Consider the following 57671-nt stretch of genomic DNA (forward strand, 5'->3'; position numbering starts at 1 on the left):
CAGGGCGTACTTGAAATCGATGCGGCAGCGGACCGCTTCCGCTGCCTGACGGTCCGACAGGCCGAGCAGGAACCGCAGCACACAGACAGTGGCCAATTGGACGGGCGAGATACCGGGGCGTCCGTCGCGCGGGTACCAGTCCGCAAAGTCCTCGTCGCACCACAGCCCGTCCAGCCGGTCCCTCACCCACATCGCCGTGTACCGCCCGGGTTGCTCGCCCGCGCGATCTGTGCGGTCAAAGACGGGACTTGCTCACCGGAGCGGGGACGGAGCGACAACTGACACCTCGACAACTGCATCGGTCTTCGAAACAGCCCCGAGCATGCCCGCCGATCATGCTGGCGCACCGGGAAACTCCAAGATCCCCGACAGAGTCAAGTCAGATGACGACCACGCAGTCGTAGGAACTGTTGTTCCCGTTGACACTGACGATGCCCGTCGTGTTGTCGGCGGAGAAACGGGAGAACAAGCCCGCCGGGCGGCCGGCAAACAACACCGGTCCGAACACCGGGGCGACGTCGACGTCGTAAGGCTCGTCCACGCCGTCGGCAACCACCGCCAGCCGACACGTGCGCGGCTCCACGAACTCCTGCACCACGCTGGCACCCTTCTCAGCGGCCTTTGTCACCGCTGCCTCCCATTCGGCTTGACCCGTCTCCCGGCCGATGACGACCTGTTTGCCGCTCATCCCGATGCTCTCCTTGAGCACCAGCGACTCCCGGTTGTCCACGGCGTATCGCACGAGGTCGACCTTCCGGCCGCCTCGGGTCGTCCACCGATCGGAGAGCACCCGAGTCCACGGCAGGTATGTGTCGACCAGAGAGCGCTCGCTCGCGCTCATCCATGGTCGGCCCTCCGACAGCATGCCCAGAGTCAGCTTGCTGGACAGGAAGGTGGAGGTCTGGGTGCCCACCAGCAGGCACCCATTGTCCAGGGCGGCCTGGACCGGGGCGGTATCGATGCCGAGTTCGACCCAGTCGGGGATGGTGAAGTCCCTCAGTCCCAGCGCGTAACGCAGGTGCGGCGGGCAGTCCCAGGCCTCATGCAAGTCCTCAGGCTCGAAGAAGCGTGCAATCAACCCCTGACTGTTGAAATAGTCGGTCTGCATCTCGAAGTACCGTGTAAATCCTCCTTGGTCACGAGAGCTGCCGAGGAGAGCCACCCGGGGCGCCACCCCCAGTTCCCGGCACAGGCCCCGAAACATCTCCGTACGGACGGCGAACGCGTCCTCATAGCTGAACGGCACTCGGCCCTGGGCGTCGGTGTAGAGCCTGCGCCAGACCTCGAGGCGGCAATGCGTCTCCACCGGGCCACCGAGCGCCCCGCTGACGTTGAACTCAAGGAATTTCGGTCCGTTCGGTCCGATCACGATGTCCGGCCGGGTCACACAGTCCGCGTACCGCTCTTCGGTGAACTGATCAGCCACGAAGAGCTGGTGCTCGCTCGGCGGCATGCGATAGGCCGCCAATCTCCCCTCCGTGGTGGGCGCGCTCTCCAGGGCGGTGCGGCGCACCAGGTCGAGCAGGGCCGCGCTGACGCGGAACAACTCGGCGTAGGACTTACTTGGCAACGTGATCGGAGCCGCGGGCAAGAACGACTGGTAGGGATACCCCATGTCCCGCATCTCGGTGCGCAGCATCTCCCGGATCGTCTGCGCCGGGGCGGCCGGCAGCAGTCGGGACCGGCCGAACCACGGGTGTCCTGTCGCCGCTTGGGGGCCTGTCTCCTGGAGCACGCTCATCAACTTTCTCCCGTTCTGCCAGTCCTGAGGGACATCGCTAATGTGTGCGCGGGGGCGGTGCTGCCTCCGCGGTGCCGCCATCCCGGCGACGCCCGCGCCGCCCGGCAGAGCGATCGCACAAGGGAGAACGCCGCATGACCCTTCGCCGCGTCCAGGACAACGAGTACGTCGAAGAGCACGGCGGGGACTACGAGGACTTCGAGCCGGGCATGGTGATCCGGCACTGGCCGGGACGGACCCTTACCGAGACCGACAACACCTGGCTGACGCTGTTGACGATGAATCAGCACCCCCTGCATTTCGACAGGGCCTACGGGGAAAGCGCGGAGTACGGGCGGGTGCTGGTCAACAGCGGGATCACCCTGTGTCTGGTCGGCGGGATGACCGTACAGGCGCTGTCCGCACGTGCCGTGGCCAACCTCGGCTGGGACCGGGTCCGCCTGAAGGACCCGGTGTACGTGGGAGACACCTTGTACGCGACGAGCCGGATCCTGAGCAAGCGGTTGTCCAGGTCGCGGCAGGGGCAGGGGATCATCACGGTCGAGACGACCGGAACCAAGTCCACCGGGGAAACCGTCATCGTCTTCGAACGGTCTTTCATGGTGCGCTGCCGCGAGGCCGACTGACCTCATGGCCCGGCGCCCGCGGCCGCGAACAGGGCAGCCGCGGCTGCCGTGTCCTCGATGGCCATGCCCACGCTGCGGAACACCGAGGTCCTGCCGTCCACGCCCGCCGTCCCCTCGACCAACTCCCCCAGTTCGTGCAGCGCGTGGACGTCGATCAACCCGTCGGCCAGAGCGGCTCGGACCTCCCCCGCCTCGGCCCGGGCGGCGGCCCGCTCCTCCACGACGACGAACGCGTCCTCCAGCAGCGCCGGGTCGACCTCAAGGGCTTCCTCGTGGGTTCCGCCGATCACATTGAGGTGCGCGCCGGGCGACACCCATCCGGCCTTCACCAGCGGCTCCCGGCCGCCCGTGGAGGTCGCGGTGCAGATGACCGCCGCGTCGGAGACGGCCTCCTCGGCCGTGTCGCACACGAAGACCCGGATCCGGTCGTCGGTGGTGTCGCGGATCCACTGTGCGAACCGCTCGGTCCGCTCCCCGGTACGCGAGAACACCCGGACCGTCCGAACGGGACGCACCGCGAGCACCGCCCGCACCAGGGCGCGTGCCTGTACACCGGCGCCGATCACGGCCAGGTCGGCGGCGTCCGCCGGGGCGCACAGGCGGGTGGCCAGCGCGGCTGTCGCGCCGGTGCGGACGGCGGTGAGCTCGGCGCCCTCCAGCAGGGCGGTGACCCGGCCGGTGTCCAGGTCGGTGAGCACGACGACGCCGTGGATCAGCGGCAGCCCACGGTCGGGGTTGCCCGGGGTGAGAGTGGTGATCTTGACGCTGCCCACGCCGTGCCGCTCCCAGACCGAGGTGGCGGTCAGCAGCTCCCGTCGTTCGCCGTGCGGGACGACCGTACGCGGCGGGGACGACACGCGTCCGGCCGACAGGTCCGCGAGGGCCTCGGCCAGCGCGTCGACCACCCGCAGCAGCCGTTCCGTACCCGCCATGTCCTCGGGACCGATGGTCACCGGCCCGGTCATACGGCTCTCTCCCCGGCCCTCAGTGCGGCCACCGCATCCGGGATCAGGTCCTCCTGCCCGGCGATGGCCTGGCATCTGCCGAGTTCGAAGAAGACGTCTCGCGGATCGACTCCGGCCCGCTGCGACTGTTGCAGCACCTCGTGCTTGAACCCGGAGAACACCCCGGCCAGACCGCTGACGATACTCAGCGAGCCGGTGACCGGCGGCGCGGGCATCAGCTCCCGCTCGGCGAACTCGGCGGCGTCCAGCAACCCGTACAGGTCGATGCCGGTGACGAAGCCGGTCCGCTCCAGCACCGGCACCAGAACCTCCAGCTGGGTGTTGCCCGCTCCGGCGCCGAAGCCGCGCGCGCAGCCGTCGATGATCCCGGCGCCGGCCTGGGCGGCCGCGACGGAGTTCGCGACGGCCATGCCGAGGTTGTTGTGCCCGTGAAAGATCACCGGGACGTCGACGGCCGCACGGATCGCGCCGATCCGTGCGGTGACGTCCTGGGGCAGAAAGTGGCCCGCGGAGTCCATGATGCCCACTGCCTCGGCCCCGTACCCGACGGCGTGTGCGGCATGCTCGGCAAGTTCGGCGGTGGTGGCCATGTGACTCATCATCAGCACGCATTGGGCCTCGGTGCCCTGCTCGCGCAGCAGGTCCAAGTGGCGCTCGGCGAGAGAGGTCTCCGTGCAGTGCACACCGATGCGGATGACGTCCGTGCCGTGCCTGATGGCCTTGCGCAGGTCGTCGGAGGTGCCCCAGCCGGGCAGCATGAACGCGGCCATCCGGCTGTGACGCAGGGCTTCCCGCACGGTCGACAACATCAGGTCGTCGCTGACGGCGGCCCGGCCGACCTGGAGGGAGGAGGCGCCCAGGCCGTTGCCGTGGCCCACCTCCACGACCGGGATGCCGGCGGCGTCGGCCGCCTCCGCATAGCCGCGCAGTGCTGCCGCCGTGAGCTGGTGGCGCACGGCGTGCTGGCCGTCGCGCAGCGTGGGGTCGTGAATCACCACGGACCTCACCGGCCCGCCCCCTTCCGGGAGGCCGAGGCGAGCCGGGCCGCATACTGTTCGGCGACCAGGACCGCGGCCGAGTCGATGATGTCCAGGTTCCCCGCATAGGCGGGCAGTACGTCGCTGTCGGCGGTGACTTCCAGGGATACGGTGACCAGATCGCCGCGCACGTCGCAGGCGAGGACCCGGTAGCCGGGCGCGAACTCCTGCACCCGCCCGGACGCCTCGCCGACGGCGGCCCGCACCGCCTGTGGGTCGGCCTCCGGCAGCACCGCGTGGACGGTGGTGCGGAAGTGCGCGGGCGGCACGGCCGGACTGATGTTGAGGATCGCCTTGTTGCGGCGCACGCCGGTGAACGCGGTGAGGGCGTGCTGGGTGGTCGCGACGTATTCGTCGAGGTTGAGCCGGGTGGCCCGGCCGGCGATGCTGCTTGCCACGGTGGAGACGACCTCAAGGTACGTCACGTCGAACCGGTCGGCGAGGGCGTGCGCGACCGGGACCGACGCCTGCCCTCCGCAGCTGATCAGGCTCACGTTGCCCCCGGAGGGCGGCTGGACGCCCGTGACGGTGGGCACCACCATCTGCCCGGTCCTGCTGGGGGTCAGGTCGATCAGGAGCGTGCCGAGCGGTTGCAGCAGCCGCCAGTGCTCGGCGTGCGCCATCGCATTGGTGGCGTCGAACACCACGTCGAACGGGCGGGGCGCGGCGAGGATCGCGTCGATGCCGTCCGCGGTGGTCCGGCAGTCGAGCAGAGCCGCGTGCCGCAGGCCCGCGGACTCCGGATTGCGCCCGGCCACCAGGGCGCAATCCAGCGGGTCCGAACGGCTGATCTTGGAGACCAGGTCCTGGCCTATGGCGCCGGTGCCGATGACGGCCACTGCGAGCGGCGGGACCGCGTGCGGCCGCACGGTGGTGAGGGCCTCCGTGACGGTCATCGCCGCGCCTCCGCTCCCGCCGGACCCGACGCGAATCGCGCGGCCCAGGCTTCCCCGAGGGTGACGGTCGTCCGGGCCATCCGGGCGAACGGCGGGCCGACCATGTTGCCGTCCAGGACCGCGATTCCGCCGTTCGCGGACCGGACGGCCGCGGTGACGCGCCGGGCCTGGCGCAGTTCGTCCGGGTCGGGCCGCAGAGCCAGGTTGATCGCGTCGAGTTCACTCGGGTGCACGGTCACCTTGCCGTGGAAGCCCAGTTCGCGTACTCGGCCGATCTCCTCGGCCAGCGCCTCCGGTTCGGCCAGCCGGAAGTTGGCGGTGTCCACGCAGGCCTTGCCGTGCCGGGCGCAGGCCATGGCCATCGCCTGTCGCGCGGCGAGGAGTCCGGCCCAGGTGATCTCGACGCCCAGGGTGGCGGCGAGGTCCGCGGAGCCGAGGATCAGTCCGTCGGCGGCTGCCGCGATCGCGTCGACGGCGGCGACGGCGGCCGGGGTCTCCAAGGTCACGTAGATCTCGGGGTGGGCGCCGACCGAGGCGAGGGTGGCGCGCAGCAGCTCCACCTCGACCGCGGAGTCGACCATCGTCATCACCACGATGCCGGGCCTGACCGGGCTCTCGATGAGCAGCAACAGGTCGTGCACTGCCTCGGCGGTACCGAGCTGGTTGAGGCGTACCCCGATGTTCGCGGGCTCCGGCGCCTTCTCCAGCGCCGCGCGGCACATCTGCCGGGCGACCTGCTTCTCCGGCTGCGGGACGGCATCCTCCAGATCGATGACATGCACGTCGGCGTCGTACGACCAGGCCTTGACGACCCGGTCCATGGACAGCGCCGGCGTGTAGAGGATGCTGCGCGGGATGGCCCGGGCGTGGCCGGTCATCGTGCGACCTCCCCGGGCTCAGGTGTCACGCTTCGGGCGCCCACCTGGGTGAGGACCGCGCACAGTCGGCGGATCTGCTCCTCGGTCTGCCCGGTCCGCATCATCACGCGCAGTCCCGCGGTCCCGCGGGCGACGATCGGGAAGAACACCGGTGAGACGTAGAAGCCGGCCTCGAAGACCCGGCGGCCGGCCTCGATCACGGTGTCGTCGCTCATCGGGACCAGGCGGATGGGAAAGGTGCTGCCCGCCTGGTCGGTGCGGATCAGCGAGTCGAAGAGTGCGATGTTGGTCTGGAGCCGGTTCTGCAGTGCGGTCAGTTCGGGGGTGCGGTGGATTTCCGCGGAGGCGAGGCCGGCGCCGACGGCGGGTGTGTTCAGCAGCTGCGAGTAGTTCAAGGCGCCGCCGAAGCGCTCGATGACCCGCAGAGTCTCCTTCTCGTAGCCGTCGAGGACGATGGCCGCGCCGCTGGTGCCGAACGCCTTGTTCAGGGTCACCACCACGATGGTGCGCTCGTCCAGCACCGGGCTGTGCGAGCGGACGTAGCCGACACCCCGTTCCCCGTACGCCGACAGGGAGTGGGAGTCGTCGTAGTAGACCAGCAGACCGTACTTGTCCTGCAGTTCCGCCAGTTCCTTCACCGGCGCGTAGCCGCCGAGGCTGTCGCTGCCGTCACAGACGTAGGCGACCCGTTCGTACCTGCGGCAGGCGTCCTCGATGTAGTCGAGGTCGTGGTGGCCGCAGGTGACGACCTCCGTCTCATCGGCGCAGACCGGTTTGAGGTTCGCCATCGACACATGGGCGTTCTTGTCGAAGATCATCAACGGGCGGGTGCCATTGCCCAGATGGCCGGAGGCGATGAGTGGCAGCAGCCCGAACGTCGCCGTGCTGGCGGCGATGGAGCACACCACGTGGGCGCCGAACAGCTCGCCGAGCGAGTCCTCCAGTTCCAGCATCGCGGGTATCTGCACCCTGCTGCGGGCGATGCAGTGGTCCAGGACGCCGTAGCGACGCAGCGCCTCGATGCCGCCCTCGACGACCTTGGGGTGAGAGTCGAGGTCGAGGTAGGAGCAGCAGCTGAAGTTGACGAACTCGTGGCCGGCATCGATGAATTCGTGGCCGGGGGCGGCCCGCAGCACACCGGCGTCCAGATCGGCCACGATGCCGGCCAGCCCGTTGCGCTCCGACATGTCCCAGAACTCGTTGCCGATGCCGATCAGCTTGTCGTTGTTGCGGTAGCGGTGGGTGGGTGTGATGGTGACGCGCTCGGTCATGACGCCGCCTGAGCCGGTTCGTAGTTGTAGACGCCTCTGAGCTTGCGGAAGATGGCTGTGTAGAGCGCCACACCCAGCACGTACGGCCTGCGCAGGATCTTCGGGTCGCGGAGCCAGAAGTTGATGTTGATGTTCATCTCGTCCAGCGATTCGGCCTGGTGCCACCAGCCGAGCGGCAGGTAGAGCATCTGGCCGGGTTCCAGGATCAGTTCCCGGCGCTGGGCCAGCTTGGCGGCGAGCCTCGGGTAGCGCGCGGCGTCCACGTCGTCGAAGTCGAAGACCTGCGACTTGTCGCCGAATCCCCGCTTGAGTGAACGCGGGTAGTACTCCCTGGATCCCGGGGGCGCCAGGACGAACCGCTTGCGGCCCTCCAGAGCGATGTTGAAGTTCTCCAGCTCGTCGAAGTGGCTCTGGGTGAACACCCCGCGGTGGCTGATCCACAGGTTCGCCGCGTTGAGCGAGCGCCGGTAGTCGAACAGCTTCCCGGCGTCGAAGCCGAGGATCGCGTTGACGTCGGCCGGCCGGTTGCGGATGTTCGACACGACGCGGTTCCAGGTGCTCGCATCGTTCTGATAGCGGTCGTCGGCGAAGAACTCGGCGAGCCGGATCTCCCTGGTCGTCCAGCGCTCCGGGTTCCGCTTGTCGCTCGGCTCGGTGAAGAGGGTCACCGCGAGATGTCCGAGCCGCTCGGCCACCCCCTCCCTGCCCAGGCCGCGGGTGCCGCCCGGCAGGGTGACCACCACCGGAACGTCGGCCCTGATGAGAGCGTCACGGCCGAAGGCCATGAACTCGTCGAACGAGAGCCGGGGCACGGGCCGGCCTCCGAGATCTGCCCGTGTCGGGACAGGATCCGCTGTTCCCACAACTCTTCCCTCTCTGCTCACTGTTCCTGCACCGCCAATTCCGAGGTGGCCTCCGTGACCGGCCGACGGGTGCTCAGCACCGGCTGCCCCACGAGGCTCAGTGCCAGGGCCACGCACCCGCCGCCGACCCCGGCCCACGCCCCCGCCGCGGAGCCGAACGCGTCAGTCAGCCGCCCGCCCACCGCTGTGCCGGTGGCGATACTCAGCGCGCCGGCGCTGGTCAGCCACGAAAAGCCCTCCGAGAGCGCGCCCTTGGGGCAGACCGACTCGAGCAGCGTGCTGCCCGCGATGAGTCCCGGGGAGATGGCCACGCCCGCCAGGACGGCGAGGAAGCACATCATCAGGGAGGATCCGGCGAAGGCCAGGGGGACGACGCCGAGCGTCAGCACGCACGTGGTCACCGACAGCAGCCGGGCTTGCGAAAGCCGCCAGTCCACGGCGCCGTAGGCCACCCCCGCGATCAGGCTGCCGACCGAGATGAGGGCCAGGAACACGCCGCTCAGGCCGGGCGACGACTGCTCCCGCGCGAACGCGATCATCGTGACGTCGACCGCCCCGAACTGGAAGCCCATACCGGCGTAACAGAGCATCAGCACCCGCACCCCGGGCACCTTGATGGCGCGCTCGGGGCCGCGGCCGACCGTTGGCTCCGGCGTCGGCTCGGACTGGCGGTGCAGCGCCACGGCGATGGATCCGGTCAGCGTCAGCAGCGCACAGGCGACCAAGCTGGCAGCCGGGTGCACGGCGGTGGACAGCACCGTGACCAGCAGCGGTCCGAGCAGGAAGATCGTGTCGTCCAGCATGGACTCCAGGGCGTACGCGGTGCGCAGCATCCCTTGATCGACCATCACCGCCCAGCGTGCGCGCATGAACGAGGTGAACGACACCGAGGTACAGCCGGTGGCCACCGCCGCGATGATCATCACCGGCAGAGGGGCCTCCAGCACGATGGAGACGAGCAGCATCGTCATCCCCAGGACGTGCGCCGCGCACGCGGTGAGCAGGACCCTCCGCTGGCTGTAACGGTCGGCCGTCCGCCCCAGCACCGGGCTGACGGTGCCCTGGGCGAGCAGCATGGCCGCCGCCACCAGGCCGGCATCGGTCAGTGATCCGGTCTCCGCCGAGACAAGCAGCAGGCAGCTGATGGACCGCATGGCGATCGGGGCCCTGCCGATCACCCCCCACAGTGCCAGGGGGGCGGCGCCCGGCAAGCGCAGCAGCCGAAGATAGGCACCGAGTCCTGAACCCGCCCCCGAAGCACCCTCCGACACGGAGTCCCCCGTAACTGACATGACGTCATAAGTGTGATGTGCCCCGGAGTTTGGGACATCGGGGCATCGTCGAGCCACGCGGGAGCTGAGGACCCGCCGGCCGTCCCGTCGGACGTACCGGCGATCTTTGCCGTCCACCACGATGGATGGCAACGTTCGGCGGTCGAAAAAAATCGGCCGCATGTAGGGTGCGGACGGCGTGGTCCCTTCCGCGTCCGAGCAGCAGGCGTGCGGCCAACTCCCTTGAGGCGTAGGGCATGTGGTCCGTCCTGACGACACGGCCGCGCCGTATCCCGTCGCTCCCGCACGTCCCACGACCACGGAGCGGCGAGACCGCGCGCAAGAGCCGTCCACCCGTGAAACGGCGCCTGCCGCACGAGATCCAGGAGGGCCGTGCGGCAAACCCGAACGAGGAGGCATGAGTGAACGAGCCGACGTCCGAGACCCTGGAGCCCCAGACCCCGCGGAGCGCTCAGGGCGAGGAGACCGAGGCGGTGAAACCCCGCAAGAACGGCCTGGACCGCGGTGCGAGCGAGGAACTCGCCGAGAACATGCGGCAGGGCTGGGCCGACACCGAGCGGCACGACCTGGAAGCCGTTCCGCAGGCAGCGCACACCGCGCGCCGCCGTGCGGTGCTCTCCGCCCGCTTCCCCGGTGAGCGTCTGATCGTCCCCGCCGGCACGCTGAAGGTGCGCGCCAACGACACGTACCATCCTTTCCGCCCCGGCTCCGACTACGTCTATCTGACCGCCGACCAGAGCGAGAACGGCGTGCTGGTCCTGGAGCCGAAGGACGGCGGCGGCCACGAGGCCACCCTGCACCTGCTGCCCCGCTCCGACCGCGACAACGGGGAGTTCTGGCTCTCGGCCCGGGGAGAGCTATGGGACGGGCGGCGCAACAGCCTCGCGGAGAACGAGCGGCTGCTGGGGCTGGCCTCCGCGGACATCCGCCGGCTGACGGACCTTCTGGCGGACGCCACCGGCCCGGTGCGGGTACTGCGCGGCCTGGACGCCGGTGTGGAGGAAGCCCTGCGCGACAAGGTCACCGCCGAAGGCGATGAGGAGTTCCGGACCTTCCTCTCCGAAATGCGTCTGGTCAAGGACGACTTCGAGCTTGCCGATCTGCGCTTCGCCTGTGAGGCGACCGCGCGCGGCTTCGAGGATGTGGTTCGGGTGCTCGACAAGGCGCAGGCCAACTCGGAGCGCTACATCGAGGGCACCTTCTTCCTGCGCGCCCGGGTCGAGGGCAACGCGGTGGGCTACGCCTCCATCTGCGCGGCAGGTCCGCACGCCACGACCATCCACTGGGTGCGCAACGACGGCCCGGTCCGCCCGGGAGATCTGCTGCTGCTCGACGCCGGCGTGGAGACCCGCAACCTCTACACGGCCGACATCACCCGCACGCTGCCCGTCAGCGGTCGCTTCACGCCGCTGCAGCGCACGATCTACGACGCTGTGCTCGACGCCCAGCAGGCCGGCATCGAAGCGGTGAAGCCGGGGGCCTCCTACCGCGACTTCCACGAGGCCGCCCAGCGCGTGCTGACCGAGCGCCTCGTCTCCTGGGGGCTGTTCGGGGACCTGTCGGTGGAGAGGGTGTTCGAACTCGGTCTGCAGCGCCGCTGGACCATGCACGGCACCGGCCACATGCTCGGTCTCGACGTCCACGACTGCGCCGCCGCCCGCGCCGAGCGGTACGTCGGCGGCCCGCTGGAGCCGGGCATGGTGCTCACCGTCGAGCCCGGCCTGTACTTCCAGGCCGACGACCTGACGGTCCCCGAGGAGTACCGGGGCATCGGCGTCCGCATCGAGGACGACATCCTCGTCACCGAGGACGGCAGGGAGATCCTGTCCTGCGCCCTGCCGCGAGGGGCCGACGACGTCGAGACCTGGATGGCTTCGCTACTGCCCTGATCCCCCGTCAACCCGGGTTCGCCCGGCCGCCTCCGAGGACCGCCGTACGGCGCTCGGCAGCGGCCGGGCGCTCTGCTTTCCGGGGCCTGCGGGGCAGGTGAGCGGTGCCGGAGGATCGCATTGACAATATGGTCAAGACTCGTTGACCATTGCGGCGTGTCAGAAAAACAGCCGCCCGACAGCCAGGACGAAACGCTGCAACTCACCAGCGAGCTGCAACTGCGCGCCGTCAGCAACTTCGTGCGCCACCGCATCCTCCGCGTCCTGCGCGACCAGCCCGCGACCATCACCCAGGTCGCCGCCCGGATGGGCATCGCCAAGGGCAGCGCGAGCTACCACATTCGTCTGCTGGAGAAGGCGGGCATGGTGGCCGTGGTACGCACCCGCAAGGTCCGCGGGGTCACCGAGCGCTACTACGAACGGACGAGCAGCGGGATCAGGTTGCCCGAGCCCGAGCAGGGCGCACCCAACGTGGTGATGCGGCATGCCCTGGCTGATCTGGAGGCCGCGCCGAGCGGGCCGCCGCGTCTTGTCCGGATGCACCAGGCGCGGCTGAGCAAGGACAAGTTCGCGGAGTTCACCGCCCGCTTGGAGGCACTGGTGGAGGAGATCGCCGCGGTATCCGACCCAGCGGAGCCCGCGGCCACGCTCGCCGTGGCCTTCTTCCGACCCGAGGAGGACGTCTGATGTCCCCGCTGATGTCCCTGCGTAGATTGCGCGACGGTCTGCCTCCCGCCTTCAGCCGCCTGTGGTTCGCCTCGGCCGTGTCCTCCCTCGGGGACGGCGTCTACCTGGTCGCCCTGCCACTGTTCGCCGTCTCCCTCACGCCCGATCCGTTCGCCCTCAGTCTGGTCACCGCCGCTTCCCTGCTCCCGTGGCTCCTGTTCGGGCTGCTGGGCGGCGCGCTGGTCGACCGCTGGGACCGGCGCCGGACCATGTGGATCAGCGACCTCGCGCGTACTGCACTGCTGTCGGGACTGGTCGCGGCGACCGCCCTCGGAGCGGTGAACCTCCAGCTCCTCATCGCCGTGGCCTTCCTGCTGGGCATAGGCCAGATCTTCTTCGACACCGCCTCCTCGGCCTACCTGCCCCAGCTGCTCGACCGGAATCTCACCAGCCTGCGGCGCGCCAACACCTTGAAACAGGGCGCGCAGACGGCGACGAACGAGTTCGCCGGACCGCCGCTGGGCGGTCTGCTCTTCGCCCTCGGCCGGGCCGTCCCCCTGGCCTTCGACGCCCTCTCCTTCCTGCTCAGTGGGCTGCTCATCCGTACCTTGCCCGCCCAGCCGGTCGCTCCTGCCAAGTCGCGGCGCTCGCTGTGGTCGGACGCACGGGAAGGCGCCGCCTACGTCTTCGGCAACCGCGTCCTGCTCGGTCTCGCCCTGCGGTTTGCCGTCGGCAACCTCGCCTTCGCGGGTGGGGAGGCGGTCTTGGTTCTCTTTGCCCATCGCACCCTGCACATCGGGAACAGCGGCTACGGCCTCCTGCTCGCCACCCAGGCCGTCGGCGGCCTGGCCGGCACCGCGCTCGCCGGGCTGCTCGGCGCCCGGATGAAGACCGGTCACGCCCTGACGGTCACGGCCGCGGTGGAGGCGGCGGCGCAACTCGGCCTCGGTGTGTCCAGCGGGCCGTTCACCGCGGGTCTCTCCATGGCCGTCTGCAGTGCGGCGATGTCGGCGACCATGGTGCTCGTCCCGTCCGTGTCCCAGGCCATCGTCCCCGCCCACCTCACCGGCCGGGTCTCCGCCACCAACCGTATGCTGGGCGTCGGTGCGGCACCGGTGGGTGCCGTCCTGGGCGGCTGGCTGGCGACTGCGGCGGGGCTGCGTGCCCCCTTCGTCGCAGGAGCCTTCGTCCTCGCCGCGATGACCGTACTCGTCGCCGTGCTCACCAGTGCCGACCGCATTGAAGCCGCCCTTCAGGAGGCCCGGGACGAAACCGCCTCGGTCGACCTCCCGGCTGCCTGACGGACAACCCGACGGAGCGAAGATCCACGACGTCGCCGACGTACCCGGGCCGAAAGAAGCATGACGTCCCGGCGCTCACGCGCCGAAAGGACCACGAGCGGGCGTCGGCGCGGACGTCGGGTGGGCCCAGGCCCCCGCACGCGGCGTTCGTCCAAGACCCCGGCGGCCTACCGGCCGCCGGGGTCGTTTCACGCCCGCACATCGGCATCGCCGGCGATACCTGCGTGGTCATCTTGCCCGGCAACACCTACGCCGAAAGGAACACCGACGCCCTAACCCTGGCCCTGGCCCTGGCCCGCAGGATTGCAGCGTCACCGCTTGAACCCCGCCGCCACTCCAAAGAATCCGCACCCCACTCGGTAACTCGACCACCAACTGACTCCGAGGGACCGCGTGCCTCGGCGCCGATGCGGATGTTCGACTGAGGAACTTCCTCGCTCGAACGCCGACGGACGGAACCCACTGTCATGGGCAACAGACCAGTCGCGGTGGCGGTAGACCGGTCGGAGGAGCCGGGCGCGTGCAGATCAGCTGGGTGACAGCGTGCTTGCGCTCCTGCTGCGTGGGCGGCGGACGGGCTTCTGCCCGCGAAGGAGGACACGCGCTCGTAGTGCCATGTCGATCGCAGTGTTCTGCGCTCTGGCCGTGGGCAAGTCCGAACACCACAGCACGTTCGATGTGGTCGACGGTCACGTCGTCGAACGGGATCGCGCGTGCCACGGACATCTCCGCTGCCTCGTAGCGATCCGCCCGCCCGGCAGAGGTTTCTGGACCACATCAAGGGCACCGGGCCGACATGTGACCGCGAAGCCTGCCATCCGTCGAGGATGGTGGCGAACACCGGCCGAGTGCTGTCCCTCGCCGTGGACCAGCACCACGGCACTGGGCGTCCGGTCCTCGGAGAGGTTGCCCATGCTCACTCCTCGTCATTGATGGGCCTGGCGCCGGCGCAGGGCCGGACGAGCGGGAACGGCATCCTGCAGTCGCTCCGCCAGACCGGCCACGGTCGGGGACTCGAAGAGCGTCTGAATCGTCAGCTCCGTCCCCAGCAGGGAACGCACCCTGTTCACCAGGCGGGTGGCGAGCAGCGAGTGTCCGCCGAGTTCGAAGAAGCTGTCGTCGATCCCCACATCGGGCAGCCCGAGGATGTCGGCGAACGCCTTGCACAGTGTCGTCTCGCGCGCGTTACGCGGGGCGGCTCCGGACAGCACACCGTCGTAGGTGGGGGCGGGCAGCGCCCGCCGGTCGAGCTTGCCGTTGATGGTCAGCGGCAGCACACCCAGGCTGACGAACGCCGCTGGAACCATGTAGTCGGGCAGCGCGGCGGACAGATGACGGCGCAGCTCGGTGACCGGAGGCAGGGAGCCCTCCGGAAGGGGCGCGACGTAGGCGACCAGCCGTCGGTCACCGGGCCGGTCCTCGCGGACGATGACAGCCGCGCCGCCCACCTGGGGGTGGCGCGTCAGGACGGACTCGACCTCGCCGAGCTCGATCCGGAAGCCGCGCAGCTTCACCTGGTCGTCGGCACGGCCCAGGAAGTCCAACGCACCGTCCGGCAGCCAGCGCACGAGGTCACCGGACCGGTACATGCGCGCCCCCGCCGGACCGAACGGGTCGGCGACGAAGCGCTCGGCGGTCAGATCTGGCCGGTTCAGGTAGCCGCGGGCCAGACAGGTACCGGCCAGGTACAGCTCGCCGGAGACACCGGGCGGCACCGGATTGAGGTGGCGGTCCAAGACGTACGCCCTGGTGTTCCAGATCGGCGGGCCGATAGGCGCGGTCGCGGTGGCGGGCCAGTGGGGCACGCGGTCCGGAAGGGTGTACCCCGTCACGACGTGAGTCTCTGACGGCCCGTAGTGGTTGTGCAGCCTCACGTGGGAGTACCGGGTGTGGAACGCCCGTACACCGCCGGTCAGCCGGAGCGCCTCGCCGGCTTGCATGACGTGGCGCAGGGAGCTGAGGGCGAGGCGCTGTTCCATCGCCGCTTCGCAGACCGCGCTGACCACCAGGTCCGGTGCGAAGAGTTCGTCCACGTCATGCTGGTCCAACCAGCGGGCGAGCGCGGACGGGTCGAGGCGGGTCTCATCGTCCGGGACACACACGGTCTTGCCGTTGAACAGGGCGGAGAGTATCTCGTGTTCCGAGGCGTCGAAGCTGATGGCGCTGAACTGCGCCACCCGGGCCCCGGGGCGTACGGCGACGGCGGAGGCGTTCCACACCAGCAGGTTGCGCAGCGCGACGGCGGTCATCACCACGCCCTTGGGGCGGCCGGTCGAGCCCGATGTGTAGATCACGTAGGAGCTGGTGTCCGGCAGCAGCGGGGCGGTGCGGTCGGAATCGGCGGGGTCGGTGGCCGCCTCTCGGGACAGTTCCCGGACGGTGTCCGCGCCGTCCAGGAGCAGTACGTCGAGGGCTCGGTCGGCGGGCAGCGGGCCACCGGAGCTGCTGGTGACCACCAGTGCCGGCTGGGCGTCGCTCAGGATGTAACGGATGCGTTCGGCCGGGTAGGCGGGGTCGATGGGCAGATACGCCGCGCCGGTCTTCAGGACGGCCAGAAAGGTGACGATCAGGTCCGCCGACCGGGGCAGCCGCACCGCGACGTACCGCTCCGGGCCGATGCCCCGCCGGATCATGAGGCGGGCCAGCCGGTTGGCCCGGGTGTTCAGCTCGTCGTAGGAGAGCCTGACCTCGCCGGCCACCACGGCGGCGGCGTCCGGGGTCCGCGCCACCTGCCGCTCGAAGGCCTCAGGCAGGTTGTCACCGGGCAGCTCCACCGCCGTGTCGTTCCACTCGGTGAGCACGCGCCGACGTTCCCCCGCGGTGAGCAGATCGGCCTCGGTGACGGGGCGGTGCGGCTGCGCCACGACGGTCCTGAGCAGGGACAGCAGCCGGTCGGCCAGGGCCTGAGCGGTCCCGGCGTCGAACACGTCGATGGAGAACTCGACGACCCCGTCAATGCCGCCGGCTGCTCCCTCCGCATAGGACTCGGTGAAGCTGAACAGCAGGTCGAACTTGGACGTGCCGGTCCGGCCCTCCTCGACTGTCAAGGACAGGCCAGGAAGGGTGAAGGCGTCGTATTCGTCGGCGGCCTGCATGACCAGCATGACCTGGAACAGGGGGCTGCGGGACAGCGAGCGGGTCGGATTGACCGCTTCTACGACTTGCTCGAAGGGCACGGTCTGGTGCGCGAAGGCCGCAAGGTCGGTGGCGCGTACCCGGGTGAGCAGTTCCTCGAAGGTGGGGGCGCCGGAAAGGTCGGCGCGCAGCACCACCGTGTTGGCGAAGAAGCCCACCAAGTCGTGCAGCGCCTCGTCCTGACGCCCGGCTACCGGGGTGCCCAGCGGAATGTCCGTACCGCCGCCCAGCCGGCTCATGAGCGCCGAGAGAGCTGCCTGGAGGACCATGAACACGGTGGTGCCGGTGCGGCGTGCGAGGCGGACGACGGCGGCATGCGTGTCGGCGTCGATGGCCATCTTGACCGTGTCTCCGCGGTAGCTCGCTGCCGACGGCCGAGGCCGGTCGTACGGCAGGTCGAGTTCCTCCGGAAGGTCCGCCAGTTCACGGGTCCAGAAGGACAGTTCCGCCGCCGTGCCGTCCTGCGCAGAGGCGCTTCGCGCGCGCTGCCACAGAGCGAAGTCCGCATACTGCAGAGGCAGTTCGGGCCACACTGGGGTGGCACCGGCGCACCGCGCCTCGTACGCCGCCGCCAGGTCCCCGGCCAGCGGCGCGGTGGACCAGCCGTCGGTGGCGATGTGGTGCATCACCAGCAGCAGTACGTGTTCCTCCGGCGCCACCCGGAACAGCTCGGCGCGCAGGGGCAGGTCGCGGGCCAGGTCGAAAGGTCGCAGCGACGCTGCGCGCAGTGCCCTTTCGAGCTCCTGGCCGGCGGCCTCGGTGACGACGAACTCGGGGCGTGCCCGCTCGCCGTCCAGCACCAGCTGAAAGGGGGTGCCCTCCTCGTCGGGGAAGGCCGTCCGCAGACTCTCGTGCCGCGCCACCACATCGCCCAGTGACGCCTGCAACGCCTCCACGTCGAGCGGTCCGGAGAGCCGCATCACCAGCGGGATGTTGTAGGTGGCCGAGGGGCCCTCCAGCCGCGACAGGAACCACAGCCGCTGCTGGGCGAACGACAGCGGGACATGTTCCGGGCGGTCCTGGGGCGCCAGTGCCGTCCGGCCCGGAGAATCCGTCCCGCCCGGCGCGGACTGTTCCAGCCACCGGGCCAGTCCGGCCGGAGTGGGCGACTCGAACAGCACCCGGATGGGCAGGTCCGCCCCGAGCCTCGCCCGCATCCGGTTGGCCAGTCGGGTCGCCAGCAGCGAGTGGCCGCCCAGGGCGAAGAAGTCGTCGTCCGCCCCGACCTTGGTGACGCCCAGGACGTCGGTGAACGCCTCGCACAGGATCGCCTCCTGGGCGGTGGCGGGTCCCCGCCCCGTGCCGGCGATGTACTCCGGAGCCGGCAGCGCGGTGCGATCCAGCTTGCCGTTCAGCGTCAGCGGCAGCTCGGGGACCACCACCACCGTTGCCGGCACCATGTATCCGGGCAGCCGTTCGGCGCCGAACCCGCGCACCTCGGCGGCCAGCACGCCCGCGGCGGGGGCCTGATCGGGATCTCCGGCGGGCACGACGTAGGCGACCAGCCGCTTGTCTCCCGGGTTGTCCTCCCGGACCACCACCGCCGCCTGGCGCAGCCCCGGGTGCGCGGCCAGCACCGCGGCCACTTCGCCCGGCTCGATCCTGAAGCCCCGGATCTTCACCTGCTCGTCCGCCCGGCCGACGAATTCGAGGTTCCCGTCCGCCCGCCACCGAACCCGGTCCCCGGTCCGGTACATCCGCTCTCCGGCAGCGCCGAACGGGCAGGCCACAAAACGCTCCGCGGTCAGCCCGGGCCGTCGCAGGTACCCCCGCGCGAGCCCCGCACCGGCCACGTACAGCTCACCGACCACTCCGACCGGCACCGGGCTGAGGGAGTCGTCGAGCACGTAGGCGCGGGTGTTGGCGATCGGGGCGCCGATGGGCACCGTGCCCGACTGCAGTCCGGGGCGGCAGCGCCACGCGGTGGCGTCCACCGTCGTCTCCGTGGGGCCGTAGGTGTTGAACATCACCCGCCCCGCCGACCAGCGCTCCACCACCTCGGGAGGGCATGCCTCGCCACCCACCTCGAGGACGACTCCGGTCCCGATCGCCCCGTCCGGCATCGTCGCCAGGGCCGCAGGAGGCAAGGTTGCGTGTGTCACGGCCTGGTCGGCCAAGAACTCGGCCAGTTCCGCGCCGAGCCGCCGGTCCTGGGGCACGACCACCAGGGCCGCTCCCGACAGCAGGGCCAGCGTCCACTCCGAGCAGAAGTTGTCGAAGCCCACCGACGCGAACTGCGCCACCCGGTGGCCTGGTTCCACACCGAACCTCGCGTGGCTGGCCGACAGATTGGCGAACCCCGCGTGCGAGACGACCACGCCCTTGGGTCGGCCGGTAGAGCCAGAAGTGTAGATGACGTAAGCCGCGTTCTGCTTGCGCGGCGGCGCCGGCCGGTCCGCGTTCTGCGCGTCTCCCGCCTCCGGTGTCCCGGACGCGTCCAGCACCAGCAACGGTACCTCGCAGTCCTGCGGCAGTACCCGTTCGCAGCGTGACGTGGTCAGTATGCACGCGGGCCTGGCGTCATCGAGCGTGTAGACGACTCGCTCGACGGGATACTCCGGATCGATGGGCAGGTAGGCGCCCCCGGCTTTGAGCACCGCCAGGATCGCCACGATCAACTCGGCGGAGCGCTCCATGAGCACCGCCACCACCGACTCCGGGCCCACGCCGTGCTCCGACGCCAGGCGACTGGCCAGCCGGTCCGCCCGCACGTCCAGCTCGCCGTACGTCAGTTCAGTGCCGTCGCACACGATCGCGACGGCGTCCGGGGTCCGGGCCGCCTGTGCCGCGAACAGCTCCGGCACCGTGGCCTCGGGCACCGTGAGTCCGGTGTCGTTCCACTCGTCCACCACTTGCCGTCGCTCGGCAGCGTCGACCACGTCCAGATCACTGATCCGGGCCTGCGGAGCGTCGGTCATCCCGTGCAGCAACCTCAGCAGCCCGCCCGCGATCCGCCCGGCGGTGGCCTGGTCGAACAGGTCCGCCGCCACGGTGAGTTCCCCGCGTAGTCCGGCGGGCGCGCCCTGCGCGTCGGTCTCCTCACCCAGGACCACCTCCAGGTCGTACGCCGTCATCGGCTCGCCCACTGCCAGCGGGCTCACCCGGACCCCGGGAAGCTCCAGGAGCGCAGCGGAGGTGGTGTCACGCAGGGTGAGCATGACCTGGAACAGGGGGTGGGCGGCCGGAGGGCAGGCGGGGGCAAGTTCCTCCGCCAGGCGTTCGAACGGCACGTCCTGATGGGCCACCGCGCCCAGCTCCGCCTCCCGCACCCGGCCCAGTACCTGCGTCGTGGTGGGATCGCCGGACAGATCGATCCGCGTCACGCGCGTGTCCGCGTAGCACCCGACGAGGCGGTCCAGCGCCTCGTCGGTACGCCCGGCCACGGCCGACCCGACGAGGACATCGCTGTCGGCCCCCAACCGGGACAGCAGCACTGCCAACCCGGCCCGCAGCACCGCGCTCAGCGGCACTCTCCGCTCCCCTGCCAGCGCTGCCAGGCCCCGGTGGAGTGCCGCGGGCACCGCCAAGTCGACGCGATGCCCGCGGTGCGAGGCCGTCGCCGGGCGCTGCCGGTCCACGGGAAGCGCCAGCTCCCCCGACACTCCGGCCAGTGCCTCACACCAGTACGTCAGCTGCCGGGACAGCTCACTGTCCGGGTCGTCCGCCGAACCGAGCGACTCGGACCGGCCCCGTGCGTAATCGGCGTATTGAGTCGGCAGTTCGTCCCAGAGCGGCTTCAGTCCCTGACGACGCGCCGCGTACGCGACCGACAGATCCCGTGCCAGCGGTGCGACCGACCAGTCGTCCCCCGCGATGCGGTGGACGACCAGCGCCAGCACCGCTTCGTCCGCCCCCGTGCCGGACAGCCAGGCCCGCACCGGGATCTCCGACTCGAGGTCGAACGCACAGGCCGCCGCCTCCGCTTGGGGCGACTCGACCATCTTCAGTTCGAAGCGTGTCCCATCGACCGGGAGGATCCGTTGAAACGGCACCCCGTCGACAGCGGGGAACACCGTGCGCAGCACCTCATGCCGCCCGATTACATCCTGCAGCGCCATCTCCAGCGCCTCCCGGTCCAGCTCTCCGGCCAGAGTCCAGGCCATCGTCAGATGGTTCACCGCGCTCGGTTCGTCCGACTGCTCCAGAAACCAGAGCCGTCGCTGCCGAAGGGATATCGGAATACGTTCCGGACCTAGCTGATCCGCTGTGCCTGGACGCGCAACGAACATATCTGCCCCCATGGGTGAACATCGCGAACTCATGGCCAGGCCCGCGATTTGCAGCGGAATTAACAGGATGAAGGTGAGCGGAGAAATGACCGGCCGGCAGGCACAGCGCACTCCATATGCGACGCCGAATGTCCGGCGAGCCTGCCAAGGAAATGGATTTGATTCCGATTCAGGCTCAGCTATGTCGAATCAGAAGGTATTACCGCCCCACTCGGCACGTCAAGCATCGTTCATTACGCAGGGCAACCTGTAGGGCGAACACAGCACCTCGCGGACCACGAAGGTGTCAACGCCGCACAATCCTCGAAGTGCGTTCGCCGCCGGCCGAGTTGACTTGTCCTCGCGCCCGCACGGGCAAACGCTACGAAGCGCTCGCGCCGAAGGGGTCCAACACCTCGTCGGCCGCGGCCAGCAGGTCGTGCATCGTGGTCGTCGGCTCGGCGGGAAGCGGCTCCGTGTGGATGCGGATCAGCGCGGCAGCACGGCGGGCCCGCCACTCGGCCGTAGCCACGTCCTCGGCACGGGCGACCACGAGGCCACTGCGGTCCTCGGACCAGCGCAACGGCTCCACCTGTCCGCCGGGGTCGACGCCCACCTCCGCCCGGACCACGCCCTCGGCCTGCCGGGCCGCTGCGAGGCCCTCCACTGCGCGTACCCGGCCGGGCGATGGGGTGAGGAAACGTACCGCGGCCGCTCCCCGGGTGACGGGGTCGAGCGCCGGTACGCCACCAGGCAGGACGAGTTGGTAGGTCAGCCGCTCCACGTCGAAGCCATACACCAGCTCGACCAGCTCGCCGATCCGGCCGCCCGCGCACCGCGGGTGCGACTCGACCACACGTGGCCCTTCGGCGGTGAGAATCAGTTCCGTGTGGGCCGGCCCGTCGACCAGGCCCACCGCGTCGAGCATCCGGCGCACCATGTCCTCGACCTCGGCGGCGCACCCGGCCGACAACGGCGCCGGGAGTACATGCCCGAGGGCCACGACGCCGCCGCCGTTGTCCTTCCGGGAGATGGCAAGGACGGTGTGGTGTCCGGCGACCGAGAAGCTCTCCACGCTGATCTCGGTACCGGTGAGCAGCTCCTCCACCATGAACTCACCCACGCCGAAGGCGTCCAGCCAGGCCCACGCCTCCGGCACCTGTTCCGGGGTGTGGACCTTGCGTACGCCCAGGCTGCCCGATCCCATGGTCGGCTTGACCACCAAGGCGCCGTGCCGTTCGGCGAAGGCGCGCAGCATGGACTGCGACCCGCCCACCCGGAAGGCCACCGGGCCGATCCCTCGCTCGTTCAGCAGGGCGCGCAGGGCCGCCTTGTCGTGCAGCAGCCGCGCCGTGGCCACGCCGGTGCCGGTCAGGCCGAGGACGGTGGTGAGGTGGCCGGCCACCAGCGGACCGGCCTCGGTCTGGCTCACCACGCGCCGGAACGGCCGGTGCGCGTGCAAGGTGCGGGCCAGCGCGGTGACCAGGCCGATGTCCTGGTAGTCCACCAGGTGGGTCTGGACGCAGTACGCACGGGCGGCGGGTTCGAAGAGCGCCGGCTTTTCGATGTTCACGACGTCCAGGCCGCACTCGGCGGCTTTGCGGACCCCGGCCTCGGTGCCACCGAGCAGCAGGATGCGTGGCCTCACCGGACGTCCCCCGGGCCGAGCAGGAAGCCGACGGCCTGGAAGTAGGACAGGTAGCGGTCGAAGAGCGGGCCGTCCACCTCCGGACAGTCCACGCCGGTACCGGCCAGCAGCCGCCGGGTATCAGTGGCATCAAAGCGGAGGCTGCCCTCGGGGTCCTCGTCCGCGCCGTTCTCGCCGAACGCGCCGAGCAGCGGGAAGGCCGCGTTGCCGGGCGAGGCCGCCACCGCCCGCAGCCATGCGCCGACCGGCACCTCACTCAGCGCGTACCCCCGCTCGCGCAACCGGTGCACGGCGGTCCCGAACGGCAGCAGTCGCTCGCTCGCCAGATGGAAGGTCCGCCCGGCCGCCCGCGGACTGCCGGACAGCGCCACCACGGCCCGGCTGACGTAGTCCACCGGGACCAGGTCGAAGGCGACCTCCGGGAGTGCGGGCGCCAGTCCCAGCTGAACGCAGCCTTTGAGCAACAGCCACAGGAAGTCGGTCCGCTGACAGGCACCGTCGCTCACCGCGCCGGAGATGCGGGTCGGCCGGTAGACGGAAACGGACAGGTCGCGCCGCCGGGCCTGCTCGACCAGATGCTCGGCCACCCACTTGCTCTGGGTGTAACCGTGCACCAGCCGCCCGGGCCGGCCCAGTGGCTCGCGCGACCCGATCCTGCGTCCGGCCAGGCCGGGACCGGCGAAAACCCCGACCGTGGAGATGTGATGCACCGGCACGCTCCGCACGGCGGCCAGGCGCAGCACCTCCACTGTGCCGGTCACGTTGGCGTCCCGTGCCTGAGCGTACGCCTGGGCCAGGTTGACCTGCGCCCCGCAGTGGTAGACGGCGTCGACCTTCCGGGCGAGCTGGTCGAATGCCGCCGCGCCCAGTCCCAGCCGGGGAGCGGCCAGGTCGCCCCGGTACACGGTGATCCGGTGCTGGACAGCGGCGTCCCACAGGCCGAACTCCTCCAGCGCGGCGCGCAGCCGCTTCTCGGCGTGTTCCCGGTCGCCGCCCCGGACCAGACAGTGCACCCGTGTCGTGGTGTGAGCGAGCAGATCGCGCAGCAGAAAGGCACCGAGGAAGCCGGTGGCACCGGTGAGCACGACCTCCTCCGGGTGCCCGGAGCGGCCACCCGCGTCGGGTGTGCCGGGCCGGACATCGGCCGGCAGCCGCAGATCGCCGGGCGGTACGGGTCCCGACGTGCCCGGTTCCAGATCGTCCACCAGGGCTCCCAGCGCCCCCACGGTGGGGGCGGTGAACACCGCGTTCATGGGGATCCGCTCGCCGAATTCGGCGCGCAGTGCGAGCGCGAGCCGTACAGCCAGCAGGGAGTCACCGCCGTGCCGGAAGAAGTCCTCGTCGCCACCGATCCCCGGCAGGCTCAACAGCCCCGCCATGTGGTCGGCGATCCTGTGCTCGGTCGCGGTGCGCGGGGGTGCCACGGCGCCGGTCGGCCGACCGGCTGGGGCGCCGATCCAGGCCCGGGCGACGGCGGCCCGGTCCACCTTGCCGTTGTGGGTCAGCGGGAGGGCCGGCAGGTGCAGGAAGGCGCTGGGCAGGAGCGCCTTCGGCAGCCGCTCGGCCAGGGTGGCGCGAAGCTCGTCGGCCGCGACGGAACCGTCACCGACGTAGCCGGCCACGAGCCGGTGTCCGGCGCCCGGTCCGGGTTCGGCCGTCACCACCACGGCGTCCCGCACCTGTGGCAACGCCTTCACCGCCGCCTCGACCTCGCCCAGCTCGACGCGGTGTCCACGGATCTTGACCTGGTCGTCGCGTCGGCCGAGGTACTCGATTCGACCGTCGGGAAGCAGCCGGGCCAGGTCACCGGTGCAGTAGAGCCGTCCGGACGGTGCGCCGTCGACGGCTTCCGGTGCCGCGGCCCCGGCCGGCGGAGCGTATGGGTCAGGGAGGAACCGCTCGGCGGTCAGCCGCGGTCGCTCCAGGTAGCCCACGGCGAGCGGGGGCCCGGCGACGCACAGTTCGCCGACCGCCCCGACCGGGGCCGGGCGCAGCCTGTCGTCCAGCACATAGACGCGTGCGCCCGCGACGGGACGTCCTATCGGTGGGCGCTCGGGCCAGAGCACGGGGGAACCGGTCAGACGTTCGACTGTAACCACATGCGTCTCGGTGGGCCCGTACTGGTTCTCCAATACGGCATCGGTGAGTTCGGCGAAGAAGCGCCGTACCTCCTCTGTGATGTAGAGCTGCTCCCCGGCCGTGATCACCTCGCGCAGCGCGGGCAGGCGGCGCTGCGTGGCGCACGCGTACTCGGCCAGTTGACGCAGCGCCACGTACGGCAGGAACAGGCGGTCCACGCGCTGCTCGACGAGCAGGTCGCAGAGGCGCTCGGGGTCGGTACGGGCGGTGTCGTCGGCCAGCACCAGGCAGCCGCCGCAGGCCCAGGTGGCGAACATCTCCTGGAACGCCACGTCGAAGCTCAGCGGGGCGAACTGCAGGGTGCGCGAGCCCTCGCCGCAGCCCGACGCGGCGCGTTGCCAGGCCACGAGGCCGGCGGTGGAGCGGTGCGGCATCGCCACGCCCTTGGGGGTGCCGGTGGAGCCGGACGTGTAGAGGACGTAGCAGAGGTCGTCGGGGGTGGCCGTCGGCAGCGGTCCGAGCCCAGCGGGCAGCGCGTCCAGGCAGACGGCCGGCAAGGCGCCGGGGAGCGGACGGTCGGTGAGCACGGCGGCGGCCCCGCTGTCGCGGAGCATGAAGTCGATCCGCTCGGCCGGGTAGGCCGCGTCCACCGGGACGCAGGTGGCGCCCGCCCGCAGCACGGCGAGGACAGCCTGCGGCAGCGCGAGGGAGCGCCCCACGCAGACCGCGATCCGCCGACCCGCGTAGCCCTCCTCGACCAGCCGGGCGGCCAGCACCTCGGAGGCCGTCTCCAGTTCGCCGTAGGTCAGCCGGTGTTCGCCAAGGACGACGGCCGGCGCGTCGGGGGTGCGGCGGGCCTGTTCGGCGAAGAGTTCGTGCACCAGGGGCGGGTCGAGGGCAGGCCGCCCGGCCGTCCAGGCCGCGCGGATCGCCCGCTCCTCCGCTTCGGGCAGCAGCGCCAGGTCGGCAAGCGGGCGTCCGGGGTGGGCGACCCCGTCGGCCAGCAGTGTGCGGTAGCGCTCGACCAGCCGCACGGCGCTGTCGTGGTCGTAGAGGTCCGCCGCGTATTCCAGTACGCCCGACCAGGAACCCTGCTGCGGGGTGAGGTTGCAGAAAAGGTCGTACTTGGCGGTTCCGGTGGGCACATGCAGCCGCTCGGCTGTGACACCGGGCAGGTCCAGACCTACGGCCTCGGTCGACTCGGCGTTCAGTACGATCTGGAAGAGCGGGAACCTGCCGAGCGTACGTTCGATACCGAGTTCGCCGAGCAGCCGCGTGAAGGGCAGGTTGCGATTCTCGACGGTGTCCAGCAGGGCGAGCTGGGCCTCGTCCACCAGGGCGGCGAAGGAGTCGACGGGGTCGATCCGCTGACGTACCGGAAGCACCTCGGTCAGGCAGGCGATCAGCGGGTCCAGGTCCGGCTCGTCGCGCAGCGAGACCGGCACGCCCAGCACCAGATCCCGCCCGCCGGTCAACCGGTGCGTGAGCGCGGTCAGCGCGGCCACCAGCACCGCCTGCGGGGAGCTGCGCCGTTGCCGGGCCAGGTGCGCGATGCGCCCGGCGAGTTCCTGATCGAGGACGAAACGCACCTCCCCTCCGCGCGGCCCGAGCACGGGCGGCCGGGGTCGGTCGCCGGGGAGCGCGGTCTCGGCCGGCGCGCCTTCCAGAGCGGCACGCCAATGGGCGGCGGCCGTGTCGGCGAGGCCACTCTCGTCCCGGTGGCGGAGTTGGGCATGGGGGCCGATCTGGCGGGGCAGGGCGGGCAGCGGATCCGCCCTGCCGTCCAGCGCGGCCCGGTACAGGGCGCTGAACTCGGTGTCCAGCAGCCGCAGGCTCGCCCCGTCCATGGCGGCGTGGTGCAGTACAACGGCCAGGACGTACTCGTCGTCGGCGTCCTCGATGTCCAGGAGGGTGGCCCGCAGCAGCGGCGGGGCGTCGAGCGGCAACGGCTCGGCCATCAACTGCGCCACTACCGCGGACAGCCGGTCTGCCGGCACGGTTCGTCGTGGCACCCGCACCGGAACGGGTGGCAGTACGGTCTGCACCGGGCCGGCGCCGGCCAGTTCAAGTCGGCTGCGCAGCCCTTCGTGGCGGCGGACGATCCCGGTGAGCGCGGCCTCGACCGCTGACGGCTCCAACGGTCCCCGCAGCCGGTACGCCCATGACTCCCGGTAACGCGAACCTCCTTGACTGACCCGGTCGTTGAGCCAAATGGAGGTCTGCTCGAAGGACATTGGATAACTGGTCATGGCACTCCGATCGAGGTTCGGCCCTCACGGGCCAGGAGGAGCTGGACCTGTTCGACGTGGTCGTCGAACCGCGGATGAGCGAAGATCGTCCGGAGCCGGAAGACGACACCGGCCTCCCGGTGGAGCGTGGCGGCCAGCCGCGCGGCGAGCAGTGAGTCCCCGCCCAGGGCGAAGAAGTCGCTGTTCCCGTCGATCTCAGTGGCGCCGAGCACCTCCCGCCACACGCGCCGGAGTAGCTGAACCAGGTCGTCGGGGCCCGGAGCCACCGCGTCCGCGGGGCGGGCGGCGGCCAGATCCCGCAGGGCCGGCATGTCGATCTTGCCGCCCGGGGTCAGCGGGAACTTGGGCAGCACGAGCAGCTCGCCGGGAATCATCGTCGCGGGCAGGACCGTACGCAGGTCGCGCAACAACCGGCCCGTGTCGACGGGCCCGTTCGTGGTCAGGCAGCCGACCAGCCGCTCGCCCGCCCGCAGCACCCGGACGTCGGTCACCGAGGCTGCCATGGCCAGGTTGGCGGCGATCTCACCGGGGTCGATCCGCACCCCGTTGACCTTGAGCCGGTCGTCGGACCGGCCGAGGAAGTAAAGGAGCCCGCCCTGCTCGCGGACCCGGTCGCCCGTGCGGTACCAGCGCTCGGCGCCATCCCGGACGAACCGTGTGTCGCCGTCCGCGTCCAGGTAGCCCAGCGCGATGCCCGCACCACCGAGCAGCAGCTCGCCCGGGGTGCCGGGCGACACGGGCAGGCCGTCGTCACCGACCACGGCCGTGGTGACGCCGGGCAGGGCGGTGCCGATCGGCACCCGCGCGCCCTCGAGGAGTTGCGGGCGCACCGTGCACGCCACCGAGGTGATGGTGGCCTCCGACACTCCGTATGCGTTGAGCAGCCGGGGCCGGCCCGGCTCAGCGCACCACAGATGGACTGCGGCGACGGGCACTTCCTCGCTGCCGGTCACCACCAGGCGCAGCGTCCCGATACCGGCGCCGGTGCGGGACAGATGAGCGGCCCAGCCGCTGAAGTACGAGGCGGGCAGGTTGACGACGGTGAGGCGTCGCTCGGTCACCAACGCGGTGAACCGGTCAAAGCCGGTCCGGCCGAGGCCGTCCGGCAACAGGTCGACGCAGGCTCCGGCGCAGAGGGTGGGCCAGATCTCCTCGGCGGCCACGTCGAAGTCGATCGCGGCAGCCTGCAACACCCGGTCTCGCGGCTGGAGTTCGAACAGGTCGCGGACCGTCTGGGCATGCCAGCCGAGCGAGGCACGGCCGACCAGGACGCCCTTGGGGCGGCCGGTGCTGCCGGAGGTGTGGATCACATAGGCAGGCCGGTCCGGCGCAGCGGCCGCCCGGGACCGGTCGGGAGCAGGCGGGTGTGCGGCGGCCTCCCGGTGGTCCACCACCACGAGGGGGGTGTCTGCGCATCTCTCCGCATCCTCTGGAAGGTCCGAGCGCGTGGCGTCGGCGAACACGTATCGGTCCTCCGCGAGGACCACACGCGGCGCGGTCTGCCGGATGACGCGGGCCAGCCGGGCAGGCGGCGGTTGTTCGGCCACCGCCAGGTAGGCGGCGTCGGCGAGCAGGACGCCGAGCAGCGCGGCCACCAGGTGCGGACGGCGCCGTCCCTGAACCACCACCACGTCGCCCGCGGCCGCACCGCGCTCGCGCAGCAGCCCTTCGACCCGGCGGGCCCGCTCCAGCAGGCGGGCGTAACTCCACGTTTCGGCGCCGTCGGTGACGGCCGGGCGGTCCGGGTGGCGGCGCGCCGAGGCGAGGATCAAGTCCACGACATCCACGGGCTGCGGTATCGAACGGTCCATCCTTGGGGGACTCCGATTCACCAGATCAGTGGGAGAGGGCAGCCGGTTCGCCGGAGCGGGTGCGCAGGGCCCAGGCCAGGGCGGGCGCGCAGAACGTCGTCACGCCGAGGAACCCCAGGCCGAGCAGCAGCCAACCGGCGGCGCCGTAGTGCGAGACGAGGAGGGTGACCGCGGCCGGGCCCAGCACCAGGTTGACGGAGCTGCCCAGCGCGAACAGTCCACCCCAGGTGCCCTGCGCTCGGGCTGGCGCGAGGTCGAAGCGCAGTTTCCAACCGGCCGCCGAGCTCCACAGTTCGGCCAGCGACAGCAGCAGGACAGCCGCTACCAGGGCGGCTGTGCCGGACAGCGCACCGCCCGTGCCGCTCACGGCCACGGCCGCGCAGGAGCCGGCCGCCGCCGCACCGGAGAGGACCAGCAGGCGCCGGGTCCCTGTGAAGCTCTCCGCGCCCCGGCTCAACCGCACCTGGAGGCCCACCACCAGGACGGCGTTGAGGCCGTACAGCCAGGCTCCCAGTCCCTTGGGCAGGCCGGCGTGCGCCACGACCCACAGAGGGATGCCGACCCGCAGCACGATGTCGCCGACCGCGAGCAGGCCGTACAGCAGAGAGAGCGCGAGGTAGGGCAGGTCGCGCAGGGCTTGCCGGAGCCTGACCGTGTCCTCCCGTACGGCCGGTCCGCACGACCGGTCCGGCAGGCCCACGCAGCAGGCGGTGGCCGCCGCCTCGGCCAGCGCGCTGCCCAGGATCAGCCCCAGGTAGCCCGGAGCACTGTCCAGGGACAGCGCCAGGCCGCACCCCAGGGCGCCCGCGATGACGCCGATGTTGAAGACGCTGCGCAGCCGGGCGGAGGAGTTGACCCGGGCGGCCGAGTCGACCAGGTCGGCGACCAACGCCTCCCGGCAGATCCAGCCGCCCTGCACGCAGATGCCCAGCAGTGCAGCCAGCACCAGGAACGTCCACAGGCTGTGCACCTCGGTGGCCGCCACCAGCAACAACACCTGGGCACAGCCAAGTCCGACGGTGGCCCGGCGGGCACCGATCCGGTCGCAGAGCCGTCCGATGGACAGCGACAGCGGCAGCCAGACCAGGCCGGCCACAGTGAGACCGGTGCCGACCTGGGTGACCGGCAGGCCGACCTGGCGGGTGAAGTAGACGGCACTGCCCGACGCGTACAGTCCGAATCCGACGCTGCCCAGCAGATGGGCCGCCACGAGCCGGCGCAGCGTGCCGGGTCCGGTCACCCGACCTCCACCTGCGCCGGACCGGTCTCGCGCGAGGGCCGCAGCCCCGGTGCGGTGCGGGCCAGCGCGGCACCGGCGAGCTGGGAGGTCACCAGCGAGACCAGGACCAGCACCACGAAGAACGTCTCGTTGATGAGCTGCGCCCGGTAGGTCACCCCGGCCAGCACCACGCCCACCGTGCCGCGCGCGTTCAGCGCAACCGCCAGCGAACCCGCGACCACCCGGCTCTCGCCGGCCAGCAGAGCCGCGCCCCAGATGCTGAGGGCCTTGGCGCCGCAGGCGACCACCAGGAACCACAGGAAGAACCAGGGGTCGAAGCTGTGCGCCAGGTCGAGCCGGACCCCGACCAGAGCGAAGAAGACGGGCACGAAGAAGGCCATCGAGAACTGCCGGATGGCGCCCCACACCTGCGCACCGCGCGCGTCGGCCGCCGCCTCACCCGTCGTCAGGTCACCACGCACCACGCACATGCCGGCCGCCAGCGCCCCGAACACCGCGTTGACGCCGAGCCCCATGCAGCACAGCACCATGAAGCACAGGAAGACCAACCGGAATGCGACCGGGCTCTGGCGGGCGACGGGGTTCCAGCGGTGCTCGGCCAGCCACCGGAACGCGCGCGGGCCCGCGAACAGAGCGAGGGCGAAGAACAGGGCGCTGACGACGGTGTAGTACGCCACCGACGGCACCACGGCTGAGCTGCCCACCGCCGGCCACAAGCCTGCGGAGTCCCCGGAGTGGGCAAGGCCCAGGGCGATGGCGAGGACGATGTAGAGGATGACGTCCTCGATCACCGCCACCGCGAGCACGATCCGGCCGAAGGACGCGTCCAGGATGCCCAGGTCCATCATGATGCGGGAGATCACCGGGATGGCCGCCACCGCCATCGCCAGGCCCACCACCAGCACAGTGGTCACCGTGGTGCCGGCCTGGCCCGTGAAACGCGCGGGATGCAGCCCGGCGATCACCGCACCGATCGCGAAGGGCACCAGCAGACCGGCCGCCCCGACGAGCACGCTGGTGCGCCGCTCCCGGCCACCGACCCGCATGCGCAGTTCGGCGCCGGCCAGGAACATCAGGAGCAGCTGGCCCAACTGGTAGATCGCGTCCAACGCGGACGACACCGGCCCGGACCGGGGGAACAGCCACTTCTCCGCACCGGGTGCGAACAGGCCCAGCAGGGAGGGGCCGAGCAGGATGCCGCCCACGATCTCACCGATCACGGGCGGCTGCTTCAGCCGGACGAAGAGGTGGCCGCAGCTGTGCGCCGCTATGCAGACGAGGGCCAGTGCCATGAGCAGGCGGGCCGTTTCGACAACGGTCATCGGATCAGTTCCATTCGTGTTTGGTTGCCTGCCAGCCGTCTTCGTCGGCCCCTCGGCGCCAGTACCCGGAGATCGACGTCCGGGCGCGGTCCAAGCCGCGTTCACCCAGCAGATGGCCGCGCAGTGTCTTGACGAAGTTCGCCTCGCCGTGGACGAAGGCCTGTACGGTGCCCGGCCCGAACTCGGCGGCGATCACCGCCGCGGTGAGCCGCTCGCCCACCGGTGCGTCGCCCCGGTGCAGCCAGACGATGTCCGCCGCCGCCCGGGTCTTGATGTCCACTTCCTCGGCCGCGTCGGCCACTTCCACGAAGGCGGTGCCACGGGCCTCGGCGGGCATCGCCTCCAGGGCCGCGGCGATCGCCGGCAGCGCGCTCTCGTCACCGGCCAGCAGGTGCCAGTCCGCGTCGGGCGCGGGGGCATAGCCGCCTCCGGGGCCGCTGAAGTGGAGCAGGTCTCCCAGGCGGGCGCCGGCCGCCCACGGGCCGGCCACGCCCTCGGCGCCGTGATGGACGAAGTCCACACTCAGTTCGCGAGCGGGCGCGTCCCAGTGCCGAACCGTGTACGTGCGGGTCACCGGCCACTGCTGGCGTGGCAGCGTGGCGCGTGCCGCCGCCGGGTCGAACGGCTGCGGGTAGACGACCCCGGGACGCGGGAAGTGCAGCTTGATGTAGTGGTCGGTGCATCCTCGTACCGAGAAGTCCGCCAGGCCTTCGCCGCCGAGGACCACGCGGATCATGTGCGGGCTGATCCACTCGGTACGCAGCACGCGTCCGCGGTGCAGGCTGCCCTGCCTGGAGTTCCTGGGTCGATCTGTCATGGTGAGGTTCGCTTCCGTTCCGCGCGGGCGAGGTAGCCGAACGCTTCGGGGTCGGGCAGTTCCAGGCCGGGCAGGGCGCAGCACCAGCCTTGACGGCCAAGGGCCAGCGCCAGCGCCTGTGCCGAGCGCACGTCGACGGTGAGCGTGACCGTGCCGGCCGTGCCCTGCGCGTCGTGCTCGATCTGCAGGTCTTCGACGTTCACTCCGGCCGCTCCGACCTCGGCCAGCAGCCGGCCCAGGGTGCCGGGTTCGTCGCCCACCACAACGTCGAGCCCGGCGGTGACCACGGGAGCGGTGTGCGGCTTCGCGGGCACCTGCCGGTACCCCGTCCTACCCCGCTCCAGCAGCTCGTTCAGCTGGGCCAGGGAGTCATCGCGGCGGCCCTCGGAGCCGAGTGCGCGCAGGGCTCGCAGTGTGACGCTCAGGTCGACCAGGAGGCCCTCCAGCACCTCGGCCACGGCCGGTGCGTTGGCCGAGAGGATGTCCGACCACAGCAGTGCGTCGCCGCCGGCAATCCGCACCATGTCGCGCAGGCCCTGGCCGGCCAGGCCCGTCACGGACCCTTCGACTGCGGGCAGTTGGGCCGCCATCAGGGACGACAGCAGGTGCGGGGCGTGCGAGACCAGGGCCACGGCCTCGTCGTGGGCCCTCGCCGTCATGGTCACCGGGACGGCACCACACAGCGCGACCAGCTCGTGTGCCAGCCCGGACGTCTCTTCCGTCGTGCGGGCGTCCGGGGTCAGCACCCAGGAGCAGCCTCGGAACAGGTCGGCGCGCGCGGCGCAGGGCCCCGAGCGCTCACGGCCGGCCATGGGGTGTCCGCCCACGTACCGGGCGGTGTCGCAGTCCAGCCGGAGCGCGTCACCGAGCGGGAGGCGCTTGACGCTGGCCACGTCGGTGTAGGCGCGGGCCACGCCGTCCGCCTGGGCCCGGGCCAGCACCGCGCCGACCTGGGCCGGCGGCACCGCGATCACGGCGAGGTCCACCGGAGTGCCGGGCCGGTCCAGGCTGCCGGCGCCCAGCGCGGACGCCGTCCGGGCAGCGCCGGGATCGGTGTCGCTGAGGTAGACCCGGACTCCGGCGTCCAGCAGGGCCAGTGCCACCGAGGTACCGATCAGGCCGGTGCCGATCACCAGGGCCGTACGCAACAGCCCGCGGCCCGCGACGACGCCCGCCGGGTGGTTGTCGAGAGCGGTCGTCGCGGTCACCGCTCCCCGCCCTCGGCCGTGTGCAGACGCACCGGCAGGCTGCTGTAGCCCTGGAGGAACGTCGAGTAGACCGGCTTGGGCGCACCGAGCGACTCGATCGAGTCGACACGGCGCAGCAGCGCCTCCAGGACCGCTGTCAACTCCGCCCGACCCAGGTAGGAGCCCAGACAGAAGTGCGGGCCGAAGCCGAAGGTGAGGTGCCGGTTGGGGGTGCGGGCCAGGTCGAAGCGGTAGGGGTCGGTGAAGACGGATTCGTCGCGGTTGGCGGAGACGTTCCAGGCGGTGACGGTCTCCCCGGCCTTGACGGTCCGGCCGCCGATCCGCACGTCGGTCACCGCCGTACGGCCCACATGCAGGGCGGGGCTGGTCCAGCGCAGGATCTCCTCGACCGCGGTGGCGAGTTCCACCCGGCCCTCCTTCAGCGCGGCCCACTGGTCGGGGTGTCGGAGGAGGTTCCACACCGTCCCGGTGGCGGCCAGCCGACTGGTCTCGTCGCCGGCCAGCACCAGGCCGTAGCAGTTGAGAACCAGTTCCTCCTCGGTGAGAGGTGCGCCGTCGACCTCGACGGTGGCGAGCGTGGTGATCAGGTCGTCCCCCGGGGACGAGCGGCGGTGTGCAGCGAGTTCGGCGAAGTAGAGCAGGATCTCGTTGCGGGCCAGCCAGGCGTCCTCGGCGGACTGCCCGGCCTCGTCGGAGCTGAGGGCCTGCTTGCTGAGCAGCAGCAGTTCAGCCTGGTCGCCGTCGGGCACGCCCAGCAGGTCGCAGATCGTGCCCATCGGCACGTGGTCGGACACCTCGACGGCGAAGTCGCAGTCACCCTTGGCCACCGCGGCCGCCATCCGCTCATCGGCGCGTGACCGCACCTTCTCCACCACACCCCGCAGCACCCGGGGCGAGAAGGCCTTCAGCAGGGTGGTGCGCAACGCCGTGTGCCGAGGAGCGTCCATCACCGCGAGCAGCCGGCCACCCGCCGGGTCGCCGCCGCTGAGCAGCGAGGTGAGCATGTTGCCGTGCCGGGAGACGAACCGCTCCGCGTCCTTCATCACGGCCATGACGTCGTCGTAGCGGCTGAGCACCCAGAAGGCGGGGGCGGAGTCGGTGGCCCGGTGCCGGGCGACCGGACGCTCGGCCCGCAGCCGCTGCCAGAACTCGTCGAGGTCCGGGCCGACGAAGGTGGCCGGATCGGTCAGGTCGCGGCCGGTCTCGTCCTCGAACCCGGTATCGACGATGGTTGCAGGTGTGGACATGCTGCTGACTCCTCAGACGGTCGGCGCGAGGTGGCGGGCGGCGATCGGCCCGATCCGCTCCAGGGCGGCGGGGGTCATCAGGCGCAGATGCTCGGCCTCGACCTGAATCCGGGTGATCGTCCCGCCGGTGTACGGGCGCCACACGTCGGCCAGTCCGCTCGAACGCCCGGCCGCGTCCGTGGCCTCGAAGAAGAGCAGGTCTCCGTCGAAGTGCTCGGGCCGGCCCGCGTCACTGATCCTGATGTTGTTGGTGGTCGTGGCGGTGATCGCCTCGACCGTGCGGGCGCCGATCCCGGCCAACGGGCTGTCGGCGTCCCGCAGGATCTGCCGCACCCGTTCCGCGGGGATCGGCCCTGTGCCCGGCTCGGTGTCGAAGGTCGGCAGCCCGTCGAAGGCCAGCTTGAGCGTGTCGCGCTGGCTCGGCGATCGAGGTGCGCTGCGCGCGCCCCCGTGGCTCGAGTCCAGCACGGCCAGCAGCGACACCCGCTCGCCCGCCCGGCGCAGCCGGGCAGCCATCATGTGCGCGACGTTGCCGCCGAAGGACCAGCCCAGCAGCCGGTAGGGGCCTTCGGGCTGGATCCGGCGGATCTGCGCCAGGTAGTCCTCGACCAACTCGGCCATGTCGGCCGCGACCGGCTCACGGCCTGTCAGGCCGCGTGCCTGAAGCCCGTAGACCGGTATGTCCTTGGGCAGGTGGCGCAGCAGGCCCACGTAGCACCACGCCATGCCCCCGCCGGGGTGGATGCAGAAGAGCGGGGCGCCGCTGCCCTGGGCGCGCAGCTTCAGCAGGGGGCGCAGCCCCTCGGTGCCGGCGTCGGATTTCTCGTCGGTGCCCACGGCGGCGGACAGTGCGGCCACCGTGCGCCGGTCCAGCAAGTCACGCATGGACAGCCGGACGCCGAGTTCGGAACGGATACGGCTGATCAGACGGGTCGCGGCCAGAGAACTGCCGCCGAGGTCGAAGAAGTCGTCGTGAATGCCCACCCGATACACACCCAGGGCCGCGGCGAAGAGTCCGGCCAGCTGCTCCTCACGAGCGTCGCGCGGTGCGGGACCGCCTGCGCCACCGGTCCTCTCCGGTTCGGGCAGCGCCCGGTAGTCCACCTTGCCGTTGGGCGTCAGCGGCAGCGCGGGCAGACGCACGAAGGAGGAAGGCACCATGTAGTCGGGCAGCGTCTCGCCCAGGCGCCGGACGAGTTCGGCGTCGTCGGGCACGCCGCCGCGCGGCCCGGGGACCAGATAGGCCACCAGGTTCCGGTCGTTGGTGTCCTCACCGTGGCTGATCACCACCACCTGGGCGGCGCCGGACACCCGGGCCAGCGCGGTCTCGATCTCGCCGAGTTCGACCCGGAAGCCCCTCACCTTGACCTGATTGCCGACCCGGCCGAGGAACTCCAGTTCGCCCTGGGCGTTGCGGCGGCCCAGGTCACCGGTCCTGTACATCCGACTGCCGGGAGCGCCGAACGGGTCCGCCGCGAACCGCTGGGACGTCAGCGCGGCCTGGCCGAGGTAGCCACGCGCGACACCCGGCCCCGCGAGATAGATCTCGCCCGCCTCCCCGCTCTCCACCGGTGCCAGCTTCTCGTCGAGGACGTGGACGCTCATGCCGTCCAGGGGGCGGCCTAGCGGCACGTCGCCACGTGGCGGTTCGGACATGGGGTGGTGCGTGGCGAAGAGGGTGGTCTCGGTGGGCCCGTACATGGCACGCACCACCGTGTCCGGGCAGGTCTCGAGCACGCGGGCCACTGCCGCCGGGGAGACCACGTCGCCGCCGGTCATCACCTCCCGCACGGTCGCGAAGCACTCCGGTGCCGCCTCGGCGACCACCCGGAACAGACCGGCGGTCAGGTGCAGTCCGGTGATCCGGTGCGTGGTGATCAGCGAGCGCAGGGTGTCGACGTCCACCTCCGGCGGTGCCAGCACTAGGTGTCCGCCGCGCAGCAGCGGGACCCAGAGTTCGTAGGTGGAGACGTCGAAGGCGTGCGGCGCGAGCATCAGCACCCGCTCGTGGCGTCCGCCCGTCCACAGGCCGTCGTCGACCAGGTCCAGCACGTCCCGGTGGGTGACCGCGACGCCCTTGGGGTTGCCGGTGGAGCCGGAGGTGAAGATGACGTACGCGAGCCGGCCGTCGGTGCAGGGGACCTGCGGCTCCACGGCCCGCGCTGCGTCCTCGGGTACGGCGGTCGCCTCGGCCGCGTCCAGGACGGCGAGGCCGCGGGTGTCGAGCTCGCGCACGGCCCGGTCGGCCAGCAGGACGCGGGCGCCGGCCTCGTCGAGCACCGTGCGGTGGCGTGCGGCGGGGTCGGCACCGTGCAGGGGCAGATAGCAGGCGCCGGCCTTGAGCACGCCCAGGACCGACACCACCAGCTCGGCGGAGCGCTCCATCAGCAGGGCCACCGGCTCCTCCGGGCGGACCCGGAGGGCAAGGAGCCGTTGCGCCAGGCTGCTCGCCCGGCGCTCCACTTCGGCATAGGTCAAGCGTTGCTTGCCGCAAGTGAGGGCGATCGCGTCCGGGGTCCGGCGCGCCTGTTCGGCGAAGCGCTGGTGGACCGTCGCCTGTGGGTTGGGCACCTGAGCCATCGCTAACTTCACTCCTGCTGGTTGTCTTTGGGTATGGGTCAGGTCCCGGCGCCCACCGGGGCGGCGACCTCACGCAGGAAGGCGGCGAGTCGGCGCACCCCCTGATCGATCTGTTCGGGGTCGAGGTAGCTGCACGACAGGCGCAGCTCCCGCTCCCCGGCGTCGCTGAGGTAGAACTGCGCCATCGGCGTCCACAGCACCCCGAACCTGGCCGCCGAGCGCTCCAGCAACGCCTCGTCGACCGGGACCGGCAACTGCATCCGCACGAAGAACCCGCCCTCCGGACGGTTCCACCGCACGTCGGGCAAGGGCGGCACATGCCGGTCCAGCGCCTGAAGCAGCAGACCGAGATTGCGCCGGTACAGCGTGCTGCGACGACGGCCGAGGGCGGCGAGCGAGCCGCCCTGCTCCAGCAGCATGCCTCCGATCACCGCCTGGCACAGAGGCGACGTGTTGACGGTGACCATGCTCTTCAGCGCCGCCAAGTCGTCGGACAGCAACCGGACGGCACCGTCGGCGCCGGTCACTTGTTGGTCGGCGATGGCATAGCCGACCCTCGCCCCAGGGAGGCAGAGCTTGGCGAACGTGCCGATCTGGACGACCCGTTCGCCGCCCGGCATCGCCTTCAGCGAGGGGAGTTCGGTGCCCGGCGCCGCCGTGAAGGAGTACGCGTTGTCCTCGATGAGCATCAGCTCGGACCGGTCCGCCGCCGCGAGCAGCGCGCGGCGTGCGGCCAGGTCCATCACGGTGCCTGACGGGTTGGCGTGGTCGGGAGCAACATACATCGCCCGGATCCGCCGGCCCTGCGCGGCGAGCCGGGCCCGGGTCTCCCCCAGGGCGTCCAGGTCGGGCCCGTCGGCGCGTTCGGGGACGGCGACGACCTCGATGTCCAGCAGCCGTGCGGCGCCGAGGATGCCGACGAAGCACGGCTCGACCACCGCGAGTACGTCGGAGCGGTCACGGAAGAGCGCGCGCAGGGTGAGCAGCATGGCCTCCTGCGCCCCGACCGTGATCACCACCGCGCGGTCGGGCACGTCGATACCGTGGTCGGCGCGTACCGCCTCGGCCACCAGGTCGTTGATCAGCCCGCGGGCCGGCCCGTACTCGTAGAGCAGCCTGCGTACCCGGTGCGTGTCGAAGCCCCGGCCGGCATGCAGGTGTTCACCGAACAGCTCGACGTAGCGGGAGAGGTCGGTGTCCATCAGATGGGCCAGGTGCGGGGCGCCCGGTGCGAAGGAGATCGCCTCGGGGAAGCGCGTCATCACTTCGTTGAGGAAGCCGATCGAGCTGAGGACGGGGTCGGTCAGCGAGGCGTGCAGTTGATCCTGGCCGAGGAGGGTCACGGGGCGTGCTCCCCGTCCGCCGACTGCCGCACAGAGGGTGCGGAGAACCGGTCGACCTTGGCCATGACGTCCGCCGCGTACAGTCGGCGGGCCTGCACCAGAGCGAACTCGGCCAGGTAGCGGCGCAGTCCGTCCCGGGACTCGTCGGCCAGGTTGAGCATCATCCGGTTGGCGACCACCGCCGGGGCGGCCAGTTCCCGCGTGGCCTTCTCGACGGCGGCGTCCATCGCCTCGGGCGCGACCACCTCGTCGCAGACCAGCGTGGCCTCCGGGTCGGTGGCCCGGATCCGCCGTCCGCCGAGGATCACCCGGCGCGCCAGCCGGGCGCCGGTCATGCGGGACAGCCGGAAGTTGCCGAGCCCGGGAACGATGCCCTCCTGCGCCGCGGGCAGGCTGAGGAAGGCGTCGTCCGCGGCTATCACGTGGTCGAAGACGAGGAGCAGCTGCATTCCGCCGCCGATGGCGAACGAGTCGACCGCGGCCAGCCAGGGCTTGTGCAGGGTGCGCTGCGGATAGGCGTCGGGCGCCGCGTCGACCAGCACACCGTGCATCAGCTTGTTGATGTAGCCGAGTTCGCGGCGCAGCAGGAAGTCCACGAAGGAGATCCGGCCGGCGTGCAGGTCCTTGAGGTTGATGCCGGCGCAGAAGACCCGGCGCCCCACGTAGCGCGGGTGGGTCATCACTCCACCGCGCACCACGCCGACGCTGATCTGATCGTCGAGCAGCACGAGGTCGACGGCGGTCTCCAGGTCGTCGATCAGCCGGTTGTCCTCGGCGTTCAGGCAGTGCTGGTTGTTGACCGTCAGGTGCGCCACGTCGTCGCGCCGTTCGACCAGCACCGAGCCGAGGTCGACGCGCCCCTCGGCGCGGAAGTCGCTCAGCAGGTCGAGGGCTCGAGGGGTGGGCGCCAGCATGCTGTCGATGAGGTGCTCGCCGACCGAAGGATCGGCGAGCAGGGCGCGGAAGAAGATCCCCTGGTCGATCTCGCGCCCTTCCTTGTCCGCCTGCGCCCGGGTGGCTTCCTCGGCCATCTGGGCGTCGGTGGGCACCAGTCCGGGGAACCGCTCGGCCGCGGCCCGGGCCAGCCCCGCCAGCCGCAGGGGCTTGCGGCGCCGATCGGTGAGCGCGTCGTAGACCGCCGGGGCGTGCCGGTACAGGAAGGCCGTACGCGCCCGGCGGCAGGAGTCGACGAGGGACGCGGCGAGCTGTCGCCGGTCTTCGTCGCGCAGCCCGGGTCGGGGCAGCCCGGCCAGTTCCTCCTCGGCCCGACCGACATGCTCTGCCAGGGTCAGGGCGTCGTCCTCCAGGACCCCGCACAGCGCCGGGCCTGGCGCGTTCACCATGGTCACCGGCATCGTCAGTCCTCCCGGAAGGCCTGGCCGCGGCGACGGATCACCCGGTCGCAGGCGGCCAGGTGGGGGCCTATCGCCTCCTCGAAGGTGGTGGTCGTCGCCTCCAGCAGCAGTCGTCGGCGCACCGCAAACTCGGGCCCACGCGCCGGGGCGAGTTCGGCCAGGGCGGCCCACGGCCGGTCCGGGTCGCTGGTGATCTCGTCGGCCAGGCCCGCGGCGTGGGCCTCGGTCGCGTCCACCGAGGCAACCAGCAGCACACGCCTGGCACGGGCGACGCCGAGCTGGTGGGCGAGGCGGTACAGGGTCATGCCCGGCCAGGGCAGCCCGTCACGGTCGCGCAGGACCAGCCGCAGGCGGGTCCCGGCGATTCGGTGGTCGGCGGCGAGGAAGACATCCACCAGCGGACCGGTGAGGGTGCCGTCGGCGACCGTCATGGTCAGCGCGCCGAGCCGCTCGATCCGGCGTACCGCCCGCTCCCACCGGTTGACCTGGTGGACCACCAGGTCGGCGGGCCAGCCGTCGTCGGTGCCGGCGGTCAGCCGCAGGATGAGCGCGCCGTGCTCCGACCCGTCCTCGGCACGGTCGCAGGCCCCGTTGACCAATTCGGTCAGCTCCGCGAGCGAGGCGCTCGCGTCCAGTTCGACCACCACGGTGCCCGGGGTGAGGTCCGGGGCCGTGTTCTCCAGGTTCTCCAGCGTCTGCGCGCTCATTGTCTTCCCTACCACTGCACTAGAGCCGTCTCGATGGTGGAACCGGGGCCCATGGTCATCAGGACCCCGTACTCGCCGGCCTGCGCCAGTTCCTCTTCGAGGAGTCGCTGGTAGGAGAACAGGAACGAACCGCTCGACAGGTTCCCGTAGTCCCGCAGCACGCCGGTGGTGTGACGCACGTCGTGGGCGGTCAGCCCGAGGTTGACCCGCACGGAGTCGATGACCTTCTTGCCGCCGGAGTGGACCAGCCAGTGGCTGATGTCCGAGCGCCTGAGGCCGGTGCCGGCCAGCAGCCGGTCCACCACTTCCTCGGCGTTGGCTCCGACCACGTAGGGCACGTCCCGGTCCAGGTAGAAGCTGAACTTGCCGTGCTCGTCGTCCCAGTCGTAGCGCATCGCCTCGATGGCCTCGGGCATCATCGTGCTGGCGAACTTCAGCAGGGCCGGGCCCTGGGCGCTGCCCTCGCCCTCCTCGGCGATCACCCCGATGGCGGCGGCGCCGTCTCCGAAGAGGCTGTTGACCACGGAGGTGCGCATGGTGCCGTCGAACACATAGGCCGCCGAGCAGGTCTCCACGCACACCATGACGGCCAGCTCACCGGGATGGGCGTGTGCCCAACCGGACACCGCGGCCAGCGCGTTGAGGCCCGCGTTGCAGCCCATGCCGACCACGTCCAGCCGAGAGGTGGAGGTCGGCAGGCCCAGCTCCTTCAGCAGTCGGGCGGTGAGTCCCGGGGTCAGCAGGCCGGTCGAGGTCACCGCGCACAGGTAGCGGACGTCCGCCACCGTGGCGCCGAGCCGCTTCAGGCAGGTCTCGACCGCCCGGCCGCCCATCTCGATGCCGTTGGCTCGGTGCTTGCCAAGGAGTTCGCCCTGGGTTTCCAGCCGACGGGAGCCATCCGGCTCCAGCGGGGGCAGCAGCAGATGGCGACGCTCGATGCTGCCGCTGAGGAACACCGACCTGATACGCGGGTCCTCGACGTGGTAGACGTCCAGAACCTCCTGTTGGGTGTACGAATCCGGTGGCACATCCGTGCCGACTGAGACGACCTTCGGCAGCACTGCGGTCATTTTCTCTCCAGCAACTGGTTCGGTGGATCAGCACCCACCCAGCGGAGCAGGCGATGGGAAAAGGCGGACCGATGTTGTCGGACTCGCCGGAAGAAAGTCGACTGGCCCCGACGGGGCGGAATTCTCGGGCGGCGGTTCACAACCGCTCAGCGCAACGCCAACTCCAGACCACTATAACCGCGCAGGAAGGTCGAATACATCGGTTTCGGAGCACCGGTGATTTCAATCTCCGTCACGTTTTTGCACAGCGTGGACAGCACGGCCCCGATTTCCGCCCGCCCCAGGAATGCACCGAGACAGAAATGCGGTCCGTTGCCCAGTCCGACATGTTTGTTCGGGGACCGGTCCGGAATGAAGGTGTCAGGATCCGCGAAAACCCTCTCGTCGCGATTGGCCGAGATGTTCCAGGCCGTGACGATGTCCCCGCGCCGGATGCGCCGGCCATGCAGTTCCACGTCCGCGGCGGCGGTTCGGCCCACGTGCTGCACCGGGGTCGTCCAGCGGATCACCTCCTCCACCACGGCACCAGGGTCCACCGCCCCGTCCTTGAGACGGGCCAAGTGGTCGGGCCTGCGGCCGAACTGCTCCATCGCCCCGATCATCGCCAGCCGGCTGGTGTGGTCACCTGCCAGCAGGAAGCCGTAGCAGTTGAGGATGATCTGCTGGTCGGTGAGCGGCTCACCGTCGACCTCGGCGAACGCCATCCGGCTGAGCAGGTCGTCGCATGGATCGTCCCGCTTCTCGTCCAGCATCTGCGAGCAGTAGACCAGCAGTTCGTTGCGGATCACCCAGCGTTCCTCGGGTGTCTGGTCCGTCGAATCCGCGCTCAGCGCGGACCGGCTGAGTTCCAGCAGCCGGGGCCGGTCCTCCTCGGGAAACCCGAGGAGGTCACAGATGACCCAGATCGGGATCTCCTCGGCGACTTCGGAAGCGAAGTCGAAGGAACCGGTGCCGATCCGGTCGGTTATCAGTTTCTCCACACGGGCCGCGAGGCGCTCCACCACGAACTGCCGGATCGCCGGCGTGAACGACTTCATCAGGATGGCGCGCAGCGGCTGGTGGTCCGGGGCATCCGCCATGAAGAGGACCTCACCGGCCGCGGGATCGCCCTGCGGCTTCTGCAGCGACTCCAGCATGTTGCCAGGGGCGGACAGGAAGGTCCGGCTGTCCTTGTACATCGCCATGACGTCGTCGTAGCGCGACAGAACCCAGAATCCGCGGCCCTGCGGGGTGTCCGGGTGGCGGTGGACCGGGTGCTCGTCTCGCAAGCGCCGCCACACGGCGTCCATGTCATGGCTCCAGAAGGTCCGCGGGTCCGACAGGTCGACCCCGGCGAGGTCGATGTCGCCAGATCCGGCGGCGGCCCCCGGCTCGGTGAGCGTCACGTCAACTCCTTCAAGGACTGGGCCACTACGGGGCCGATCACCTCGAGGGCCTGGGGGGTCAGCAGCTCCCGGTGGGTGAACGGCACTGTCCTGCCGTCGATCTCGCCCGTGATCCAGGCCGTCCAGAAGTCGCGAGGGCGCCTGCTCTCGGTGGCGTCGCCCTCCGGCTCGAAGAAGAGCAGATCGCCGTGGAAACGCTGCTGCACGGACTCGTCGCCGAGCTTGAGATTGTTCGCGGTGATCGTGATCAGGTGAGTGATCGTGTCCTCGTCCAGGCCGGCCAGCACACTTCCCTCTTCCGCGAGGATCTCCCGTACGCGAGACAGCGGCAGCTCCCCCTCCCCCGGTTCCTCGGCGAAGGCGTCGATCCCCTCGAAGACCTGGGCGAGCAGCTCGCGTTGGCCGGGTGAGCGGTTCACTGTGGTGTCCTCTCGGCCCGCGTCGAGCAGCGCGAGCAGAGCCACGTCGTGCCCGTCCTGCTGGAGCTGCACCGCGACGGCCTGCGCCACGAGCCCGCCGAAGGACCAGCCGACCAGCGCGTAGGGACCCGAAGGGTGCAGTTCCCGCACGCGCTTCGCGTACGTCTGGGCCATCTCCTCCAGCGTGCGCGGCAGTTCCTCTGTGCCGTCAAGGCCCTGCGCCTGGACCCCGAAGACGGGGTGGCCGCGCGGAATGTGCGTCAGCAGTGCCGAGTAGCACCAGGCCAGGCCGCCGCCCGGGTGGAAGCAGAAGACTGGCGCCTTGCGGCCGGCCCCGCGCAGGGTCAGTACCGGTCCCAGTCCGCTCTCGCTCTCCCCGTCGGCGTCCAGGAGTTCCACGATGCCGGCCACCGTCGGGGCCTCGAGCAGGTACCGGATCGGCAGGTCGAGTCCGAGCACGGTCCGCACCCGGCTGGCCAGCCGGGTGGCGAGCAGCGAATGCCCGCCCTTCTCGAAGAACGAGTCGTCGATGCTCACCGACTCCACCGACAGCACCTCGGCGAACAGCTGGCACAGCACCTCTTCGCGTGGGGTGCGCGGGCCTCGGCCGACCGGATCGGAGTACGCCTCGGGCAGCGGCAGCGCCCGGTAGTCCACCTTGCCGTTGTCGGTCAGCGGCAGCACCTCCAACAGGACGTAGGCGGCCGGGACCATGTACTCGGGCAGTCGGGCGGCCGCCTGCTCCTTGAGCGCCTGCATGTCCAGTTCGCCCTCGGCGACCAGATAGGCCACCAGGCTCTTCTCGTCGCCGGGTTGCGCGCCGGGCCGGGCCACCACGGACACCTGCGCGAGCCCGCCGGCCTCGGCGAGCACATGCTCGATCTCGCGCGGCTCGATGCGGTAGCCGCGAATCTTGACCTGGTCGTCACTGCGTCCGATGAACTCCAGCAGTCCCCCTTCGTTCCAGCGCACCCGGTCGCCGGTGGCGTACATGCGCTCGCCGGGCCCGTCGAAGGGGTTGGCGAGGAACCGCTCGGCGGTCAGCTCCGACCGGCCCAGGTAGCCGCGGGCAAGACCCGCGCCGGCGATGTAGAGCGAGCCCTCCTCCCCGATGCCGACCGGGTTCAGCTTGTCGTCGAGGACATGCAGCCGGGTGTTGTCCAGACCGCGCCCCATCGGCACTCCGCCGGCGTCGAAGGAGACGTCGCGCGCCAGGGCGACCTGGGTCGCGAACAGGGTGGTCTCGGTCGGGCCGTACGTGGCGCGCACCACGGTGTCCGGGCAGGCCCGATGAATGCGCTCGACGGCCGTCGGCGAGATGACGTCACCGCCCGTCATCACCTCCTGCACGCGGGCGAAGCACTCCGGGGCCTCCTCCGCGATCACCCGGAAGAGACCGGCGGTCAGCAGCACTCCGGTGACGCCCTCCTCGGCGATCACGCGGGCGTAGACCTGCACATCCACCTTGCCCGGCGGCGGCAGTACCACCTGCCCGCCGTGCAGCAGCGGCACCCACAGCTCGTAGGTGGAGCCGTCGAAGGCGTAGGGGGCGGCCATCAGCACGCTGGTGTGCCGGGCCGGATCGAACATCCGGTCGTACGCGAACTCGGTGATCTCCCCGTGCGCGATCGCCACACCCTTGGGCTCGCCGGTGGAGCCGGAGGTGAACATCACGTAGGCCAGCTGGGCCGGGTGAACGGGGATTTCGGGCTCGGTTGTCGCATGCCGGAGAATGCGCGGGCAGTCGTCCACGATGATGGAGGGCACGGCCCGCGGCAGGCCCTGCGCGGCCATGGCCCGGTCGGCCAGCAGGACGCGCGCTCCGGCCCGAGCCAGGATCGCCTCCGTGCGCTGGGCCGGGTACCCGTGGTGCAGCGGCAGGTAGGCCGCACCGGCCTTCAGCACGGCCAGGATGGAGACGATCAGGTCGGGCGTCTTCTCCTGGAGGACCGCCACCAGATCCTCCGGCCCCACGCCGTCCTCGATCAGGTGGTGGGCCAGGCGGTTGGCGTGCTCGTCGAGCTGCCGGTACGTCAATATCTCTCCGCCGACCGAACGGACCGCGACCGCGTGTGGGGTGAGCTGCGCCTGGGCGGCGAATTGGTAGTGCACCGCGCCTCGGACCCAGTCGGCGAGCCGGGTGTCGTTCCAGGCGGCGGGTACCGGTTCCGGCGCCTTGCGGGCAACCATCAGCGATCTCCTAGAGGAAGTGGGAAGAAGGGATGCCCGTCACAGCGTGTTGTCAGTGACCGGCGTGAGCGGGACAGCGTTCCGCGAGACGAGGAACTCGGGCCGGACCGGGTTGCTGGGGGCGTTGCTGACGGCGTTGTAGGTCACCAGCAACATGGCGCGCCGGTCGTCGGAGCGGTTGTTCGAGGAGGAGTGCAGGATGGTCGGGTGGAAGGCGCAGACCGAGCCCGACGGCCCCACGGCGAGGGCGGTGCCGAACTTCTCGGTCAGCTCCTCGGCGACCTCGTCGGGAACGGTGTACTCCAGGTCGGCGGAGACGTGGTTGCGCCAGTCGTGGCTGCGCTCGCGGTCGTCCTCCTGCTCCTCTTCGCCGATCAGGCCGAGCTGGTGGCTGCCCAGCACGACCTTCAGCGGACCGTTGAGCTCGTGGGTGTCGTCGAGGAAGATCGCTATGTTGACGGCCTTGTCGTCGGGCATGCCGTCCTCGTGGTTCCAGAACGCGTAGTCCTGGTGCCACGGCCAGGCGGCGCCCTCCCGCGGCTGCTTCATGTTGACCTTGAACTGGTAGACGTAGACGGGTTCGCCGATCAGTTCCTCGGCCAGGCCCAGCAGCGCGGGCAGCCGGACCAGCCGACCGCAGACCTCGTCGAACTCGTGGCAGCCGTGGAGCGCCCGGACGGTGGACCCGTCCTTCTCGTAGACGACCTCGGGCCGCTGCTGGCGGCTGATGGCCTCCACACTGGTCCGCAGCTTGGCGAGCGCCGCATCGTCGAGCCGGTGCGGCGACTGGTACCAGCCGTCCTGCTCGTAGACCGCCTTGACGTCGGCTGCGGAATCGGTGATCGCTGTCATGGAACTCTCCAGAGATGTCGGTCGGTTGGCTCGGGACACCGGTCAGACCGGGGTGTCCCAGGCGGTGCTCAGTGCTGCGCGGTCGACTTTTCCGTTGGGTGTGCGGGGCAGCGCCGCGACCTGTTCCAGCCTGGTCGGCACCATGTAGGCGGGCAGCGTCTTGCGCAGTGCGGCGCGTACCGCACGGGTCGTCGTTTTCGTGCCCTCGGTGGGGCTGTAGGCGGCCGCGAGCACCAGGCCGTCGGCGGCCGTGAGCGTCAGCGCGCAGGCGGCGGCGACGCCGGGAACAGCGACGAGGGCCTGCTCCACCTCGCCCAGCTCGATACGGAACCCCCGCACCTTGACCTGGTCGTCGATCCGGCCGACGTACCGCAGGAGCCCGTTCCCGCCGGCGGCCACCACGTCACCACTGCGGTAGTGCACCCGGCCGTCCACCTCGACGAACTTGGCCTCGTTCAGTTCGGGCCGTCGCAGATAGCCCTCCACCACCTGCGGACCGGCCAGCAGCAGCTCACCCCGCTCGGCCGGACGGCCGGCCTCATCCACCACCAGAGCCTCGAAGCCCGGCAGCGGAGCGCCCACCACCGACTCCGTACCGGCCAGATCCCGCTCCGTCACCTGGTGGAACGTGGCATGCACGGTGACCTCGGTGATGCCGTACATGTTGATCAGAGCCACCCGCTCCAGCCCCACCCGCTCCGCCCACATCCGCAGCGCCGCCGGAATCAGCCGCTCGCCCGCGAAGACCACGTAGCGGAGGCGGTGCCATCCCTCCAGACGCAGCAGTTCGGGGGAGACAGCGCTGAAGGCGGTGGGGGTCTGGTTGAGGACGGTGATCCCCTCGTCGACGATCAGCCTGGCCGCGGTGGGCGGGTCGATCACGGACCAGCGGTCGGGCACGCACAGCGCGGCGCCGTGCAGCAGCGCACCCCACATCTCCCACACGGAGACGTCGAACGTGACCGCGTGGAACAGCAGCCAGCGATCCTCTTCACCGAAGTCGTACAAGCCCTCGGTCGCGTCGAACAGCGCCCCCACGTTCCGGTGCGAGACCGGAACGCCCTTGGGCACCCCCGTCGTCCCCGACGTGTAGATGATGTACGCCGTACGATCCACCGGATCCACCGGCATCTCGCTCCGCGAGCCCGCGTCCAGCACCCGCACCCGCGCCGACGCCCCCACCGGCACACCCTCACCACCGGCCTCGACGATCGCCATCGGCCGCGCGTCATCCAGAATCAGATCCGCACGCCGCACGGGACCCGAGGGATCCAACGGCACGTACGCCGCACCCGTCCGCAACACCGCCAGCAGCACCACCAGCAGCTCCGGAGACGGATCCAAGCGCAACGCCACCCGAGCGCCCGGCTTCACACCCACGCCCACCAGCACACCGGCGGCCCGCTCCACCGCCGCGTCCAACTCCGCATACGTCAGACGCTCGGAGCCGCTCCACACCGCCGGCCGATCCGGAAACTCGGCAACGACCTTCGCCAAACGCTCATTCAGATCAAGCATGGTCCACTCCCGTGGCGATCCGGTCCGTGATGAGGGCAGCCAGTCGGTCCAGCCCGAGATCGATCTGTTGCACCGTCACCGCACTCACGGAGAGGCGCAGTTGGTGTTCGCCGCCGGCGCCGTCGTAGAAGTGGCTCATCGGCGTCCACAGGACCCCGTAGCTGCGGGCGGAGAGCTCCAGCAGCGCGTCGTCGGCGGTGAAGGGCAGGGTGAGCACCACGAAGAAGCCGCCCGTCGGGGCGTTCCAGCTCACGCCCAGCTCCGCGGCGCCGGGCAGCCGCCGGTCGAGTCCGTCGAGGATCCGTCCCAGGTTGCGGCTGTAGGACTCGCGTTCGCGGACGTTCGCGGCGACGAGGCTCGCGTCGTGCTTGACGAGCTTGCCGCCCACGACGGCCTGGGCGATCGGCGAGGTGTTCACCGTGAGCATGCTCTTGATCTTCGAGAGCTGGTCGGCGAGGAGCCCGACCCGGCCCTGGGTGTCCGCGACCCGCTGATCGGCCACCAGATAGCCCACCCGGGCCCCGGGCAACGCCGTCTTCGCGAAGGAGCCCAGGTAGATCACCCTGCGGTGCTCGTCCAGCGCCTTCAGCGTGGGCACCCGCTGCTGACCCAACCCGTGGAAGATCCCGTACGGGTTGTCCTCCAGCAGCAGCAGGTCCTCCTCCCGCGCCAGCCGCAGCAACCGCAGCCGCATCTCCCGGCTCAGGCTCAGCCCGGACGGGTTGGCGAAGTCGGGCATCACGTAGCAGGCGCGTGGCCGCAGACCGTCCCGGCGGGCCCGGTCGAGCACGGCACGCAGGTCCTCCAGGTCCACCCCTTCGGCACCGCCGGCCACCGGCAGCACCGGCAGGTCGACCAGGCGGGTCGCTCCGGTGAGACCGACGTAGGTCGGCGCCACGGCGAGCAGCACGTCCCGGGGGCCGGCACGCAGCGCGCGCAGCACCAGATACATGGCCTCCTGGCAGCCCACCGTGACGACGATCGCCTCGGGGTCACACTCGATCCCCTCGTCCACGGCCAGGTTGCGCGCCACCAGTTCGTGCACGATGCCCTTGGTGCGCCCGTACTGGAAGAGCATGCGCCGGACCTCGGCCGGGCTCAGCCCGCGCTCGGTCGCCAGGTACCGGGTGTACGCCCGCAGGTGGTCGTGCACCTCCTCGACGTCGAAGAACGACTCGCTGGGCCGTCCGGCGGCGAACGGGATCGCCTCGGGGTACTGCTGGGCGATCTCGTTGAGGAGGTTCATCGAGGACAGCGCCGGGTCCTCCAGCGCGGTGTGCAGGTCGCCGGTGTACAGGTCCGCGGCGGGCAGGTCGGCCATGTCCGGGTCCTTACCCGGCAGGACGGCGGAGCCGGTGATCGCTTCGGTGGTCACGGGTACCTCACTCCAGACGGCGGTACGGGCCGGGGGCCCGGCAGGGCGCGCACCTGGGCGGCCGCACCGACCTCCCGGCAGCCGAGCAGGGTCAGGCCGTCGGCCAGCTCGGTCCGCAGCAGCGACAGCACCTGCTCCACACCGGCCGCGCCGTCCAGGGCGAGGCCCCACAGCACGGGCCGGCCCACCAGGACGCCGGACGCGCCGAGAGCCAGGGCCCGCAGGATGTCGGTACCGCTGCGGATTCCGCTGTCCAGCAGCACCTCGGCGCGGTCACCGACCGCGTCCCGCACGTCCGGGAGCACCGTGACACTCGCCGGTGCCCCGTCGAACTGGCGCCCGCCGTGATTCGACACGACCACCGCGTCCGCGCCACAGGACACGGCCCGGGCCGCGTCCGCGCCGTCCAGCACGCCCTTGACGACGAGCGGGAGCCGGCTCTGCGCCCGCAGCCACTCCAGGTCCTGCCAACTCGCCGACGGATCGAAGGCGGCCCGGGTGTGCTCGGCCACCGCCGAGGCGCCGGCCGTGCGCGCGTGGGCCCGCGTCGGGGCGGGGTCCATGTTGACCGCGCGGACCTGGGAAGGCAGTGCGAAGGCGTTGCGGAGGTCTCGCAGCCGCCGGCCCATGATCGGCACGTCGACGGTGACCATCAGAGCCCGGCAGCCGGCGGTCTCGGCGCGCCGTACCAGGTCGAGCATCCGCCCTCGGTCGGTCAACCAGTACAGCTGGAACCAGGTGTTGGCCCCCGTCTCGGCGATCTCCTCCAGCGTGCGACTGCTGAGCATGCCGACCGTGAACGGAACGTCGGCGGCGCGGGCAGCCCGCGCCGTGGCCGTCTCGCCCTCCGGGTGCACCAGTTCGTGGTACGCCATGGGAGCGATCGCGACCGGCATACCCGCCGGAGTGGACACCAGGCTGGTCGCGGTGACGGCTCCGCTGCCCCGCAGCACCCGAGGCACCAGTGCCACGTCGTCCAGCGCGGCCCGGTTGGCGCGCAGGGTCAGCTCACTGCCGCTGCCGCCCTGGACGAAGTCCCAGACGTCGGGCGGCACGCAGGTGGCCGCGAGCCGCTCCACGTCGTCCAGCCCGACCGGCGGCGCGATCACGGGGGCCATGGTGTCGCTCACCGTCACGTGAGCGTCCCGGAGGTGGCGCGCTGCAACTCGACGGCCTCGTAGAGCGCCTTGATGTTGTTGGAGCCGAAGGTGCGGGCGCCGGAGCGCTCGATGACCTCCATGAAGAGGGTCCGGCGGGGGTGCACCGAGCGGGTGAAGATCTGGAAGAGCTGACCGTCGTGGTCCTCGTCCATCAGCACGTCGTGCTCGCGCAGCTCGTCGACGGAGTGCCGGCGCACCGCGACCCGCCGGGCGAGGAGCTGGTAGTAGGTGTCGGGGGTGTCCAGGAAGCCGACCCCCGCCTCCTTCATCAGCCCCACCGAACGGATGACGTCGTCGGTATTGAAGGCGACGTGCTGCACGCCCGCCCCGCCGTGGTTCTTCAGGAAGGAGTCGATCTGTCCCGGCTGGCGGGTGGTGTCGGGCTCGATCAGGGTGAGCGTGACCGCCCCGGAGGCGCTCTGCACCACCTTGGAGATCATCGCCTGCGTGCCGACCACGATGTCCTCCGCGAAGATCATCGAGAAGCCGAGGACCCGCACGTAGTGGTCGACGGTCGCGTCCAGCGTCCCGGCCTCCAGGCAGCCCGCGAAGTGGTCCACCGCGGTCAGCCGTGGGTCGACCGCGGGCGTGCGCCCGGCCACCGGACTCAGCCCCGAAAGGCCGCCCGGCCCCTCGGCGTTCTCGTCGCGGCGCTGCACGAACGTGTGGTGCACATCGCCGAAGCCGACGATCGTCGCGGACACCGCGCCGTCGCGTCCTTGCGGCTCCGCCACCGGGCGGGCGCCGCGCCGCACCGCGGCGGCGAAGGCGGTGGCCACGTCGGAAACACCCAGCGCGATGTTGCCGACCCCGTCGCCGTGCCGGGCGACGTACACCGAGGCCGGGTGGGTCTCGTCCAGCCCCTCGGTGAGCACGATGCGTATCCGGCCCTGGTCGAGCACCGTCGAGCGGGCGCCGATCCTGGCTGCCTCACCCGCGTTGTCGGCCGTCACCGTGAACCCGTACTGGTCCACCAGCCAGTCGGTGCTCGTCGCCAGGCTGCTGACGTAGAGCTCGACGTGGTCGACGCTCATCGCGTCGAAAGTGCTGTCGTCGTCGGTGGTCATGTCGTCGAAGAAATCTTCCCGTGCCTCAGTCATCCCGGGTACCCCTCGCTGCTCGCGGCGACTGCCTTCGGGTCAGGCGGACTTGTCCATCTGGGCTGCGAGACTGCGCGGACGCAGGTCCGTCCAGTTGGTGGTCACGTAGTCCAGGCACTCCTGCCGGGACGCGGGACCGTGTGCGGTGCTCCACCCGGTGGGGACAGCCGCGAACAGCGGCCACAACGAGTGCTGTCCCTCGTGGTTGACCAGCACCAGGTACTGGGCTTCCGGGTCCTCGAACGGGTTGCTCATGCTCACTCCATTGGTCGGCGCCGGCCCTGCGGCCGAGCGCTCCTCGATCCGTCCTCGCGTGGACGGTGGCTGGTTCAGCGGCATGCCTCGATACCGACCCGTGCCACACCGCGTACCTCGGCGAAAGCAGTCGGCGAGCCGCCGCTCCGGCTCAACTCTGAACACGGGTATTCGCGTCTGATTCACGGCGAGCAGTAAATACAGAGCGAGAAATTCGAAGAAGTCGGTGAAACCGATGCTATTTCCCCGAAAATGGCACTGTCAACGCTTCTAGACTGGCACCGAAAAAATGCCTGACCGGCATTTACGGGCAGCCCGGAATTCCAGCCGTACCTCCTGCGCGACTGGAATACCGAAGTCGTATTTCCGGTAATTTTCTGCTATTCGCTGCGGGACCGCAGCCATTTTTCGAGGACCGGACCGATGGCCCCCAGTGCGGCGCTGCCGGTCATCGCCCCGTGCGTACTGGCGACCGGGTGGACCACCAGCTCGCCCGACACCCAGGGCTGCCAGGCCTCGGGACGGGTCGCGTCGGCCGACTTGTCCTCGGTGGCGGCGAAGAAGAGCACGTCCCCGTCGAAGGGAGCCGGATCCGCCTCGCCCATCAAGGCGTAGTTGTCCACGAACACGTGCAGCACTGCCTCCTGCTGCGCCGGCGTCAGGTCCGCGAGCGGTCCGTCCGGTGCGCCCGGCTCCACCCCCAGTGACCTGGCCAGCTCCGCAGCCGCACGCGGGTCGTCGTAGTCGAACCGCTCGGTCCACGCGTGGGCGGGGTCCGGCGGATAGCTGTCCAGCAGGGTGAGCGAAGCCACCTCGGCGCCCACACGTTCCAGCTCGGTCGCCATGGCCTGGGCGACCACACCGCCGAAGGACCAGCCCAGCAGGTGGTAGGGGCCTTCGGGGCTGACCGTGCGGACCTGCCGGAGGTAGTCCGCCACCAGTTCGGACAGCGAGGCCGGCTTGCCGTCCGGGTCGGTGAGCCCGCGGGCCTGCAGGGCGTAGACCGGCCGTTCCGGGTCCAGGTGGCGCAACAGGCCGGAGTAGACCCAGCCGATGCCCGCGACCGGGTGCACGCAGAACAGTGGTGTGCCGGAACCACCGAACCGCAGAGGAAGCACCGGCGCGAGGGCGCCCGTCATGCCGCCGGAGTTGCCGCTGCCCGTGGCGATCGCCTGCGCCAGGCCTGCGACGGTGGGGGCTTCGAAGAGCTCGCGAATGCTGATCTCCGCTCCGGTCTCCTCGCGGACCCAGGCGATCAGCTGCGCGGCCAGCAGAGAGTGTCCGCCCAGGTCGAAGAAGTCCTCGTCCGGACCGATCTCCTCGTCGTGCAGCAACTCCCGGAACAGCCCGAGCAGCACCTCGTGATACCGGCTTCCGGCGTCCCTGACCAGGGCGGACGGTGACTCGGCCACCGCGAGAACCGGGTCGGGCCGCGCAGCCAGCGCGTCGGCGGCGGGCAGTTCCAGCGCGCTGATCCGCGCCTGCGGATCGGCCGCCACCCGCTTGAGGAGACCGGTCAGCGCCTCCCCGATCGACTCCACCGTCGACCGGTCGAACAACGCGGTCGCGTACTCGACCTGGATGTCCATCCCCAGCGCTTCACCGCGCTCGCCCCGCCGAGCGGTGAACGTGACGTGAGCATCGAACTTGGACTGCTTCAGCTCCACCCCGTCCAGCACACCGGCCAACGGAGCAAACTCCACCACGCCACCGTCCGCGCCTTCCTCCAAGAAGCTGTACATCACCTGGAACACGGGATTCCGCGCGAGATTACGCCGCGGGTTGACGGCTTCCACGACCTGCTCGAACGGCACGTCCTGGTGCGAGAAGGCCGACAGATCGGTGGTCCGCACCCGGTCCAGCAGCTCCTCGAACGTGGGATCACCCGATACATCCGTCCGCAGCACCACCGTGTTCACGAAGAACCCGACCAGATCGTCCAACGCCTCGTCCGAACGACCCGCCACCGGCGTGCCCAGCACGATGTCCGTACCACCGCCGATCCTGCTCAGCAGCGCCACCGTCACCGCCTGAGCGACCATGAACAGGGTGCTGCCCGAACGCCGGGCCAACTCCTCGATCCCCAGCTGCACCCCGGCGCCCACCAAGAACGACACCGAGTCACCGGCGAACGACGCCACCGCGGGCCGCGGCCGGTCATACGGCAACGCCAACTCCTCCGGCGCACCCCTCAACGCCTCACGCCAGAACGCCAGCTGCCCCCCACCGACCTGCTCCAACAACTCCTGCTGCCACAACGCATAGTCCGCATACTGAACCGGCAACCGGGACCACTGCGGCACATCACCCACACACCGCGCCCGATACGCAGCACCAAGGTCCCTCAGCAACGGACCCGCCGACCATCCATCGGTAGCAATGTGATGCATCACCAGCAACAGAACATGCGAGACGTCTTCCACCCGGAACAACACCGCACGCACCGGAATCTCAGCACCCAGATCGAAGTTCCAGGCGCCCGCCTCAACAAGCTCCTCCTCCAGACGCCGGGCAGGAACCTCACGCACCTCCAGCGTGGGAGAAACCCCCTCCAGCACGACCTGGACCGGCTCACCACCCTCCTCCCGGAACACCGTCCGCAGACTCTCGTGCCGGCCCACCACATCCGCCAGCGCACCCTCCAGCGCCACCACGTCCAACAGCCCCGAGAACCGCACCACCAACGGCACGTTGTACGTCCCCGACGCACCCTCCACACGCGACAAAAACCACAACCCCCGCTGCGTGGACGACAGCGGAAGCCGCTCCGGCCGCTCACTCGCGAGCAGAGCAGGACGAGCGGGAAGGCTCTGCGCGCTCTCGATCCGGGCGGCCAGACCAGCAACGGTCGGGGCCTCGAACAACTCGCGGAGGGAAACCTCGAGTTCCAGAACAGAACGGACCCGGCTGACGAATTTGGTGGCAAGGAGGGAGTGGCCGCCGAGAGCGAAGAAGTCGTCGTCGATGCTGACCGCGTCGACGCCCAGCAACTGGGAGAAGAGCCCGCACAGGATCTCCTCCAACACCGTGCGCGGCGCACGGCCACCCGCGGACTCACCGAACACCGGCTCCGGCAAAGCACGGTGGTCGACCTTGCCGTTCCGGGTCAGCGGAAGCCGGTCCAGCTCCATGAACACCGCCGGCACCATGTACTCCGCCAGCGACTCCCGCGCGAACGCCCGCGCCCGCTCCACCGAACCCACCACATAGGCCACGATCCGCTTGTCACCCGCAGCGGCCTCACGCACCACCACCGCCACCTGGGACACACCCGGGCAGCCGGACAGCACAGCCTCCACCTCACCCGGCTCCACCCGAAACCCACGGACCTTGACCTGATTGTCGGCACGACCGACGAACTCCAGCGCACCCGCCGAGTTCCACCGCACCACATCACCCGTGCGATACATCCGCTCACCCGCCACACCGAACGGATTCGCCACAAACCGCTCCGCGGTCAACCCAGCCCGCCCCACATACCCACGCGCCAGACCCGAGCCGCCGAAGTACAGCTCGCCGGGTACCCCCACGGGCACGGGCTGGAGCCGGTCGTCGAGAACGTAGACCTGCATGTTGTCCAGCGGGCGCCCGATCGGAACCAGTGAACCGACCTGGTCGGGCGAGCTGAGGGCGTGGTGCATGCCGAAGAGAGTGACCTCGGTGGCGCCGCAGGTCGCCTGGACGACGGTGTCGGGGCAGGCCTCGAGGACGCGTCGTACAGCGGTCGGGGAGATCACGTCTCCACCGGTGAAGACCTCACGCACCCCGGCAAAACACTCCGGAGCCTCCTCCGCGATCACCCGGAACAGACCCGCCGTCACATCCAGACCGGTGATCTGCTCCTCCCGCAACAACCGCGCGACCGTGCCCACCTCCAGATCGCCCGGCGGCGACACCACCACCCGGCCACCCCGCAACAACGGCACCCACAACGCATACGTCGACGGATCGAAAGCAAACGACGCCAGCAACAACACCCGCTCATGCCCCACACGGAACAGACGATCACCCGCCAGCTCCAGCACATCCCGATGCGTGACCCCCACACCCTTGGGCTCACCCGTCGACCCCGACGTGAACATCACATACGCCAACTGCTCCGGCAGCGACACCACACCCGGATCCCCCGCCGGCAACCCACCCGCCAACACATCCTCAACCACCACCACCGAACAACCACCCGGCAGCCCACGCCCCGCCATCACACGATCCGCCACCACCACCGAGGCACCCGCCTCACCAACAATCCACTCCATCCGCTCAACCGGCAGCCCCACATGCAACGGCAGATACACCCCACCCGCCTTCAACACCGCAACAATCGCCACCACCGTGTCCACCGACCGCTCCATCACCAGCGCCACCGGCGACTCCGCACCCACCCCCAAACCGATCAACCGATGAGCCAGCCCATTCGCCCGCTCATCCAACTCCCGATACGACAGCTCCCGACCCGCACACGAAACCGCCACCGCATCCGGCGAACGCCGCACCTGATCCGCGAACCGCTCCTGAACCGACCCCTCGAACACCACCCCCCACGCCGAATCGTTCAACTCCACAACAACCCGACGCCACTCCTCCTCACCCAACACATCCAACGCCGAAACCCGACACCCCGGATCCGCCACCACCCCCGACAACACCCGACCCAACCGCTCCACCAAACCCACCGCGGTCACCCGATCAAACAAATCCACCGCAAACGTCAACTCGACATCGACACCATCCGCGTCGAAGGCGAAGTTGAAGTCCAGGTCGAAGCGGGCGTCGTCCGCTGCGGCCGTCTCGACACGGGCGGCGAGTCCCGGAGCCTCGAACTGGGGCTCTGCTCCTTCGGCCAGCCCCACGCAGACCTGGAAGAGGGGGTTGCGAGCCAGGACACGCGGCGGGTTGACGGCTTCCACGACCTGCTCGAACGGCACGTCCTGATGCGCGAAGGCCGACAGATCGGTGGTCCGCACCCGGCCCAGCAGCTCCTCGAACGTGGGATCACCCGATACATCCGTCCGCAGCACCACCGTGTTCACAAAGAACCCGACCAGATCGTCCAACGCCTCGTCCGAACGACCCGCCACCGCCGTGCCCAGCGGAACATCGACCCCCGCCCCCATCCGATGCAGCAACACGGCAACCGCCGCCTGCAACACCATGAACGGAGTACAACCCAACCGCCGCGCCAGCCCCTCGACCCCCGAACGCAGCTCCCCACCCCACCGCACCGACACCGACTCACCGGCGAACGACGCCACCGCGGGCCGCGGCCGGTCATACGGCAACGCCAACTCCTCCGGCGCACCCCTCAACGCCTCACGCCAGAACGCCAGCTGCCCCCCACCGACTTGCTCCAACAACTCCTGCTGCCACAACGCATAGTCCGCGTACTGAACCGGCAACTCCGCCCACCCCGGCACATCACCCACACACCGCGCCCGATACGCAACACCAAGATCCCTCAGCAACGGACCCGCCGACCATCCATCGGTAGCAATGTGATGCATCACCAGCAACAAAACGTGCGAGGCGTCATCCACCCGGAACAACACCGCACGCACCGGAATCTCAGCAGCGAGGTCGAAAACCCAGGAACCCGCATCGGCAAGCTCCTCCTCCAGCCGAGCCACGGAAACCTCCCGCACCTCGAACCCGGGCCGAGCCCCCTCCAGCACGACCTGGACCGGCTCACCACCCTCCTCCCGGAACACCGTCCGCAGACTCTCGTGCCGGCCCACCACATCCGCCAGCGCACCCTCCAGCGCCACCACGTCCAACAGCCCCGAGAACCGCACCACCAACGGCACGTTGTACGTCCCCGACGCACCCTCCACACGCGACAAGAACCACAACCGCCGCTGCGCAAACGACAAAGGAACGACAGGATTCTCCACGGCTTCTCTCTCAGAGTTATGGGCCGAGCTGTGCCGGCGCAGAGGGTTGCGTTGGCGTAAGGGACGAGGGGTCAGTCGACGGGCC

General features: G+C 70.5%; 37 protein-coding genes (2 of these 37 cut by a window edge). 4 read left to right on the top strand and 33 right to left on the bottom strand.

Annotation, left to right across the window (positions count from 1 at the left end; translation table 11 throughout):
• Positions 1 to 192, bottom strand: partial view of a transposase gene (locus ACFVWD_RS04660; RefSeq protein WP_389593940.1) — the 5' portion only. Its footprint begins 291 nt before the window's first position; only the first 192 of its 483 coding nucleotides appear in the window; it begins with the start codon at positions 190 to 192; its stop codon lies beyond the left edge, outside the window.
• Between the two features lie 187 nt (positions 193 to 379).
• Complete coding sequence (locus ACFVWD_RS04665; RefSeq protein ID WP_389593941.1) at positions 380 to 1741, bottom strand: hypothetical protein; 1362 nt, start codon at positions 1739 to 1741, stop codon at positions 380 to 382.
• A 134-nt stretch (positions 1742 to 1875) separates the two neighbouring features.
• Between ACFVWD_RS04665 and ACFVWD_RS04670 the strand changes: the two genes are divergently transcribed.
• Positions 1876 to 2367, top strand: a complete 492-nt coding sequence (locus ACFVWD_RS04670) for a MaoC family dehydratase (RefSeq protein ID WP_389593942.1) — start codon at positions 1876 to 1878, stop codon at positions 2365 to 2367.
• A gap of 2 nt (positions 2368 to 2369) precedes the next feature.
• Here ACFVWD_RS04670 and ACFVWD_RS04675 read toward each other — a convergent pair whose 3' ends face one another.
• The 7 genes from ACFVWD_RS04675 to ACFVWD_RS04705 all read right to left on the bottom strand — a co-directional run bounded on the left by ACFVWD_RS04675 (position 2370) and on the right by ACFVWD_RS04705 (position 9569).
• Positions 2370 to 3332, bottom strand: coding sequence for an ornithine cyclodeaminase family protein (locus tag ACFVWD_RS04675; protein ID WP_389593943.1), 963 nt, complete (start codon positions 3330 to 3332; stop codon positions 2370 to 2372).
• Positions 3329 to 4339: a 4-hydroxy-2-oxovalerate aldolase gene (gene dmpG / locus ACFVWD_RS04680; protein ID WP_389593944.1), complete on the bottom strand. Its 1011-nt coding sequence runs from the start codon at positions 4337 to 4339 to the stop codon at positions 3329 to 3331. The genes ACFVWD_RS04675 and dmpG overlap by 4 nt, the downstream gene beginning before the upstream one ends.
• Entirely contained in the window at positions 4336 to 5265 is a 930-nt protein-coding gene (locus ACFVWD_RS04685; protein WP_389593945.1) for an acetaldehyde dehydrogenase (acetylating), read from the bottom strand. Before ACFVWD_RS04685 ends, dmpG begins: the two co-directional genes overlap by 4 nt.
• Entirely contained in the window at positions 5262 to 6143 is an 882-nt protein-coding gene (locus ACFVWD_RS04690; RefSeq protein ID WP_389593946.1) for an HpcH/HpaI aldolase/citrate lyase family protein, read from the bottom strand. The genes ACFVWD_RS04685 and ACFVWD_RS04690 overlap by 4 nt, the downstream gene beginning before the upstream one ends.
• Positions 6140 to 7414: an aminotransferase class I/II-fold pyridoxal phosphate-dependent enzyme gene (locus ACFVWD_RS04695; protein ID WP_389593947.1), complete on the bottom strand. Its 1275-nt coding sequence runs from the start codon at positions 7412 to 7414 to the stop codon at positions 6140 to 6142. Before ACFVWD_RS04695 ends, ACFVWD_RS04690 begins: the two co-directional genes overlap by 4 nt.
• A complete protein-coding gene (locus tag ACFVWD_RS04700) occupies positions 7411 to 8199 on the bottom strand; it encodes a cupin-like domain-containing protein (protein WP_389594046.1) in 789 nt (262 codons plus the stop codon). The genes ACFVWD_RS04695 and ACFVWD_RS04700 overlap by 4 nt, the downstream gene beginning before the upstream one ends.
• 95 nt (positions 8200 to 8294) lie before the next feature.
• Entirely contained in the window at positions 8295 to 9569 is a 1275-nt protein-coding gene (locus ACFVWD_RS04705) for an MFS transporter (RefSeq protein ID WP_389593948.1), read from the bottom strand.
• Between the two features lie 401 nt (positions 9570 to 9970).
• On the opposite strand from ACFVWD_RS04705, the gene ACFVWD_RS04710 reads away from it, so the two are divergent.
• The 3 genes from ACFVWD_RS04710 (at position 9971) to ACFVWD_RS04720 (ending at position 13425) form a co-directional block, all read left to right on the top strand.
• A complete protein-coding gene (locus ACFVWD_RS04710; RefSeq protein WP_389593949.1) occupies positions 9971 to 11458 on the top strand; it encodes an aminopeptidase P family protein in 1488 nt (495 codons plus the stop codon).
• A gap of 156 nt (positions 11459 to 11614) precedes the next feature.
• Positions 11615 to 12145, top strand: a complete 531-nt coding sequence (locus tag ACFVWD_RS04715; RefSeq protein WP_389593950.1) for an ArsR/SmtB family transcription factor — start codon at positions 11615 to 11617, stop codon at positions 12143 to 12145.
• Positions 12145 to 13425: an MFS transporter gene (locus ACFVWD_RS04720; RefSeq protein WP_389593951.1), complete on the top strand. Its 1281-nt coding sequence runs from the start codon at positions 12145 to 12147 to the stop codon at positions 13423 to 13425. The genes ACFVWD_RS04715 and ACFVWD_RS04720 overlap by 1 nt, the downstream gene beginning before the upstream one ends.
• Before the next feature lie 926 nt (positions 13426 to 14351).
• Here ACFVWD_RS04720 and ACFVWD_RS04725 read toward each other — a convergent pair.
• The 24 genes from ACFVWD_RS04725 to ACFVWD_RS04840 form a co-directional block, all read right to left on the bottom strand.
• Positions 14352 to 20822, bottom strand: a complete 6471-nt coding sequence (locus ACFVWD_RS04725) for an amino acid adenylation domain-containing protein (protein ID WP_389593952.1) — start codon at positions 20820 to 20822, stop codon at positions 14352 to 14354.
• A 328-nt stretch (positions 20823 to 21150) separates the two neighbouring features.
• Positions 21151 to 22416 carry an ATP-grasp domain-containing protein gene (locus ACFVWD_RS04730; RefSeq protein WP_389593953.1) on the bottom strand — a complete coding sequence of 422 codons (1266 nt, stop codon included), beginning with the start codon at positions 22414 to 22416 and terminating at the stop codon, positions 21151 to 21153.
• Positions 22413 to 26744, bottom strand: a complete 4332-nt coding sequence (locus ACFVWD_RS04735) for an amino acid adenylation domain-containing protein (RefSeq protein ID WP_389593954.1) — start codon at positions 26742 to 26744, stop codon at positions 22413 to 22415. The genes ACFVWD_RS04730 and ACFVWD_RS04735 overlap by 4 nt, the downstream gene beginning before the upstream one ends.
• Positions 26741 to 28555, bottom strand: a complete 1815-nt coding sequence (locus ACFVWD_RS04740; RefSeq protein ID WP_389593955.1) for a non-ribosomal peptide synthetase — start codon at positions 28553 to 28555, stop codon at positions 26741 to 26743. Before ACFVWD_RS04740 ends, ACFVWD_RS04735 begins: the two co-directional genes overlap by 4 nt.
• Before the next feature lie 25 nt (positions 28556 to 28580).
• Entirely contained in the window at positions 28581 to 29795 is a 1215-nt protein-coding gene (locus ACFVWD_RS04745; protein ID WP_389593956.1) for an MFS transporter, read from the bottom strand.
• On the bottom strand, positions 29792 to 31117 hold the full coding sequence (locus tag ACFVWD_RS04750; protein ID WP_389593957.1) for a cation:proton antiporter: 1326 nt from the start codon (positions 31115 to 31117) through the stop codon (positions 29792 to 29794). The genes ACFVWD_RS04745 and ACFVWD_RS04750 overlap by 4 nt, the downstream gene beginning before the upstream one ends.
• 4 nt (positions 31118 to 31121) lie before the next feature.
• Positions 31122 to 31934, bottom strand: a complete 813-nt coding sequence (locus ACFVWD_RS04755) for a siderophore-interacting protein (RefSeq protein ID WP_389593958.1) — start codon at positions 31932 to 31934, stop codon at positions 31122 to 31124.
• Positions 31931 to 33082: a prephenate dehydrogenase gene (locus ACFVWD_RS04760; protein ID WP_389594047.1), complete on the bottom strand. Its 1152-nt coding sequence runs from the start codon at positions 33080 to 33082 to the stop codon at positions 31931 to 31933. The genes ACFVWD_RS04755 and ACFVWD_RS04760 overlap by 4 nt, the downstream gene beginning before the upstream one ends.
• A gap of 56 nt (positions 33083 to 33138) precedes the next feature.
• The gene (locus ACFVWD_RS04765; protein ID WP_389593959.1) at positions 33139 to 34389 is read right to left on the bottom strand and encodes a cytochrome P450; all 1251 of its coding nucleotides are present in this window, start codon (positions 34387 to 34389) and stop codon (positions 33139 to 33141) included.
• A 12-nt stretch (positions 34390 to 34401) separates the two neighbouring features.
• The gene (locus tag ACFVWD_RS04770) at positions 34402 to 36969 is read right to left on the bottom strand and encodes an amino acid adenylation domain-containing protein (protein WP_389593960.1); all 2568 of its coding nucleotides are present in this window, start codon (positions 36967 to 36969) and stop codon (positions 34402 to 34404) included.
• Between the two features lie 38 nt (positions 36970 to 37007).
• On the bottom strand, positions 37008 to 38312 hold the full coding sequence (locus ACFVWD_RS04775) for a PLP-dependent aminotransferase family protein (RefSeq protein ID WP_389593961.1): 1305 nt from the start codon (positions 38310 to 38312) through the stop codon (positions 37008 to 37010).
• Positions 38309 to 39667: a (3,5-dihydroxyphenyl)acetyl-CoA 1,2-dioxygenase DpgC gene (gene dpgC, locus ACFVWD_RS04780; protein WP_389593962.1), complete on the bottom strand. Its 1359-nt coding sequence runs from the start codon at positions 39665 to 39667 to the stop codon at positions 38309 to 38311. The genes ACFVWD_RS04775 and dpgC overlap by 4 nt, the downstream gene beginning before the upstream one ends.
• Positions 39668 to 39669: 2 nt before the next feature.
• On the bottom strand, positions 39670 to 40374 hold the full coding sequence (gene dpgB / locus ACFVWD_RS04785; RefSeq protein ID WP_389593963.1) for an enoyl-CoA-hydratase DpgB: 705 nt from the start codon (positions 40372 to 40374) through the stop codon (positions 39670 to 39672).
• 8 nt (positions 40375 to 40382) lie between these two features.
• Positions 40383 to 41444 carry a 3,5-dihydroxyphenylacetyl-CoA synthase DpgA gene (dpgA, locus tag ACFVWD_RS04790; protein ID WP_389593964.1) on the bottom strand — a complete coding sequence of 354 codons (1062 nt, stop codon included), beginning with the start codon at positions 41442 to 41444 and terminating at the stop codon, positions 40383 to 40385.
• A gap of 146 nt (positions 41445 to 41590) precedes the next feature.
• Positions 41591 to 42829: a cytochrome P450 gene (locus ACFVWD_RS04795; protein WP_389593965.1), complete on the bottom strand. Its 1239-nt coding sequence runs from the start codon at positions 42827 to 42829 to the stop codon at positions 41591 to 41593.
• On the bottom strand, positions 42826 to 45438 hold the full coding sequence (locus tag ACFVWD_RS04800) for an amino acid adenylation domain-containing protein (RefSeq protein WP_389593966.1): 2613 nt from the start codon (positions 45436 to 45438) through the stop codon (positions 42826 to 42828). The genes ACFVWD_RS04795 and ACFVWD_RS04800 overlap by 4 nt, the downstream gene beginning before the upstream one ends.
• Before the next feature lie 39 nt (positions 45439 to 45477).
• Positions 45478 to 46290: a phytanoyl-CoA dioxygenase family protein gene (locus tag ACFVWD_RS04805; RefSeq protein ID WP_389593967.1), complete on the bottom strand. Its 813-nt coding sequence runs from the start codon at positions 46288 to 46290 to the stop codon at positions 45478 to 45480.
• A gap of 42 nt (positions 46291 to 46332) precedes the next feature.
• Complete coding sequence (locus ACFVWD_RS04810; protein WP_389593968.1) at positions 46333 to 47808, bottom strand: amino acid adenylation domain-containing protein; 1476 nt, start codon at positions 47806 to 47808, stop codon at positions 46333 to 46335.
• Complete coding sequence (locus ACFVWD_RS04815; RefSeq protein ID WP_389594048.1) at positions 47801 to 49129, bottom strand: PLP-dependent aminotransferase family protein; 1329 nt, start codon at positions 49127 to 49129, stop codon at positions 47801 to 47803. The genes ACFVWD_RS04810 and ACFVWD_RS04815 overlap by 8 nt, the downstream gene beginning before the upstream one ends.
• 50 nt (positions 49130 to 49179) lie before the next feature.
• Positions 49180 to 50313, bottom strand: a complete 1134-nt coding sequence (locus ACFVWD_RS04820) for an alpha-hydroxy acid oxidase (protein ID WP_389593969.1) — start codon at positions 50311 to 50313, stop codon at positions 49180 to 49182.
• Between the two features lie 2 nt (positions 50314 to 50315).
• The gene (gene hppD / locus ACFVWD_RS04825; RefSeq protein ID WP_389593970.1) at positions 50316 to 51443 is read right to left on the bottom strand and encodes a 4-hydroxyphenylpyruvate dioxygenase; all 1128 of its coding nucleotides are present in this window, start codon (positions 51441 to 51443) and stop codon (positions 50316 to 50318) included.
• Between the two features lie 39 nt (positions 51444 to 51482).
• Positions 51483 to 51698: an MbtH family protein gene (locus ACFVWD_RS04830; protein ID WP_389593971.1), complete on the bottom strand. Its 216-nt coding sequence runs from the start codon at positions 51696 to 51698 to the stop codon at positions 51483 to 51485.
• Between the two features lie 380 nt (positions 51699 to 52078).
• Positions 52079 to 57586, bottom strand: a complete 5508-nt coding sequence (locus ACFVWD_RS04835; protein WP_389593972.1) for an amino acid adenylation domain-containing protein — start codon at positions 57584 to 57586, stop codon at positions 52079 to 52081.
• A 71-nt stretch (positions 57587 to 57657) separates the two neighbouring features.
• Positions 57658 to 57671: the final stretch of a tryptophan 7-halogenase gene (locus tag ACFVWD_RS04840; RefSeq protein ID WP_389593973.1), read on the bottom strand. It continues 1480 nt past the right edge of the window; the window shows 14 of its 1494 coding nt (coding positions 1481-1494); its start codon lies off the right edge, out of view; the stop codon is at positions 57658 to 57660.

Source organism: Streptomyces sp. NPDC058086 (assembly GCF_042885015.1).
Classification (GTDB): Bacteria; Actinomycetota; Actinomycetes; order Streptomycetales; family Streptomycetaceae; genus Streptomyces.

Bases quoted from the DNA above. Each gene is read 5' to 3' on its own strand.
- ACFVWD_RS04770 (WP_389593960.1), bottom strand. From the start codon at position 36,969: ATGGCTCAGGTGCCCAACCCACAGGCGACGGTCCACCAGCGCTTCGCC.
- dpgA (WP_389593964.1), bottom strand. From the start codon at position 41,444: ATGACCGCAGTGCTGCCGAAGGTCGTCTCAGTCGGCACGGATGTGCCA.
- ACFVWD_RS04830 (WP_389593971.1), bottom strand. From the start codon at position 51,698: ATGAGCAACCCGTTCGAGGACCCGGAAGCCCAGTACCTGGTGCTGGTC.
- ACFVWD_RS04665 (WP_389593941.1), bottom strand. From the start codon at position 1,741: ATGAGCGTGCTCCAGGAGACAGGCCCCCAAGCGGCGACAGGACACCCG.
- dpgB (WP_389593963.1), bottom strand. From the start codon at position 40,374: ATGAGCGCGCAGACGCTGGAGAACCTGGAGAACACGGCCCCGGACCTC.
- ACFVWD_RS04685 (WP_389593945.1), bottom strand. From the start codon at position 5,265: ATGACCGTCACGGAGGCCCTCACCACCGTGCGGCCGCACGCGGTCCCG.
- ACFVWD_RS04720 (WP_389593951.1), top strand. From the start codon at position 12,145: ATGTCCCCGCTGATGTCCCTGCGTAGATTGCGCGACGGTCTGCCTCCC.
- ACFVWD_RS04695 (WP_389593947.1), bottom strand. From the start codon at position 7,414: ATGACCGAGCGCGTCACCATCACACCCACCCACCGCTACCGCAACAAC.
- ACFVWD_RS04725 (WP_389593952.1), bottom strand. From the start codon at position 20,822: ATGAGTTCGCGATGTTCACCCATGGGGGCAGATATGTTCGTTGCGCGT.
- ACFVWD_RS04705 (WP_389593948.1), bottom strand. From the start codon at position 9,569: ATGTCAGTTACGGGGGACTCCGTGTCGGAGGGTGCTTCGGGGGCGGGT.
- ACFVWD_RS04810 (WP_389593968.1), bottom strand. From the start codon at position 47,808: ATGCTTGATCTGAATGAGCGTTTGGCGAAGGTCGTTGCCGAGTTTCCG.
- ACFVWD_RS04735 (WP_389593954.1), bottom strand. From the start codon at position 26,744: ATGACCAGTTATCCAATGTCCTTCGAGCAGACCTCCATTTGGCTCAAC.
- ACFVWD_RS04700 (WP_389594046.1), bottom strand. From the start codon at position 8,199: ATGGCCTTCGGCCGTGACGCTCTCATCAGGGCCGACGTTCCGGTGGTG.
- ACFVWD_RS04815 (WP_389594048.1), bottom strand. From the start codon at position 49,129: ATGGCCGACCTGCCCGCCGCGGACCTGTACACCGGCGACCTGCACACC.
- ACFVWD_RS04675 (WP_389593943.1), bottom strand. From the start codon at position 3,332: ATGACCGGGCCGGTGACCATCGGTCCCGAGGACATGGCGGGTACGGAA.
- ACFVWD_RS04755 (WP_389593958.1), bottom strand. From the start codon at position 31,934: ATGACAGATCGACCCAGGAACTCCAGGCAGGGCAGCCTGCACCGCGGA.
- ACFVWD_RS04690 (WP_389593946.1), bottom strand. From the start codon at position 6,143: ATGACCGGCCACGCCCGGGCCATCCCGCGCAGCATCCTCTACACGCCG.
- ACFVWD_RS04670 (WP_389593942.1), top strand. From the start codon at position 1,876: ATGACCCTTCGCCGCGTCCAGGACAACGAGTACGTCGAAGAGCACGGC.
- ACFVWD_RS04765 (WP_389593959.1), bottom strand. From the start codon at position 34,389: ATGTCCACACCTGCAACCATCGTCGATACCGGGTTCGAGGACGAGACC.
- dpgC (WP_389593962.1), bottom strand. From the start codon at position 39,667: ATGCCGGTGACCATGGTGAACGCGCCAGGCCCGGCGCTGTGCGGGGTC.
- ACFVWD_RS04750 (WP_389593957.1), bottom strand. From the start codon at position 31,117: ATGACCGTTGTCGAAACGGCCCGCCTGCTCATGGCACTGGCCCTCGTC.
- ACFVWD_RS04800 (WP_389593966.1), bottom strand. From the start codon at position 45,438: ATGGTTGCCCGCAAGGCGCCGGAACCGGTACCCGCCGCCTGGAACGAC.
- ACFVWD_RS04805 (WP_389593967.1), bottom strand. From the start codon at position 46,290: ATGACAGCGATCACCGATTCCGCAGCCGACGTCAAGGCGGTCTACGAG.
- hppD (WP_389593970.1), bottom strand. From the start codon at position 51,443: ATGACTGAGGCACGGGAAGATTTCTTCGACGACATGACCACCGACGAC.
- ACFVWD_RS04740 (WP_389593955.1), bottom strand. From the start codon at position 28,555: ATGGACCGTTCGATACCGCAGCCCGTGGATGTCGTGGACTTGATCCTC.